Source organism: Kribbella sp. NPDC023972 (assembly GCF_040639075.1).
In the GTDB taxonomy this organism is placed as follows: Bacteria; Actinomycetota; Actinomycetes; order Propionibacteriales; family Kribbellaceae; genus Kribbella.
In genome coordinates, this window is sequence record NZ_JBEZZH010000001.1 from 1082295 (window position 1) to 1138792 (window position 56498).

The window sequence follows — 56498 nt, forward strand, 5'->3', positions numbered from 1 at the left end:
AACCCTCCAGGGGCGAGAAGCGGGCGAGTGGCTGCACGCTTCACGACTCAGCAGTGACGCGCTCGAAACCGGAGAGGCACGCCGCCGGGCCCGTGGACCGCTGGCGGGCAGTGGCCCAGGGTTTCAGCAGCAGCGGTCAACGGACGAACGTCCGGATCTGCCGCGATCCGGGCACATGCGACGGGCTGCGGTAGGGGTGGTGCCGGCCACAAGGCCCTTGAGCCGATCGCGACCTCATTGCTGTTCACTGGTGTCGTGGTTGCGCAGGAGCAGCGTCTGGGGATGGCGCACTTGGCCGATGGCGGGCGCGTGGCCTATGCCCTGACCGGCAGCGGGCCGTTCCTGCTGGTTGTGCCGGGATGGCTCAGTCATCTCGAGCTCGGATGGGCCATTCCCGCCGAGCGCATGTTCCACGAGTCGCTGTCATCGGGCCGCACGTTGGTGCGCTACGACCGCCCTGGTTGTGGCCTCTCGGACGCCTACGACGGCCCTCGCACGATGGCGCTCGAGCTTGCCACGATCGCCGCGGTGACCGAAGCGCTCGGCGTTACCAGCTGTGACATCCTGGGCTGGTCGCTAGGGGCGGCGGTGGCCGCGCAGTGGGCCGCCGATCAGCCGGAGAAGGTTTCGCGTCTGGTGCTGTACGGCGGCTGGGCGACCGGTGACGCCATCGGCGACGAGGACAGCAAGCGGTACATGCTCGGGCTGATTGCCTCTCACTGGGGACTGGGATCAGACCTGCTCACCGATCTCTTCGCACCCGAGGCTGATGCCGGCACCCGACTCGCGCTCGCCCGCTACCAGCGCGCAGCCTCGTCGCCCGAGACAGCGGTCGCCTTGTTGCGTCTCGCTTACGCCCTGGACGTGCTTCCGAGCCTCGCGCGGGTGCAGGCGCCGACACTGGTGCTGCACCGGACCGGAGACCGAGCCGCTCCGTTCAACCAGGGCAGGGTGCTCGCCGACGCGATCCCGGGCGCCCAGCTCGTGGAGCTCGTGGGTCGCTCGCACCTTCCTGCCATCGGGGATGTGGAGTCGCTGGTCGAACAGGTGCGACGCTTCCTCGGACTGCCACGGCTACGAAGGACCGTTCCCACGGGACTCACCGCACGCCAGACAGAAGTCGCGGCCCTCGTGGCGGACGGCCTCACGAACCGCCAGTTGGCCGACCGCCTGGGCATCACCGAACGATCCGCCGAGTCGCACCTGGAGCGGATCCGGCTGCGGCTCGGGTTCAGATCTCGTTCTCAAGTCGCAGCCTGGTACGTCGCGCAACACCCGCACAAGTGAGGTAATTCCACGGCTGCGCCGGGGACAGCCGCCCCCGCAGCATGGAGGCATGTTCCGACGCCCTACCCATCTCATCCTCTCGGCCGCCACCTGGTTGGGATTTGTCGTTGTCACCGTGTGGACAATGGCCTTCCTCGCCGGTGTGGTCGTCCCCAGGACCGTTGACGGACCCGAACGCACGACGACCGCTCGCGCGGTCGCCATCGACCTGGCGCTGCTGCTGTTCTTCGCCGTCCAGCACTCGGTGATGGCGCGTCGTCAGGTGAAGTCATGGCTGAGTCGCCGGATCCCGACGGCGCTCGAACGCACTTCCTACGTGCTCGCCACAGACATCTGCCTCGCGCTGCTGCTAGTGCTCTGGCAACCCTGGGGTGAGGAGATCTGGCACGCCGAGGGCCCGGTCGCGGTCATCGCCTGGTCACTCTTCGCCGCCGGCTGGGCGCTGGCGATCACCGCAACGTTCGCGGTCGATCACCTCGAACTCGTTGGGCTGCGGCAGGCCGGATGGGCGGCCGCTCGAGACCCCGGTCTCACCGCTGACCTCTATGTCGGCGGTCTCTACGCCGTCGTGCGGCACCCGATGATGACGGGGCTGGTGCTGGCCTTCTGGGCGACACCACGGATGGGCGCATCGCATCTTCTCTTCGCCCTCGCCGCGACGGGCTACGTCGCCGTTGGGATCAGGTTCGAGGAGCGCGACCTCCGCAACACGTTTGGAGCGTCGTACGACGACTACGCCGCCCGCGTCCCCGCCCTCCTGCCCAGACCTCCCATCCGGACAGGCTCGGTGCCCAGCCCAGACCTTTCGCGCCGTGGGATGCGTCGGCGAACCGCCGCTGAAAACGTTCGCACCGAGATAGGTGAGGACGTGGGCTAAGGGCCAGGACAGCGGCCAGGGCAGTAGCCCAACTCGGAGCCTCGCGGACTGCCAATGTCCGGGAGCCGTCAGGCCCGCAAGCTCTGGCCCTTCGGGCGGCCCACGCCGGATCTGTTCGAGTGACCAAGGGTCGTCGGAGCTGTCGTCGAATGCGTATCCGCTCTTTACGGTTGGACCGCACGCGGCTCTCGTCCATCAACGTTCGTGGATGTCTGGGCTTGTTCGGCTCCGCTGTCACTCAATTAGTCACTCACCTACGACCCCAACTCTGGTGGGGGCGGCCGAGATCGGGTGCCACTTACCGGCGAAATCTTCTGCAGATCCGCACTGGAGCATGCTCACACTCGACGGCTGGCTAATCACCTTGCCCCAGAAGGGGGATCCCCAATCGGTCATCGGTCGGCTGCCGTCCACACTGTGTCTAAGGGACCGATGGGCGTCCGGCTTGCGGATCAGTCGCCAGAGCCCGCCACAAGGACCCACGAAAGTGTGCACGTACGCGCAATCGTGGAGAAGCCGAGCGACTCGTAGAGACGGCGCGGTGCCAGAGTAGCCGTCGTCTCCGCGTGGAGCGAGGGACCGGTTCAGTCGCGCGTGCCCGGGGCGACCTCGCGCACCATTACGCAGTTGCCCTGGCCCTTGGGCCGGTCGTAGGTGAAGCCCTCGCGCTCGTACATCGTGCGGGTGCCGTTGTAGAGGAACGACGAGTTCTTCTTCCGGACCCCGCCGGTGTCGTGCGGGTAGCCCTCGACCAGGCCGCCGCCGGCCTGCGCGATCAGCTCGACGGCTCCGCGCAGGGCGATCGCCGCCAGGCCCTGACCGCGAAGGCCGCGCTCGACCAGGATGCAGGTGACCCGGTAGTCGGGCAGTCGCTCGGCAGTGGCCACGTACTCCTTGCGGTGCTGGATGTTGGGCAGCTCCTCGGGTGAACCGTACTCCGCCCAGGCGACGGCCCGGTCGCCGTCGTAGACCAGCGCCGCGTGCGCGATCCCGTCGGCCACCAGACGTTGCTTGAGCGCCCGGTTCCCCTCGGCGCTCTGGCCCTTCTCCGCGCAGTCGGGATGGAAATGCGTGCACCAGCAGCTGGCGAACATGCCCTTGTTCCGCTCGACGAGAGCGGCGAAGTCGTCGAACGTCTCCGGCGTGAGCGCCTTGATTGTGAAGTCGGACATGCCGCCAACGTACCCCCGATTGCGGACGTTCAGCGTCCGGTGACTCACGCTGCCAGGGCGGCGTACTCGCCATCGCGGGCGAGGAGCAGCCGTCGATCGAGGTGTAGCGATCGGTTCGCGAGCGCGGCGACACGAAGACGCGCAAGTCTCGTCGGACGCTTCGCCTTCCGGAACGATGCGTTGATGCGCTGACCGAGCAGCAGGAGATCGCAAGGGCAACCGCTGGCGATCGGTGGAGGCATCACAGCCGGGTCTTCAGTACATCGATCGGCACGGAGCTCGACGCCGCCAACGTCCGGCGTGGCTTCCGCCGCGTGGACGACCTGACAACCTGGCACCGAGGTGACCGAAACGGCGTACCGGCACGAGCTGCGGCCGGTAGTGATCGAGGGGCCCAAGCGATGGACGAGTCCTGCCCCGAAACCGGTAGCCAGTCAGTTGGTCACTCAGGTCATGAAAGAGGCCGGTCTCCCGAGTGGGAAACCGGCCTCTGAGCTGCGGTGGAGCTTAGGGGATTCGAACCCCTGACCTCTTCCATGCCATGGAAGCGCGCTACCAACTGCGCCAAAGCCCCGCGGTGTCTTGCGACTCCGGAAGTTTAGCGGATGAGTGGCTGCAAAGAAAAATCGGATACCGGCCTCGTCGTGGCTGCCTCCGGACGGGCTGTCGGAGCGGCCGGTGACGCGCTGATGTTGCCTTCAGTCACTGTCTCTTGGTCCGCTCGGCTACCTCGTACGCCATCCCATTGCGTCCGCCGAGGACGGTGTGCCGGACAGCAGTCCGCAGCTGCCGCCGCGGGGCGGTGTTCTTCAGCGTTGGGGGTCGTCGCTCATGACGGGTTCGGGGAGGGAGCCGGCGTTCCATTCTTCGATGCGCCAGCGGTGGTTGCGGCTGGGGAGGAGGGAGACCCAGTTGCAGTTGGACAGGCCGCCGAAGGCGGGCCAGTGGGCTTGGGGGAGGCCGAGGAAGAGGCAGATGCCGACGCGGGCGGCGAGGCCGTGGGTGGCGACGACGATGGTGTCTTCCGAGGTGCCTTGGGAGGCGACCCGGCCGAGGGCCTCGGAGAAGCGGAGGGCGACTTCTTCGACGGTTTCGCCGGCGGTGCCGCGGCGTTGGGGTTCGCCGGCGCGGATGCGGGCGGCGGCTTCGGGGTGGATGGCGGCGAGTTCGGCCATCGTCATGCCGGCCCAGTCGTCGACGTCGATCTCGCGGAGGGCTTCGTCGTACTCGACCTTGAGGCCGGTCAGGGCGGCCAGTTCACCGGCGGTGGCCGCGGCGCGCTGGAGGTCGCTGGAGAAGAGGCGAGTCGGCGCCAGGGAGGCGAGCCGAGCGGCGGCGGCGCGGGCCTGCGACTGGCCGACCTCGTCGAGCGGGATGTCGGCCTGGCCCTGGATCTTGTCCTGGAGGTTCCACTCAGTCCGGCCGTGGCGCCAGACGATCAGACGTCCGGCGGTCATTCGGCGGCGGAACCTGGAACGGGAGAGGGCAGGGCGATCGTTGGGCAGTCGCGCCAGAGTCGCTCGAGGGAGTAGAAGCTGCGCTCCTCGGAGTGCTGGACGTGGATGACGATCTCGAGGTAGTCGAGCAGCACCCAGCGGCCTTCGCGGGCGCCTTCGCGGCGGACAGGCTTGGCGTCGAAGTCGACCCGGAGTTTCTCCTCCACGGCGTCGACGATCGCGCGGACCTGGCGGTCGTTGGAGGCGGACGCGACCAGGAAGGCGTCGGTGATGGCGAGCTGTTCGGACACGTCGAAGGCGAGGACGTTCTCGGCCTTCTTGTCGTGGGCCGCCTCGGCGGCCGCGGTGAGCAGCTCGATGGCACGTTCGCTGGCTGGCATGTGGTTCCTTCTAACGGTTGGTGTAGAGCTCACGCTTGGCGATGTACTGCACGATGCCGTCCGGTACGAGGTACCAGGTCGGGTTCCCCTTCGCGACCCGCTGCCGGCACTCGGTCGACGAGATCGCCAGGGCCGGTACCTCGAGCAAGGTGATCCGGTCCATCGGCAGTTTGTCCAGTGGCAGTTCGAGACTTTCGGTACCGGGCCGGGTACAGCCGACGAACTGGGCCAGTTTGAACATCTCGTCCACGTCGCGCCAGGTGAGGATCTGGGCGAGCGCGTCGGCGCCGGTGATGAAGAACAGCTCGGCGTCCGGGTACAGCTTGGACAGGTCGCGCAGGGTGTCGATCGTGTACGTCGGCCCCGGCCGGTCGATGTCGACCCGGCTGACCGAGAAGCGCGGGTTCGACGCGGTGGCGATCACCGTCATCAGGTAGCGATCCTCGGCCGGTGAGACCTTCCGCTCCGACTTCTGCCACGGCTGGCCGGTCGGGACGAAGATCACCTCGTCCAGGTCGAAGTACGACTGCACCTCGCTGGCCGCGACCAGGTGCCCGTGGTGGATCGGGTCGAACGTGCCGCCCATCACGCCAAGGCGCCGTACCCGCTCCGCAGAAGCCACGTCAGCCCTCAATCAGTACCACTCAGCGTCAAGCCGCTCAGCTGTGCGGCCGGCCCTTACCCATGATGACGGTGACAAGAAGCAGCAGGACGAGCACGAACAGCGAGAACCCGCCGTACCACCACGGCGAGATGTGCGCGGCCTCGGAGCCGGCCTCTTCGACAGCCGCGAGCAGCGGCAGCAGGTGCGTTTGCATGACGCAGAGCCTATCTCGTGCCCACCGGCACAGGCGCCGGTGGGCACACCTGGGTCAGCTGTGGCGGATGTAGCGGGTCAGCAGCCGGCGCCAGACGGACGGTACGGCGTGGGCGCGGTGGTACTGCGCGGCGACGCGGTGCAGTTCGTCGATGTGGGCACGGGCGACTTCGGGGGTGATCATGATTCCTTCACTAGTTAGGTACGACGGGTACCGGGACGAACGGATCCCGACACCACATATTCTACGACGCACCAGCACTGTCGACAAACGAATTAAAGGTACAATCGGCCACAGGCCTACGAATCCGTGGTGAACGGGAAGGTTCATGCTGATGGACGCAATCGACCGGCAGCTGATCGAGGTACTCCGGGCGAACGGCCGGTCCAGCTGGGCGGAGCTGGGCCGGGTGGTCGGGTTGTCCGGCCCGAGCGTCCAGGAGCGGGTCCGCCGGCTCGAGGAGCGCGGCGTTCTGCTCGGCTATCGCGCGGTGGTCGCGCCGGAGCAGGTCGGGCTCGGCACCAGCGCGCTGATCGGGTTGTTCCAGCGCGACGACGTGGAGACCGACGACATCGTCGACCAGGTCCGTGAGATCGCCGCGGTCGAGGACTGCTGGTTCGTGGCCGGCGACCAGGAGCTCGTGGTGAAGGTCCGCGTCCCCGACGTCACCCAACTGGAGGCCGTCGTGGGCTCACTACGCCGCGTCAACGGCGTGGCCCGCACCCGCACGACCGTCGTCCTGTCGACCCGTTGGGAGGGTCGCCCGGCGCCGCTCCCCAGCCAGGACTAGTACGACGCCCGCCGCAAGGGCGAGCGCGGCCGCGACCGGAAACAGCAGATCGGGCGCGTGCTCGTAAGCCGATCCACCGAGGGCCGGCGCGAGGAACATCCCGCTGATCGACGCAGCCGCGTACAGACTCGAATACCGGCCGACCATCCCAGCCGGCGCGGCGTCGGCGACATGAGCCGTGGCCGTCGGCTTGTAGAGCATCTCCCCCGCCGTGATCACGATGATCGCGACCGTCGCCCCGGCCAGCTCCGGCCAGACGCCGAGCGCAGCCAACCCCACGCCGACCAGCGCGAAGCCCACAGCGATCACCCGGAAAGCCCGATGACCGCGCAGCCGGACGGCAAGCGGCGCCTCGCAGCCGACGATCACCACCGAGCTCAGCCCGATCAGTACGCCGTACGCGACCGCAGGCGAACCGGCATCCCGCAACAGCAACGGCATGGTCGCGAACACCTGCCGATACACGGTGTCCACCACCACGATCGTTGCCAACAGCACCAAAACCGCCCGGTCCCGCAGGAGCGCCCGCCACATCCCCGACGACGCGACCGCGACGGTACGCCGACCACCCGGCACCCACCGCCACACGATCGCCGCGAGCACGACACTGGTCACGGCATCCAGAACGAAAGCCAGCCCGAAGTCGTACGCCGCCAGCAGTCCGCCGAGCGGAGGCCCGATGGTGAAACCGGCGTTGCTCGCCGTCCGCGACAACGCGATGCCCTCCCGCCGGCGCTCGTCCGGCAGCGCGGTGGCGACCAGCGCACTGAGATTGGGCCGGCTCGCTCCGCCGAAGAGCCCCGCAAGCGCAGCGACAACAGCTAGAGCCGCGGTCGGCACCAAGGGCATGGCCGAGCAACTGACAGCCCACAGGAGCTGACTGGCCACGGCAGCGGTTCGCAATCCGAAGCGGTCGCCGAACCAGCCGCCGCCCAGATTCCCACCGAGCAGCCCGATGCCGTACGCCGCCGCCGCGAGGCCGGCCTGCCCAGCGGACATCCCGCGGTCCTCGACCAGGTAGAGCGTCAGGTAGATCCAGGCCAGCGCACCCGCGGAGCTGACCAGTTGGCCGACCATCACCGCCTTGAGCCACCCCGGCAGGTCCGCGATCCGTCGCCAGTACATGACACCCCCAGGTAGAGTGAGTTCCCGAGAGGAACTTACTCAGCCGGTTAGCGTGGTGGCAACCGGAATTGGGGGCGAACGTGCGGCGGAGCAGCTTCGAGCCCGAGCCGGACTGTGCGATCGCGCAGTCCCTCGGCGTCATCGGCGACGGCTGGGAACTGCTGATCGTCCGCGACCTGGCCCGCGGCCTCGATCGCTTCGACCAGCTCGCGGAGTCGCTGCACATCTCCCGCAAGGTGCTGACCGAGCGACTGACCGGCTTGCTCGACAGCGGGATCGTCGAGCGGTCGGCGTACCAGGACCGCCCGACCCGCTACGCCTACCACCTGACCCCGCGCGGCCGCGCACTGCTGCCCGTACTGGTCGCGCTGCAGGACTGGGGCGATCGCTGGCTCCTCGGCGACGGCTCACTCACCGGCACCAACACCGACGACGAGCCGCCCGCCCAGCGGATCCACCAACTCACCGGCCAATGCATCCCCGAGCTCGCGCTGCCTTCCACGTCGGGTACGACGACCGACGTAGTGGACGCCGATGCCCGCGCGACCGTGCTGTTCGGCTACCCCGCCACCGGCCGTCCGACGCCACTGCCGGACGGATGGCGCGAGATCGCCGGCGCGAGCGGGTGCACGCTGGAGAATCGTCTCTTCGCCGCCCGGTACGACGAGTTCGCCGCCGAACGGATCGCCGTCCGCGGGGTCAGTACGCAGCGCCCGGACGAGCAGCGAGCATTCGCGGCCGCCGAGGCGATACCGCACCTGCTGCTGTCCGACCTCGATCTGGAACTGGCCGCCGCGCTCCGCTTGCCGACCTTCCGCGCCGGCGGGTACGAACGATTGAAGCGAGTCGTCCTCGTGGTCGGGCCGGATCGCGTCGTCCAAGCGGTGCAGTACCCCGTGACCGACATCGCGGCCGCCGTGACCTGGGCGCTCAAGACTCCCTGAAGAACGCCTTGATCTCGGCTGCGATCCGCCCGACCGCCTGGACACTCCCCCGAGGATTGGTGCCGCCCGGATCACTCGACGCACCGTGGTCGAGGCCGTCGAACTACACTCACCCCGAACGCCAGTTCGGCGCCGGCATCGGTCAACACGGCTTCGACATCTTCCACCTCGGTACGCACGGTGTGGTCCGGCCGGTGTGGACCGGACAATCCGCGCCCACGCCGATCCGGCAGGTACACGGTGAAGTCGTCGGCCAGCGCCTGGGCCAGCAGCGTGTGGCTGCGGCTCGACTCCATGCTGCCGTGCACGAGGACGACCGCGGGACCGCGGCCGATCTTCCAGTACCCGATCCGGGTGCCGTCGCGGGATTCCACCGCGGCCTGCCTCAGTTCGAAAGTCATCATGGCTCGATCGTCACATATACTCTAGTTACATTGCAACTAGTATCCCTAACACGTAGGCTGGTCCGCATGCCCCCTCGCCGCTCCCCGCTCGCGCTCGCGATCCTCGGCCTGCTCGAGAACGGGCCGCTGCATCCGTACGGGATGCAGCGCCTGATCAAGCAGTGGGGCAAGGATCAGGTCGTCAACGTCGGCCAGCGCACCAGCCTGTACCGGATGATCGACCAGCTCGAGGACGGCGGGCTGATCGCGGTCGGCGCGACCGAGCGCGACGAGCGCTACCCCGAGCGGACGACGTACCACCTGACCGAGGATGGGCGGACCGCCTGCCGGCAGTGGCTCGAAGAGATGATCACGACGCCGCGCAACGAGTTCCCCGAGTTCCCGGCCGCGCTGTCGTTCGTGATGCTGCTGCCACCCGAGACCGCGGGCGAGCTGCTCGGAGAACGGCGGGAGCGGCTGACCCAACGGCTCGCCGACTACGACGCCGAGCTGGCCGCGGAGAACGACGGTACGCCGGTCCCCCGGTGGGCGTTGCTGGAGACCGAGTACCTGAAGGCGATCGCCGAGGCCGAGGTGCGCTGGATCGACTCGATTGTCGACGACCTACGAAAAGGCAGGCTGACCTGGAAACCCGGGCCGGCCAGACGGTGGTCGAGGTGTGGTGGGGGCGGATCGGGCAGGTCCGGGACGAGTTCACCGCTGACCTGGATCCGGTCGAGCGGCAGCGGCTGAAGGCCTACGTGCGGGCGGAGGACAAGGCGCGGTTCCTGTTGGGATGCACGATCGTACGGCGGGTGCTGGCGAGCCGACTGTCGTTGCCTCCAGCAAGCATCAGGCTGGAGCGGGCCTGTCCGGACTGCGGGAAGCCGCACGGCAAGGTGCGGTCCGACGGCATCGAGTTGTCGGTGACGCATTCCGGGAAGTTGGTCGGCGTTGCCGTCAGCGATCGTCCGGTGGGACTCGATGTGGAGAAGGTTGATCCGGGCCTCGATGTCGACGGCTTGGCCAGGCTGAGCTTGTCGGAGGCCGAGCTGGCTGCGCTCCCCCAGCATGACGGGCGGGCGCGCGCGTTCACGACGTACTGGACGCGCAAGGAGGCGGTCGTCAAGGCGACCGGAGTTGGTCTGCGAAGCGATCTACGAACCATCACCGGGCAGCCGGACGGTTTCCAGGTCATCGAGCTCGAGGTCGATCCCGGGTACGTGGCGGCTCTGGCGGTGGTGTCCGCCGAGCCGCTCGACGTGCGAACGAGGTCTGCTCAGGTCCTGATCTGACCCTCGCCGATGACGACGTACTTGGTCGACGTCATCTCCGGCAGGCCCATCGGGCCGCGGGCGTGGAGCTTCTGGGTGGAGATGCCGATCTCGGCGCCGAAGCCGAACTCGCCGCCGTCGGTGAAGCGGGTGCTGGCGTTGACCACCACCGCCGCCGAGTCGACCGCTGCGACGAACCGGCGAGCGTTGGCCTGCGAGCGGGTGATGATCGCGTCGGTGTGACCGGAGCTGTAGCGGCGGATGTGCTGCACCGCCGCCTCCAGCGAGTCCACCACAGCCGCGGACAGATCGAGCGAGTTGTACTCGGCCCCGAAATCGTCCTCGGTCGCCGCCACGACATCCTTGCCAGCGGCAACCACCGCCGGATCGCCGTGCACCGTCACGCCCGCCTCGGCCAGTGCCGGAAGCGCCCGCGCCAGGAAGTCCGACGCCACAGACGAGTGCACCAGCAAGGACTCGGCCGCGTTGCACACGCTCGGGCGCTGGGTCTTGGCGTTCAGCAGGATGGTCAGGGCGAGATCCAGATCCGCGTCGGCGTCCACATAGACGTGACAGTTGCCGACGCCTGTCTCGATCACCGGCACGGTCGACTCGCTCACCACGGTCTGGATCAGCCCGGCACCGCCGCGCGGGATCAGTACGTCGACCAGCCCGCGCGCCTGCATGAGCTCCTTGACCGCGGCCCGGTCCGTCGGCACGCCCTGCACCACGTCCGCCGGCAACCCGGCCGACACCGCGGCTTCCCGCAGTACGGCGACGATCGCCTCGTTGGACGCGGCGGCCGACGACGAACCGCGCAGCAGCACCGCGTTACCGGACTTCAGGCAGATGCCGGCCGCGTCGGCGGTCACGTTCGGGCGGGCCTCGTAGATGATCCCGACCACGCCGAACGGCACCCGGACCTGCCGAAGCTCCAGCCCGTTCGGCAGTGTGTAGCCGCGCACGACCTCACCGACCGGGTCGGTCAGCCCGGCGAGCTGCTCGAGCCCGGCGGCCATCGCGTCCACCCGGTCCGGGTTCAGCGCCAGGCGGTCGACGGTGGACTCCGGCGTACCGGCTTCCCGCGCGGCCGCCACGTCCTTGGCGTTCGCCGTGACGATCTGGTCCGTGTTCGCGCGCAACGCCGCCGCCATCGCGTGCAGCGCCGCGTCCTTGGTCGCCCGGGAGGCCTCCGCCAACGCGTACGACGCCTCTCGCGCCCGGCGGGCCAGCTCGATGATCTCGCTCACCCTCCCATCGTAGGCTGCTCCCCCGCCGGCCCGCGCGGCTGTCTCAAGCCACCCAGTAGGTGCGCGTGTTGGTGAACTCACGCAGCCCCTGAGCAGCCAGTTCACGGCCGTAACCACTCCGTTTCGTCCCACCGAAGGGCACCCGCGGATCCGAGGCCACGACCGCGTTGACGAAGGCGGCGCCCGAGGTGATCCGGCGCGCCAGCTCCACGCCCCGAGCGGGCTCCCCGGTCCAGATACTCAGCCCCAGCCCGTACTGCGTCGCACCGGCGAGCTCAGCCGCCTGCGCAGGATCCTGAGCCACCGCCACCGCGGCGACCGGACCGAACGTCTCCTCGTCGAACACCGGCATCCCCGGCACCGTCCCGGCCAGCACCGTCGGCTCGAAGAAGTACCCAGGCCCGTCGATACTCCCGCCACCCGTGACCAGCACAGCTCCAGCCGCGACCGACTCATCCACCTGCCGCTGAAGCGCGGCCCGCAGATCATCGCGAGCCAGCGGACCGACCGCGACCTCACGATCGGCCGGGTCGCCCACCGTCAGTTCTTTGACACCGACGACGAACCGGTCGAGGAACTCGTCGGCCACCGCCGCCTCGACGATGAACCGCTTCGCGCAGACGCAGCTCTGCCCGGAGTTCGTGAACCGAGCCCGCACCGCCGCCGCGGCAGCAGCCGCCACATCCGCATCGGCGAGTACGACGAACGCGTCCGAGCCCCCCAGCTCGAGCACGGACCGCTTCGACGCCCGCCCGGCCGCCGCTCCGACCGCAGCGCCCGCCCGATTGCTGCCGGTCAACGTGACCGCCGCGATCCGGTCGTCCGCGATCAACTGCTCGATAGTCGCCGGCACGTCCGGTTCATCCACCACCAGCGTGCGCACCAAATGCTCCGGGAACCCCGCCGCCCGGAACACCTGCTCGATCGCCAACGCGGACCCGGTCACGTTGGGCGAGTGCTTCAGCAACACTCCGTTGCCAGCGGCAAGCGTCGGTACGGCGAACCGCAGCACCTGCCAGACCGGGAAGTTCAACGGCATCACCGCGAGCACCACCCGATCGGCTCGTACGACACCCACGCCCGCACCCCGTCGATCGCCACCGGCTCGTCAGCGAGGATCGCGCCGCCGTTCGCCGCGTAGTGCTCAGCGGTGACAGCGGACTTCTCGATCTCCCCCTCGGCCTCGCGGATCGGCTTGCCCATCTCGGCCGTGATCAATGCGGCCAACTCGTCGGCAGAAGCCCGCAGCTCAGCAGCCAGCCGGGTCAACGCCGCCAGCCGCTCGCTGACAGACACAGAACCCCAGTCGGCGGCCGCCTGCGCGGCCTGGACGACGACCTGCTCGAGCTCGGCAGGAGTCATCGCCCGGTACGTCGCGAGCGTGCTTCCGGTGGCGGGATTGACGGTGGTGATCATCTGGCGCTCAACCCACCGCGGTCGTTCTCCGAGAGGTGCTCGAAGGTCTCGCCCGTTTCGGTCATCGTGCGGGTGACGTCGCGTCCGCCGTACACCCAGTAGATCCGCATCGGAGTGGTGCCGCGGTTGAGGAACCGGTGCGGTACGCCGGCCGGGACCCAGGTCGCGTCGCCCGCGACCAGGTCGAACTGCTCGCCGTCGATCTCGGCGACGGCGTCGCCTTCGAGGACGAGGACGGACTCCTCCACGTTGTGGCTGTGCAGCGGAAGCCCGGTGCCGGGAGCGAAAGCGGTCTGCCCGGTGGTGATGCGGTTGGTCTCGGAGTTCCAGCGGCCTACGTACGGCAGGGTGACGACACCGTTGCCCCGGTCGAACGGCTCGATCTCGCCGGGTCGGATCAACAAGCTCATCGGGACTCCTCAGCTGAGTGGTGGAAGAGGCGGTGGGCGAGCGTGTTGACCTGGCTGCCAGGTACGACGTGCTCGGCGACGGCTTCGCGCCAGACCTTGAAGTGCGGAGCGGCCCGATGCGTCTCGATGGCGGACTCGTCGGCGTACACCTCGTACAGCGTGAAGTGGTGGTCGTCGGCCTGGTCCTGGCTGACGTCGAAGTACAGGCAGCCCGGCTCGTCGGTGAACGACCGCTCGGCCTGGGTCCGGATCGCCTCGATGAAGGCGTCGAGGTGGCCGGGAACCACCTGGAGGGAAACGGTGAGGCTGATCATGCGGCGGGTTCCTCCGTTGGTGGCAGGTCGACCTCGGTCTCGGCAGCGAGCGTGACCAGGCTGGTCCAGGTGGTGGCGGTCAGGGTGACGCCGGTGGCGCTGTGCTCGGCGAGGGTCCGGTCCTCCAGCTCGCCCGGAACGAGGATCCGATCCGCCCAGGGGGCGGTCTCGGCCGATCGGGTGGCGTCGACCAACGCCTCGACGCGTTCGGCGTACGACGCGGGATCGGTGATCGCAGCCACGTCGATCGTGAGCAGCAAGTGCCCGGCCCCACTGACGGCGTCGGGCTGGTAGGGCCCGGCCACATCGGTGCCGAAGGCGCTTCCGGTCAGCACTCCCGCGAGTACGTCGAACATGAACGAGATCACGTAGCCCTTGGGGCCGGCCATCGGCAGGATCAGACCCTCGATCGCTTTGCGCGGATCGGTGGTCGGGTTGCCGTCGGCATCGGCGGCCCAGCCCGCGGGAATCTCTGTTCCCCGCTCCGCCGCGAGATAGACCTTGCCTCGGGCAACGGCCGTGTTGGCCAGGTCCATCACCACGGTCCCGTGCCGTCCGGCCGGCGCCGCGATCGACCACGGATTCGTCCCGATGCTCTTCTGCCGGCCGCCCCATGGCGCCATCGCCGGGCTGGCGTTCGTACAGAGGAAGGCGACACAGCCCTGGCCGGCCGCCTTGCGGGTGAAGTACGCCGCGGTGCCGAAGTGACCCGAGTTCCGTACGCCGATCGCACTGACGCCGTACTCGCGAGCCCGCTCGACGCCCAGCGAGATCGCCTGGTCGGTGATCACCTGGCCGATGCCGTTACCGCCGTCGAGCACGACGAGCGCGCCGGTGTCGCGGATGCGCTCGACTCTCGTGACACGCGTCATCGCGCCGCTGCGGAGGCGGGCGACGTACCAGGGCAGCCGGAGCATGCCGTGGGAGGCGTGGCCCCACAGTTCGGCGGTCACCAGGGTGTCGGCCAGGAGATGTGCGTCCGGCTCGGGGACGCCTTCGGCGCGCAGGACAGCCTCGGTGAACGAAAGCAGCGCCTCCGGGCGGGTCCGCTGGGCAGATGCCATCCGCTGCTCCGATCTGGCGGTTACGATGACTGCAGCTACGGAAGCATACTTGTATACAAGTACGCAAAAGGAGAGACCGGATGACGGACAAACTGCGGCGCGCCTCCGGCGGCCAGGTCGTGTACGCCGAGCTGAAGCGGCAGATCCTGTCGCTCGAGCTGCCGCCGGGCCGGCGCTTGTTCGAGCCCGAGCTCGCCCAGCAGTTCCAGGTGAGCCGTACGCCGCTGCGTGAGGCACTCCGCCTCCTGCTCGCGGAGGACCTGGTCGACCAGTTGCCCACCGGCGGGATGGTGGTGCGGTCGCTGTCGGCCGAGGAGATCGACGAGCTCTACACCGTCCGGGCGGCGCTGGAGGGGTTGATGGCCGCTGAGGCGGCAGAGCGGATGACCGATGCGGCGGCGGAGTCGCTCACCCGGCTGGTGGCGCGGAACGAGCGGCTGGTCGAGTTCGCCGAGGACGCGATGAACGCCGGGCACGACTTCCACCTGGAGATCGCCGAGATCGCCGCACACGGCTGGGCGGCCAGGCTGCATCAGCAGGTCGATGGTCAGATGGCGCGATACCGCGCGTTCACGAACCAGTCACAGCTGCGCCGGTCGGCCGCGCTCGAAGAGCATCGCGGCATCCTCGACGCGTTGATCACTCGCGACGCCGCCCGCGCCCGCCAGCTCGCCGAGGCCCACGTCCTCACCGCTCGCGACACCGCCCTCGCCGCGATCGGTGAGCGGCTGCCTACCGCTTGAGCAGGCGGTAACGACGCTCCGGCCGGCCGGCGACGCCGTACCGCGGCCGCATCTCCGCGCGACCGATCGTGACCAGGTGTTCGAGATAGCGCCGCGTGCTGCTGCGGGACAGCCCGGTCACGGCTGCACAGTCGCTCGCGGACATCCCGTCCTCCGGCGCATCCCCGAGCGCCTGGACCACGAGATCTGTCGTCTCCGGGCTGATCCCCTTGGGCGCGGTAGCGGGCCCGCGGCTCCCCTGCGCGCGGAACACTCGGTCGACCTCCGCCTGGTCGATATCGGTCAGGCGTTGCAGCTCGGCCCGGTGCTCGGCGTACTCCGTCAGCTTGCTGCGAAGCGACTCGATCTCGAACGGTTTGACCAGGTACTGGAACACGCCTCCGCGCAACGCCGTACGCACACTGTCGAGATCCCGCGCCGCGCTGATGACGATCACGTCGACCGGGTAGTCGGCCGACGACTCGCGGAACCGCCGCAGTACCTCCAGGCCACTCATGTCGGGCAGATGGATGTCGAGCAGGACCAGGTCCGGCCGCAGCGAGCGGACGGCGGCGAGCGCCTCGGAACCGTTGCGCGCAGCACCGACCACCTCGAACCCGGGCTGCCGGGACACAACACTCGAGTGCAGCCGCGCCACCATGAAGTCGTCGTCGACGACGAGCACCTGGATCATGTCCGCAGCACCGGAGCGAGCATCGGCAGGGTCGCCACGAACACGGCCCCCGCGTCGTTGTGCACGGTGACATCGCCCCCACGCTTGCGGCAGATCACGCGCACCAGCGCGAGTCCGATCCCGTGCTCGCCGGACTCGCTGTGCTTCGTGCTGAAACCGCGCGCGAAGACCCGATGCTGCATCGCGCTGTCGACGCCCGGCCCGGAGTCCCGGACCTGAATCCGGACGGCGCCCTCGCGCTCGAGGACCTCGACGGACACGAAGGGATCGGGGGCTCCCGCGGCGGCGTCGAGCGCATTGTCGACCAGGTTGCCGAGCACGGTCGAGACGTCGGTCGCCAGGCGCTCGTCCAGGCGCGGGAGCAGGCTGCCCGGCTCGATCACGAAGACCACCCCACGCTCGGCCGCCTGTGAAGACTTGGCGATCAGGAGCGCGGCGACGGCCGGATCCGCCACCCGGGCGGTGACGCCCGCGGTCAGCTCGGTCTGGTCGGCGGCCACCTGCTGGATGTAGCGCAGTACTTCGTCGTACTCACCGAGCTCGACCAGCCCGCTGACGATGTGCATCCGGTTGCTGAACTCGTGTGCCTGGGCACGCAACGTGTCCGTGGTGTTGCGGGTCAGGTCGAGCTCACGCTGCAACTCGAGCAGTTCAGTCCGGTCGCGGAAGGTCGCGACCCACCCGATCTGCCGTCCATGGCTGCGAACCGGCATCCGGCTCAGGGTGAGCACGCGGCCGTGCAGCGGCAGGATCTGGTCGGTGGTCGGATCGGGCCTGTCGAAGATCTCCACCAGCCGTCCGGTGTCGTCCACCTCCCCCAGCGCCCGCCCGGCCGAAGCCAGCGGGATGCCCAGAAGGTGGGCCGCCTGGTCGTTGACCATGGTGATCCGCCGGTGCATGTCGACCGCGAGCACGCCTTCCTTGATCCCGTGCAGCAGGGCCTCCCGCTGCTCCACCAGCCCGGTGATCTCGCGCGGCTCCAGGCCAAGCGTCTGGCGTTTCACGGTTCTTGCCAACAGCAACGAGCCGAGTACGCCGAGTAGGCTGGCGATGCCGAGATAGGTCAGCAGGTTGGGTAACGCCGCCCGCAGGTTGGCCAGCAGCGACGGGTACTGCCGGCCCACGGCCACCACCCCGTCGGTCTCCCGGGTGTCCAGGTTGATGATCGGCGCCATCGCGAGCGCGGCGCCGGTCTTCTCGTCCTGGCCCATCCAGCCCCGGCCGAGGAACGCGTCGGTCGCCTGGACCCGGACCACGGATTTCGCCGGCAAGGGGTCCGTCGAGGCGATGATGCGCCGGTCCCGGATGGCGATCACGACGTACGTCGACCCCGACCAGGTGCGTCCGGACTCGATCAGGGACTGGGCCTGGCCGAGGTGCTCGCCGCGCTTTCCTTTCATCGCGTCCGCGGCTGCTATCTGGACGCCGGACGTCGCGGCCAGTCGCTCGGCGACGTCGCGGGCCCGCTTGCCCTCGGTCTCGTGGAAGCGCGCATTGGACTGGGCCAGTGAGACCGCGGCGACACCGACCAGGACAACCAGCACGATCAGCAGCTGCATGGCCAGCATCCGGCCGGCCAGCGTCCAGCGACGCCGGCCCAGGAACGCTGGCCACCTCGGTTTCACGGCTCGATTGTGCTCGGGCGGGCCGGATCGCGCCATCTTTGGCGTGAGCACAATGAACACAACGGACATTGCGTTCGCAACGGTGACACCCGCACCGGGCGCACGGCACGCTGGCGGCGACCACCACCGCAAGCAAGGAGACCGCCGTGAAAGCACGGACGTGGTTCACCAGCATCACCGCCGTCCTGGCCCTCACCGCCGCGGCCACCGGCTGTGGCGTCAGCGCCGACGACAACGCCGGCGGCGGCACCGACAGCGGCCCGGTGAAGGGCCTGCGCATCCTGGTGCCGAACTCCCCCGGCAGCGGTTACGACACCACCGCCCGCGCCGCCGCGAAGGCGATGCAGGACGCCAAGCTGACCGACACCGTCGAGGTGTTCAACACCGCGGGAGCCGGCGGCACCGTTGGCCTGCAGCGACTGGTGAACGAGAAGGGCAAGGAAGACATCCTGATGCAGATGGGGCTCGGCGTCGTCGGGGCTGTCTACACCAACAAGTCGAAGGCCACCCTGCAGGACACCGTCCCGATCGCCAAGCTGATCGAGGAGGCCGAGGCGATCGTCGTACCGAAGGGCTCGCCGTACACCAGCCTGGACCAGTTGATCGCGGCCTGGAAGGCCGATCCGGGCAAGGTGCCTGTCGGCGGCGCCTCGAACCCGGGCGGGCCGGACCACCTGACCCCGATGCTGCTGGCGAAGGCGGTCGGCGTCGAGCCGAAGAGCGTCAACTACGTGGCGTACGACGGCGGCGGCGAGCTGCTGACCGCGGTCCTGGGCAAGAAGGTCGCGTTCGCGGCGACCGGCGTCGGCGAGGTCGCCGAGCAGGCCAAGACCGGTGACGTGAAGATCCTCGCGGTGACCAGTGACAAGCCGGTGGAAGGGATCGACGCGCCGACGCTGAAGAGCCTCAACGTCGACCTGGTCTTCACCAACTGGCGTGGCATCGTCGCCCCGCCCGAACTGCCCGACGCGAAGAAGCAGCAGTACATCGACCTGCTCACCAAGATGCACGACTCCGAGCAGTGGAAGAAGACGCTGGCCGACCAGGGCTGGACCGACGCGTTCCAGACCGGTGACGAGTTCAAGTCGTTCCTGAACACGGAGAACGACCGGGTCGCAGGCGTTCTGCGGGAACTGGGTCTCGTGGCCTGATGAGCACCCCGTCCACCGGCGCGAAGCAGGGTCGCTCCGAGCTCGGAGTGGCCCTCCTGCTCCTGGTCCTCGGCGGCTGGGCCGTGGTCGACGCGTTGCGGATCCCGGAGCTTCAGAGGCGGGGGCCGGTCGACGCGAAGACGATCCCGCTGGCCGTCGGCGGGCTGCTGGTCCTGACCGCCGTACTGCTGGCGATCGACGTCCTGCGGGGCGGACGTGGCGAGCAGGAGGCCGGCGAGGACGTCGACCTCGGTCACGGCAGTGACTGGAAGACGCTCGGCCTGCTGGCCGCGACGTTCCTGGCCAACATCCTGCTGATCGACCGGCTCGGCTGGCCGGTGTCGGGCGCGATCCTGTTCTTCGGCACCTCTTTCGCCCTGGGCAGCCGGCACCTGATCCGCAACGCGATCATCTCGATCGCGTTGTCGGTCGGCACCTGGTACCTGTTCAACCTCGCGCTGGGCATCGCCCTGCCGGTCGGCATTCTCAAGGGAATCCTCTGATGGACGCGTTCTCCGAACTGCTGAACGGATTCGCCACCGCGGCCCATCCGACCAACCTGATGTACGCCTTCCTCGGCGTGCTGCTCGGTACGGCGATCGGCGTACTGCCCGGCATCGGCCCGGCGATGACCATCGCCCTGCTGCTGCCGTTGACGTACTCGCTGGAGCCGACCCAGGCCTTCATCATGTTCGCCGGTATCTACTACGGCGGCATGTACGGCGGCTCGACCACGTCGATCCTGCTGAACACCCCCGGTGAGAGCGCCTCGGTGATCACGGCGATCGAAGGCAACAAGATGGCCCGAAGAGGCCGGGCCGCCGCGGCGCTGGCGACGGCGGCGATCGGATCGTTCGTGGCCGGCACGATCGGCACGCTCGCCCTGGCCCTGCTCGCCCCCGCGGTGGTCAAGCTGGCCATCAAGATGGGCGCGCCGGACTACCTCGCGGTGATGGTGCTGGCGTTCATCGCTGTCACCACGGTGCTCGGCTCGTCGAAGGTCCGCGGCCTGGCTGCCCTCGCGATCGGGCTGCTGGTCGGACTGGTCGGGATCGACCCGACCTCGGGACAGCAACGGCTCACGCTGGGCATCCCGGAACTTGCCGACGGCATCGATGTTGTCGTGGTCGCGGTCGGCCTGTTCGCGGTCGGCGAGGCGTTGTGGATCGCCGCCCACCTGCGCCGTACCCCGGCCGAGATCATCCCGGTCGGCGCAGCCCGGATGGACCGGGACGACTGGCGCCGGTCCTGGAAGCCCTGGTTGCGCGGCACCGCGATCGGCTTCCCGTTCGGTGCGGTCCCGGCCGGCGGGGCCGAGATCCCGACGTTCCTCTCGTACGTCACCGAGAAGAGGCTGAGCAAGCACCCCGAGGAGTTCGGCAAGGGTGCGATCGAGGGCGTCGCCGGTCCCGAGGCGACGAACAACGCGTCGGCCGCGGGCGGTCTGGTTCCCCTGCTCACGTTGGGGATCCCGACCACCGCGACCGCCGCGGTGATGCTCGGCGCCTTCCAGGGGTACGGCATCCAGCCCGGCCCGCGGTTGCTGCAGACACAACCGGAGCTGGTCTGGGGACTCATCGCCAGCCTGTTCATCGGCAACGCCATCCTGCTCGCGCTGAACCTGCCGCTGGCTCCGATGTGGGCCAAGCTGCTGCGGATCCCCCGGCCGTACCTGTACGCCGGCATCCTGTTCTTCGCCAGCATCGGCGCGTACGCCGCGAACCTGTCCACCTTCGACCTGTGGCTGCTGCTCGTCTTCGGCGGGCTCGGCTTCGCGATGCGCCGCTACGGTCTGCCAGTGGTGCCGGCGATCATCGGCATCATCCTCGGCCCGACCGCCGAAGAGCAGATGCGGCGCGCCCTGCAGATCAGCGACGGCGAGGTCAGCGGCCTCTACAACACCTGGTTCTCCAAGGCTGTGTACCTCGTGATCCTGCTGCTGCTGGTGGTTCCGCCACTCGTCGGCTGGATCCGCAACCGCCGTACGCCGAAGCAGACCGACGTACTCCAGCACTCCGAGAAGACAGGAGACTGATCGTGGCGATCATCGTCGGCTACGTACCGACCCCCGAAGGCGTCGCGGCGCTGGAGGGCGCGATCGAGGAAGCAAAGCTCCGTGAGCAGCGGCTGGTGGTGGTGAACTCCAGCCGCGGCGAGGCCCTGGTCGACAAGCGGTTCGCCAGTCACGACCAGTGGGACTCGGTAGAGCATCGCCTGGCCGACTCCGGGGTCGAGCACGAGCTCAAGCAACTTGTGGACGGCAAGGACGCCGCCGACCAGATCCTCAACCTGGCGCACGAGATCAACGCGGAACTGATCGTCATCGGCCTCCGCCGCCGCACCCCGGTCGGCAAACTCCTGATGGGCAGCCAGGCTCAAACCATCCTGCTCCAGGCCGAGTGCCCGGTCCTGGCGGTCAAGCCGTAGCTCTCCGACGAAGGCGAGGCAGCCGGGCGACCGCATGAGACAGCGGTACGACGGCTGCCAACGCCACCTTCTTCACAGCAGGACCAGGTCGTCGCGGTGGACGACTTCGCGTTCGTACGCCGATCCCAGTTCGCGTGCGAGGTCGCGGGTCGAACGCCCTAGCAGGTCAGGCAGTTCGGCGGCGTCGTAGTTCACCAGACCGCGCGCGATCACGACACCCGCGGGCGAGACCAGGTCGACCGGGTCGCCGGCCGAGAAGGTGCCTTCGACGGCCGAGATCCCGGCCGGCAAGAGCGACGTACGGCGTTCTGTCACCGCCCGGACCGCGCCTTCGTCCAAGCAGAGCCGGCCTTGGCCTGAGGTGGCGTGGGCGAGCCAGAGCAGACGGGTCTTACGGCGTCGGCCGGTGGGATGGAAGAGGGTGCCGACCGGCAGACCCTTCAGAGCTTCGCCGACGCGGGCAGCCGATGTGAGGACGACCGGAATCCCTGCCTCGGTGGCGATCGCGGCCGCTTCCACCTTCGTCTGCATACCGCCCGTGCCCACCCCCGACGAGCCGGTCCGGCCGATCCGCAGCGGTTCGAGATCCTTGGGTCCACGCACCTCGGCGACCATCGACGTACCGGGCTTGCGCGGATCCCCGTTGTACAAGCCGTCGACATCCGACAGCAGAAGCAGCAGATCGGCGTGCACCAGATGACTCGTCAGCGCGGCCAGCCGGTCGTTGTCGCCGAAGCGGATCTCGGTGGTGGCGACCGTGTCGTTCTCGTTGACGATCGGTACGACGCCCAGCTCGAGCAACCGGGCGAACGTCCGGTACGCGTTGCGGTAATGGCTTCGCCGGGTCACGTCGTCGACGGTGAGCAGCACCTGGCCGACGCGCAGACCGTGTGCCGCGAACGCGTCGCTGTAGCGGGCCATCAGCAGGCCCTGCCCGACCGACGCGGCCGCCTGCTGCGTGGCCAGGTCGCGCGGTCGCGAGCGCAGGCCCATCGGAGCCAGGCCGGCCGCGATCGCACCGGAGGACACCAGCACGACCTCGGTGCCCTCGACTCGGCGCGCCGCAACGGCGTCAACGAGCAACCGGAGCCGCTCCAGGTCGATCTTGCCGCGCTGGGTCAGCGACGACGAGCCGACCTTCACCACGATCCGCGAGGCCTTGACGACCTCCCCGCGAGGTTTCATTCAGGTTCAACCGTTCTGGTCGAGTTCCTTCTGAGCCTCGAGCTCCCGCGCCTCCTTGCGCGCCAGCTTCTCGGCCTTCTCTGCAGCTCGTTTCGCCTCGGCCGGGGACAGGTCCACCTCGTCCTCGACCCAGCCCTGCTTGTACTCGGAACGATCCGTCGAGGCCCGCTGGAGGTGGTACTCGGCGTCCTTCTGCTTGCGCCGCTGCGCCGCCGGACGCGGCTCCTCCAGCCGGTGATCCTCACCACGCCGGGCCAGGATCTCCGCACCGGCCTGGACCTCGGGCGCGAAGTCGAACACGATCGCGTTCGGCCCGTCGCCGATGACGACCGCGTCGCCCTCGACCGCGCCCCGCTCCAGCAGCTCCTTCTCGACGCCGAGCCGGTTCAGCCGGTCGGCCAGGTAGCCGGTCGCCTCCGCGTTGGCGAAGTCGGTCTGCTTGACCCAGCGCTCGGGCTTCTCCCCCTGCACCAGCCAGCCACCGTCGTCCGGCAGCTTCTTCACCTTGAACTCGGGTCCGCCCTGCACCTGCGGCCGGATCACGATCCGCGTGGTGTCCGGCTTCTCCGCCTCCGCCCGCCGCTGTGCGACCAGGTCGGCCATGGCGAACTTCAACGCCTCGAGACCTTCGTGTGAGGCGGTCGAGATCGGGAACACCCGCAGCCCGCGCTGCCCCAGCTCGGCCTGCACCATCTCGGCGATCTCCCGGGCGTCCGGTACGTCGATCTTGTTCAGGGCAACCAGCCGCGGCCGGTCCTCGAGTCCGCCGTGCGCCTGGAGCTCGGCCTCGATCGTGTCCAGGTCGCTGAGCGGATCGCGCCCCGGCTCGTACGTCGCACAGTCGATCACGTGCACGAGCGCCGCACACCGCTCGACGTGCCGCAGGAAGTCGTGCCCCAGCCCGCGCCCCTCACTCGCACCCTCGATCAGCCCCGGTACGTCGGCCACCGTGAAGGTGGTGTCACCCGCGACGACGACGCCGAGGTTCGGGATCAAGGTGGTGAACGGGTAGTCGGCGATCTTCGGCCGGGCCCGGCTGATCGACGCGACCAGCGAGGACTTGCCCGCGCTGGGGAACCCGACCAGGCCGATGTCGGCGACGACCTTGAGCTCGAGGACGAGGGTGCGCTCCTCGCCGTCCTCACCGAGCAGTGCGAAGCCGGGGGCCTTGCGCGCGTTGCTGGCCAGCGCGGCGTTCCCGAGCCCGCCCTTGCCGCCTTGGGCCGCGACGAACTCCGCGCCCGGTCCGACCAGGTCCGCGAGCACTTCGCCGTCCGGCGTACTCACGACTGTGCCGTCGGGGACGGGCAGGATGACGTCGGCGCCGTTGCCGCCGGCCTGGTGGTCACCCTTGCCCTGGGCACCGTTCGTGGCGGCGCGGTGGCTGGACCGGTGGTAGTCGACGAGCGTGGTCACATCGGGGTCGACGCGCAGGATCACGCTGCCGCCGTCACCGCCGTTGCCGCCGTCCGGGCCGCCGAGCGGCTTGAACTTCTCCCGGTGCACCGAGGCGCAGCCGTTTCCGCCGCGGCCGGCGGTGACGTGCACCGTGACCCGGTCGACAAAGCTGGGGATCGCCATCGGTGGTGCCTGCTTCCTGTTCACGTCCCTCGCACCGAGCAGCGCGAGCGGCGGGTTCATGTTTTGTTCACGTCCCCTCGCACCGAGCGGAGCGAGGGGCAGATTCTTGTGTTGTTCACGTCCCCCGCACCGAGCGGAGCGAGGGGCGGGTTCTTGTGTTGTTCACGTCCCCCCCGCACCGAGCGGAGCGAGGGGCGGGGTTCTTGTCTTGTCTTACATAGCGGAAGGGCGGGTACGCGGTATTCCGCGACCCGCCCTTCTCAGAGCTTGAAATACGTCCGGGTGGCGGTGTTACTCCGCCGGGACCGGGACGATGTTGACGACGCGGCGACCGCGCCGGGTGCCGAACTCCACGTGGCCCTCGGCCAGCGCGAACAGGGTGTCGTCGCCACCACGGCCGACCAGGTTGCCCGGGTGGAAGTGGGTGCCACGCTGCCGGACGATGATCTCGCCGGCGTTGACCAGCTGGCCGCCGTACCGCTTCACGCCGAGCCGCTGCGCGTTGGAGTCGCGACCGTTACGGGTCGACGCCGCTCCCTTTTTGTGTGCCATGTCTTGATCAGCTCACTTCTTCTTCGCGTCGATCGCGGTGACCTTGACCTGGGTGTAGTGCTGACGGTGCCCCTGGCGCTTGCGGTAACCGGTCTTGTTCTTGTACTTGAGGATGTTGATCTTGGGGCCCTTGGTGCGGCCCAGAACCTCGGCCGACACAGCCACCTCGGCCAGCGCGGCGGCGTCGGTCGTCACGGTGTCGCCATCGACGACGAGGACTGCGGGCAGCGAAACCGTGTCGCCGACCTGGTCCGTCAGGCTGTCGATCTCGATGACATCGCCGACGGCGACCTTCTGCTGGGTGCCGCCACTGCGCACGATCGCGTACACCGTGGATCTCACTCTCTGCTGGTTCGGAAGTTCTTACGGGGGCCTGCACAGACCTGCTAGCGGCCCACACAAACATGGCACGCGGAACGCGCGCCGAAGCTCAAGTTTACGGGTCCCCTCACAGACGGGTCAAACCGGGTCGCCTGCGTGGGGACACGCTCATCAACTGCCGGTCGTGACGAGCTCCGGGGCGTCCTTCGGGCTCTCACCCGCGTCACCCTCGGTAGCTGCCTTGCTCCGGCTCCGGCTACTGCGCCGCCGCCTGGTGCTGCCGCTCTTGGCGGCACCGTTCCGCGCCGCCTCCGCGGGCTCCCCGGAGTCGGTGTCGGTGGCGACGGTCGTCGTGGCCGAGTCCGCGGGGGCCGGGAAGCCGGTGGCCTCCGGACTGACCTGCTCGTCGGCCTCGGCGGCGACCGGGTAGCCCGTCGGCTCGGGCGTACCGGCCACCTCCGCGGTCACAGACGCGTCGGTCGTCCCGGCCTCTTCGGCTTTCTTGGCCGAAGCGGCAGCGATCTGGGCCAGGCGCTGGGCGGCGTCGCCGCTGGGCTGCAACGTCTCCGGCTCGGCGGCCTCCTCGTCGGCGCGGCCCTTGCCGCGACGGCGGCGGGAGCTCTTCCGCCCACCGTCCTCGGCCTGTGCGGCAGGCTTCTGGTCCTGGCCGCCGCGGCTGTCGCGCCGGCGGGACTCCTTCGGCTCGTCGTGCAGGATCAGGCCGCGACCGCCGCAGTGGTCGCAGTTCTCGCTGAACGCCTCGAGCAGGCCGGTGCCGATCCGCTTCCGGGTCATCTGGACCAGGCCGAGCGAGGTGACCTCGGCCACCTGGTGCTTGGTCCGGTCCCGGCCCAGGCACTCGACCAGCCGGCGCAGCACCAGGTCGCGGTTCGACTCCAGCACCATGTCGATGAAGTCGATCACGATGATGCCGCCGATGTCGCGGAGCCGGAGCTGCCGGACGATCTCCTCGGCCGCCTCCAGGTTGTTCTTGGTGACGGTCTCCTCGAGGTTGCCGCCGGAGCCGGTGAACTTGCCGGTGTTCACGTCGACGACCGTCATCGCCTCGGTCCGGTCGATGATCAGCGACCCGCCGGACGGCAGCCAGACCTTGCGGTCCATCGCCTTCTTGATCTGCTCGTCGATCCGGAAGTTGGCGAAGACGTCACCGTCGGCGGTCCACTTCTCCACCCGGTCCGCGAGGTGCGGAGCGACGTCCGAGACGTACTCCCGGACCTGCTCGTAGGCGTCGCCACCGGAGATCACCAGCTTGGTGAAGTCCTCGGTGAACAGGTCGCGCACGACCCGGATCAGCAGGTCCGGCTCGCCGTGCAGCAGTTGCGGAGACTGGCCGTTCTTCGACTTCTTGTCGATGTCGGTCCAGTACTTCTGCAGCCGGCTGACGTCGGCGGTCAGCTCCTCCTCCGACGCGCCCTCGGCCGCGGTCCGCACGATCACGCCGGCCTCGTCCGGGACGATGTCCTTCAGGATGCCCTTCAGGCGGCTCCGCTCGGTGTCGGGCAGCTTGCGGCTGATCCCGCCGTTGCCGCCGCGCGGGACGTAGACGACGTACCGTCCGGGCAGGCTGATCTGGTTGGTCAGCCGGGCGCCCTTGTGGCCGATCGGGTCCTTGGTCACCTGGACCAGCACCGACTGGCCGGACTTCAGCACCTGCTCGATCTTGCGCGGGCCGTTGGCCCCGCCGAGGGTGGCCCAGTCGACCTCACCGGCGTACAGGACCGCGTTGCGGCCCTTGCCGATGTCGATGAACGCGGCCTCCATGCTGGGCAGCACGTTCTGCACCCGGCCGAGATACACGTTGCCGATCAGCGAGACCTGCTCCTCCTGGGCGACGTAGTGCTCGACCAGGACGTTGTCCTCGGAGACGGCAATCTGGGTCAGGTCGCCGCTGGCGCGGATCACCATGGTCCGCTCGACCGACTCGCGCCGGGCCAGGAACTCGGCCTCGGTCACGATCGGCGCCCGGCGGCGGCCGGCCGCGCGGCCCTCGCGGCGGCGCTGCTTCTTCGCCTCCAGCCGGGTCGAGCCCTCGACCGCGGTGATCTCGTTCGCGGTGTTCTTGCTACGCGGCTCCCGGACCCGGACCACGGTCTCGTCCGGGTCGTCGGGCGCCGTGCCGTTGTCCTCGCCCTTGCGGCGACGGCGACGGCGGCGGCGCCGGGTCGAACTGCCCGAGCCCTCGCCGTCCTCGTCGGTTTCGGCCGAGGCGTCCTGCTCGTCGTCGGAGCCGGACTCGGCGTCCTGCTCCTGCTCGTCGTCGTCCGCGCTCTCGTCGGAGCTGTCCTCGGCGCCGTCGGCGTCACCGGACTTGCGGCGGCGACGGCCACCGCGGCGACGGCGGCGACGGCGGGTGCCATCGCCCTCCTCGCCCTCGTCAGAGCGGTCGGCTTCGGCCTCGGTCTCGTCCTCTTCGGTGGCCTCGGCGGCGGCCGCGGCCGCCTCCAGGACCGGCTCGGCGCGCTCGGCGGCGACCTCTTCGGTGTCGCGGGTACGACGGCTCCGGCGGCGGCGCGTGCTGGTCGGCTGCTCGTCGGCCCCCGGCTCGGCAGTCTCCTCGGCAACCGTGGGCGTGGCCTCGACCGGGCTGGTCGCCGCGGCCTGCGCGGGAGCCTGAGCCGGCACGTCGACCGGAGCCTGGAACAGCACCGGGGCGGCGACCGGGGCCCGCCGCCTGGTCCGACGCTGCGGCGCCTCGTCAGCCTCCGGCGCGGTCGTTTCGCTGCCGGTCTGCGCGGTGTCACCGGTGACCGGGGCGGCGCCGTCACCCGCCTGGATGACTCCGTCAGCACGGGCGGCCGACGCCTCCGCGTCGCCGCGTGCGGCCTTCGCGCCACGTCCGCGGGTCCGGGTGCGCCGGGAGCTGGAGGTGGTCTCGGCCTGCTCGGCGGTCGTCGACTCGGCGTCGGCGACCGGCCCGTCGGTGACCGGCGTGTCGGCGCTGAGGAGGTCGGCCTGCGGGTCGGCGGCCGCCTTCTTCGCCGTGCGCTTGCGGGTGGTCTTCTTCGCGGGCGCCGGGGCGCTCTCGACGACCGGACCGCCATCGGCTGGGGTCTCGGCGGTCTCAGCCGCGGCGTCGGCCTCGGTGAGCTCCGGGAACGTGTCCTGGGCCGCGGCCTTCTTCGCGGTGCGCTTGGCCGGCGTCTTCTTCGCGGCAGTGGTCTTGGCGGCCGCCTTCTTCGCGGCGGCCTTCTTGGCGGTCTTCTTCACCGGCGCCGGGTCCGCGGTCTGGTCGTCGGACTGGGTCGGAACGGCGTCGGTGGGGACGGTGTCACCGGCAGCGGCGGCCTTCTTGGCGGTGCGCTTGCGGGTGGTGGTCGTCTTCTTGGCAGCGGCCTTCTTCGCGGTCTTGCGAGTGGTGGTCTGCTGGTCGGTTGCAGCCGTTTCGGCTGCCTCGGTAGTCGGCTCGTTGTCGAGCATGTGGCGCGGTCTCCTCAAGCCCTGCGGCGCATCCTGCGACCCCCTGTCACGGGGTCCGGCGCAGCCACCTGGCGGTCACGGTTCGCCTCGCCCGGCGTCGGTGCCGGCGCGGCGGAAGCCTGCTGGATCCGCTCCGCCCGCGCTCAGGGCTCGGAGGGAGCGGCGGCGTCGCCCTCCGCTGGATGCGTCTGGTGGGGATCCGCCTGGCCGGTCGCGGTCGCCTGGGTGGCGTCGCGGTCACGAGCGAGCGGGTCGTCCACCGTGCCGGAGGCCGCGATGAGCGGGCCCTGGGCGAGCCTGGTCAGAAGAGCCGGGCCCGTCACCGGGAGCGTCGCTACTTCGAGCACTCCGGCGAGAACGTCGTCGGGTCTCACGGCCGGGGTTCCGTGCCGTAACACCACTTGCAGTATCGCACACGTCCCAACCGACCCCGGTTCGTGTGCGACGGTGAGTCGCAGAACGGCGTCCCGACAGTCGAACGAGCGAAGTCCCCGTTTGGTCATGCGCTCGACCAGAATTTCGTCCCGGGCCAGGAATGCCTCCACCGCGGCGGACGCGGCGGCCGCTTCGACGCCTGGCAACGCGATCAGCCACTCGCTCGCCTCCAGCCGGTCGGCCAGCGACCCCGGCCCGGCGACGACCACCTCCAGCACGTCCAGCCCGGCCGGCAGCGCCTCGTCCAGGGCGGCCCGGACCTGCTCGGCATCCCGCTCCTGTGTGAGCGAAATCTCCAAGTACTCCGCCTCCGACGCGGCTCCGGTCGGCGCGGCACCGGCGTACGAGATCTTCGGGTGGGGGCTGAAGCCGTGCGAGAACGCGACCGGCAGCTCGGCCCGGCGGACGGCGCGCTCGAACGCCCGCTGGAAGTCCCGGTGTGAGGTGAATCGCAGCCGCCCCCGCTTGGCGAACCGGACCCGCAGTTTCTGGACCGCGGGAAGTTGCTGCGACGGCGGAGCTTGAACAGGTGCCACACCGGCATTGTGTCAGGCCGAATCCCGGCAAGCGGTTGCCGCCGTACTTACGGCTGGGCGGCGGACTTGCCGGTGAGGTAGAGGGCCCAGGCGAGGAGCCCGAAGGCGGCGGTGTCGAGGACGACGCGGATCCCGTTGAAGGTGCGCCAGCGGGCCTCGTCGAAGGCGGCGCGAGCCTGGGCGACGTCGATGGCGTCCGGGTCGCCGGCCGCCTTGAGCGCGTCGTTGCGCGGGACGTTCACGGCGATGGTGATGATGACCGTGATCAGGTTGAGCAGGAACGCGACCGCGATCCACAGCAGCGAGTCCTCCCGCAGGCTGAGCAGACCGGCGGCCAGCGTGAGCACCAGCGAGCCGAGAAATCCGAGTCCGAGGAACAACGGATTGACGATCGCACGGTCGACCGCCTGGAACGCGCCGACGAACGTCTTGTCGTCCGTCGTCGCGAGACCGGGCATGAAGGCGTTCCAGTAGGTCGCGTACACGCCCGCCATCAGCCCGGTCGTCATCGTGGCAGCCAGCAACACCACCACCCGCAGTCCGTTCACCTCGGTCCTCCTAGAGTTTCGCGCACTGGCCGGACCGGGGGCCTGTAACGTGGTTGGGCGCCTGCAGGTTGACCGGTGCCGGCACGTTACCCGAGCAGCTCAGCGGCCCGTCGACGGTGTTCCCGGCCAGTACGGCGGCCTCCGTCGTACGCGACCCGGTCACGGAAACCGGGCCGTCGACCGTGGTCCCGACCGCGACCACGGTGCGAGTCACTCTGTTGGCGCTCACCGGGCCGTCGACCGTGCTCCGGAGTAAGTGCAGGTCGGCCGCACCGTCCGCGCGGAGCGGACCTGTCACATGACTGTCGGTCGCCACCACCGACGCGCCGGCACCGACCAGGACCGGGCCCTGGATGGTGGCACCGACCAGGCAGGTCACTCCGGACCGCACGTACAGCGGCCCGGCCCGGACGCCGGTCACGGTCGCCGTACAGTCCGGGGCCGGGCGCAGCAACGTGACGGCGAACCGGCGCGGGGTCCCGATGTTGCCGGCGGCGTCGATAGCGCGGTACTCGACCAGATGCCGGCCGTACCCGGACGGTACGTCGTCCCACGGCACCACCCGCGGCACTCCGAGCTTGCCGTAGACGAGCTGGTCGATCTCGGTCCCCTCGGCGGTGAACCTGAACGGCGCCGAGGCGTCAGTCGGCCAGCCGAAGTAGTTGAACCAGCCGTCCCCGTTCACCCTGAACTCCGGCACGACGTACCCGGCGCTGTCGTCCGTGGCCGCCAGCCCCATCGTGAACGCGTCGTTGTAGATGTACTCCGGCCCGGTCGGCTTGTGCACCGTCAGCAGCGGCTTCGACAGCGTCGACGTCACCACCGGCTCGACCCCGTCAACCGCCCAGGTCAGCGTCTCGCCACCCGCGCCAGCCGTTAGCGTGTGCCGACCGGTCAGCCTCAACGGCTCGAGGTCGAAGTCCCGGTCATTTCCCGGGTTCGCGACCGGTTTGCCGTCCACCCGCCACTCGATCGGCGGTTGGGACGTGCCGGATTGCGTCGTCTCGGCGTACACCACCTCATCGGCACTCACGGGATGCTCGGTCGAGGTCGACCCGGTGAATGCCACCGGCTCCGCCCCAGGCTCCGCGGCCAGCGCGGTGTTGACGGTCCACGAGCGGGAGGCAGTCGGCCGTACGGCGGGATCCCGGATGAACGGTGTCGGATCGACGATCTTCGCGGTCAGCGTGTGCAGGCCGGGCGTCAGGTCGAGGGTCGACAGGTCGACGGCACGGCGATTCGCGGCCGGGAGCGTCGTACCGTCCAGGGTCCAGGTGACGTCGAGTTCGTGGCTGACCGGGTGCAGTGTCTGCAGCCAGACGACCTGGTCAGCGGCCACTTGGCCCGCCGGCGTACTGCCCTGGAACAGGTTGACCCGGGAAGAGATGCGCTGAGTCATCCGCTCCCGCGACACCTGGTCGAAGTAGTAGCCGAGGGTCTTCATCATCGAGTGCCGACTCGGTCGCCAGACACCTGATCCGGCGTACAGGCCGGCTTCGTACCGGCCGATGGTGTCGCCGGACTCGGACGGCTCACCGAGCCAGCGGAACCACTTCTTCTGCTGGTCCCGCATTTGCTGCTCGGTCAGCAAAGTGTGGTGGATCGAGGACGGTTCGGTCCCTTGGTACGGCGCTCCGCGCTCGCCGCGGGCGTAGTAGTCGTACTCGTCCTGCAGGCCACCGAGCGAGTGGCCGAGCTCGTGCGGGGTGATCAGTGCCGACAAGGCGTTCCCACCGGAGGCGGTCGCGTAGGTCCCGCCGGCGCCGCCGTACGTGTCACTGTTGCCTATGGCAAGGATCTGGCGATTGGCGGCGGTCGTCCCGGCGACGAGGTCGGCGTACTGGGCGGCAGCGGTCGAGCTCACGGTGAGCAGGCGCTGGACGCTGTTCGGGTTGCAGCCGCCCCAGAACCCCATCTGCAGCGGGGTGTCGACCTTCGGGGAGGTCAGGTTCGGGTCACAGTCGACGCCACTGTGCGGTGACGGGATCTCGATCGCATAGACGTTGAGGTAGTTCCGGTACGACTTGAACGGCTCGATGCTCCAGAGCACGTTCAGGTGCTTGTCGACCTGTTCGCGGAAGGTGGGCAGCTCGGCCGCGGTGTACCCGTCCCCCATCACGACCAGGTTGAAGCGCGACTCCGCGGGGCCGGTCACCTGGAGCGGGACCACCTTGGCGACGGCTTCCGTCGTACTCGCTCCAGCTGCGACGGGCAGGCCGGCGAACACTGCCGCGACCACTCCGAGCACTGCCGTCAGTCCTCTTGTCCGCACAAGACCTCCCCAGTCGGGCGACACTGGCGTGAGCAGCTTACGAAGGCCGGCCGACCCCTGTCAGGAGTTCACGCGTGGCGGCAGGTACGGCGATCCGGGCGGACGTGCGGCATCATGAGCACTCGGGGAACTGTGAGGAAAGGACATCGATGACGGAACCGGCGCAGTCGCCGCGGCCCGAACCGGACCGGGTGCCACCGGCGGATGACGCCGGAGACGGCGATGGCAAGGGCATCTACTGGGTGCTGAAGAACGTGCTGATCGGTCCACCGGTCAAGCGCATCTTCCGGCCGAACGTGGTCGGCGCCGAGAACGTCCCCGAGCACGGCCCGGCGATCATCGCCAGCAACCACCTGTCGTACGCCGACTGGATCTTCATGCCGCTGGTGCTGCGCCGCCGGGTGACCTTCGTGGCGAAGTCCGACTACTTCACCGGCGCCGGGATCAAGGGCCGGTTCCAGCGCGGTTTCTTCAAGGGCACGGGCCAGGTGCCGATCGACCGGTCCGGCGGATCGGCGTCCGAGGGCGCGATGCGGGCCGGGATGAAGGTGCTGGAGCGCGGCGAGCTGTTCGGCATCTACCCCGAGGGAACCCGCTCGCACGACGGCCGGCTCTACAAGGGCCGGACCGGTGTCGCCCGCCTCGCGCTGGAGGCGAAGGTCCCGGTCATCCCGTGCGGGGTGATCGGCACCGACACGGTCGCGCCGCCCGGCAAGATCGTCGCGTCGGTGGCCTCCCCGACGATCAAGTTCGGTGAGCCGCTGGACTTCTCCCGGTACGAGGGGATGGAGGGCGACCGGCTGATCCTGCGGGCCGTCACCGACGAGATCATGTACAAGATCATGGAGCTGTCCGGCCAGGAGTACATCGACATGTACGCCACCAAGGCCAAGGCGCTGGAGGGCCGCGCGGTCACCGGCGCACCGAAGAAGGTCCGCAAGACGGACACCTGATCCGGTTCGTGAGATCGCGGGGGTCTACCCTGGGAGATCGTGGACGGACCGATCGCTTACCAGGGTGAGCCAGGCGCCAACTCGGCGATGGCGTGCACCGACATGTACCCGGACCGCGAGCAGCTGCCCTGTACGACGTTCGAGGACGCGCTCGAGGCGGTCAGCAGCGGCCGCGCCGGGCTGGCGATGATCCCGGTCGACAACTCGATCGCCGGCCGGGTGGCCGACATCCACCACCTGCTGCCGGAGTCCGGGCTGCACATCGTCGGCGAGTACTTCCTGCCGATCCACTTCCAGCTGCTGGCCGTCCCGGGTACGTCGATCGACCGGATCCGGACCGTTCGCAGTCACGTCCACGCCCTCGGGCAGTGCCGCAAGATCATCCGTGAGCACGGGTGGACGACCGTCGTCGCCGACGACACGGCCGGCTCTGCCCGCGAGGTCGCCGAGCTGGCCGACCCCACCGTCGCGTCGCTGTCCCCGCGAGCCGCCGCCGAACTGTACGGGCTGGAGACGCTGGCGAGCGACGTCGAGGACGAGCACCACAACACCACCCGCTTCCTGGTGCTGTCGCGCGAACCCGACGTGCCGCCGGTCGGCTCCGGCCCGGTCATCACCAGCTTCGTGTACCGCGTCCGCAACGTGTCGGCCGCGCTCTACAAGGCGCTCGGCGGTTTCGCCACCAACGGCGTCAACATGACCAAGCTGGAGTCGTACCAGCTCGGCGGCATGTTCTTCGCCACCCAGTTCTACGCCGATATCGAAGGCCACCCGGAGGAGCCGAACGTCGCCCTGGCCCTGGAGGAGCTCGCCTTCTTCTCGGTCGAGGTCCGCCTGCTCGGCGTCTACCCCGCCCACCCCTTCCGCGCCCAGATCGCCGAACCGGCCGCCAACCGGGCATTACGCCCGCACCACTAAGGCGTTCCGGCCTGCCTGACCGCGGAGAATTCAGGCGCGCGCTCAGGCCTCGAAGGTTTAGGTTCACCGGGTGCACATCGTGACGGTTGACGGCAGTGATCCCGAGATCTTCAAGCAGTTCTTCCAGGTGCGGGAGGCGGTCCGCCGGGAGGAGCTCGAGTTCCCGGTCGGCATGGGCCCGGAGGAGGCCCGGGTGCTGATGACCGGGCAGCACTCCGACGTACGGGCCGATGGGCTCGGCCTGGTCGACGGTGACACCTGGCTGGGGATCGCGTGGCTGGACTGGTGGTTGCTCGACAACACCCAGACGGTCGAGGTCGAGCTCGCGGTCGTCCGGTCGTACCGGCGTCGTGGCATCGCGACGCGGCTGCTCGACGCGGTGATCGAGCGGGCCCGCGCTCAGGGCCGGCGGGTTCTGTCCGGGTTCGACCTGACCGGCGACCCGGTCACCGGCGAGAGCGCGAGTACGGCGTTCGCCGCCGCGCGCGGGTTCGTCCGCAAGCACGCCGAGCTGCACCAGGTCCTGGAGTTGCCGGTGCCCGACGAGCAGCTGACGTCGTTGGAGCAGCCGACGCCGGGCTACGAGCTCATCCACTGGCGTGAGCACGCGCCCGACGAGTGGCTCGAGCAGTTCGCCGCGCTGCTCAGCGGGATGGCCGTGGACGTCCCCACCGGCGACCGGACGGTCGAAGCGACCCGGTGGACGCCTGAGCTGATCCGGGAATCCGAGGATCGCCGGATCGCCCAGGGCCGCTTCACCTACACGACCGCCGCTGTGCACATCGCCTCCGGCGAGCTCGCGGCGTACACCCAGATGGGCGGTACGCCGGAGACACCCGGCCGCCTCAACCAGTACGACGCCTTCGTCCGCCGGTCCCGCCGCGGTCATCGCCTCGGCATCGCCGTCAAGGCACCCAACCTGCGCGCGATCCAGGCGGAGCTCACCCAGCCGGCGGTCGTGCACACGTGGAACGCCCCCGAGAACGCCCCGATGATCGCGGTCAACGACAAGCTCGGCTTCCGTCCCGTCGCTCAGCGCACCCAGTGGGAGCTCGACCTCGGGTGAGATCACCCGAGGTCGAGCTCGTCCGGTGACTACTCGGGTTTGTAGTCCCAGATTTCGTGGGTGGTGGTGCCGGACCTGTACTGGCGCGGCGGGCGGGTCTCGGAGCCGAGCCCCGGCTCCCAGTCGGTCCGGGCCTCCAGGTACTGGTTCAGCCGGCTCGGCAGCTCGACCTCGGCGCCGATCGCCATCACCTTGAACCGGGAGGCGGCCAGCCGCCAGCAGGTCGCCGTACCGGCTGGGCCGTTGTACTGCGATACGACCTCGGCCAACTGGCGGTCGGAGGACACGCGACGCCGGACGCCGTCGAAGAACTGGCCGGGGCGCGTGTCGACCAGGCCGTAGAGGTACGGGCTCCCCTGCAGCGTGCCGTCGGCGGCCACCTTGCCCAGGTAGGAGACGAGGAAGGCGGTGAACTCGGCTCCGGCCACTCGGCGATCACCGATCCGGCCGACGTACAGGTCCTTGATGCGCGGTCGCAACTGCCAGGTGAGCACTTCCTGGCCCGCGGCGCTCTTGTAGTGGTAGCCGACGAAGGCAACAAACTTACTGGCGCCCGCTCGCGGCACCGTGACGCTGACCGGTTTCGCCCGGCGGGCATCGATGGTCGCACTCGTGGCACGTCGTACGTCGAACCCGGGCTCTACCAACCGGTACAGCTCTCCCTTGGGGCCGAAGATCGTGGCCTCCAGGATGTACGTGCCGCGGGGCACTCGCGCGGTCGCCCGACCGGTGGCGTCGACGGTGTCGCCGTCTCGCACGTTCCAGAAGGAGACGTAGCCGCGCTCGGCCGGCACGGGAGAGCCATCGGCACCGAGCACGCGCATCGCGACGTCGTAGCTCTCGACCTCCTTGTCGACCACCAGTGGTACGACGACCTGCTGCGTGCCGCCAGTTGCGGTGATCCGACCGCTGTGGACGCCGTCAGCGCCGGCATGCGTGGTGTCAGAGACCACCTGGACCGAAGCCTCACCGCCGGCCGGGACGGTGATCTTGTTCGCGCTGAGCCGGAGCGCCCCGGCCGGTGCCGGCTTGCCAGCGATTGCGAGCTCGGCCTGGAGGTCGAGGATGACCGGAGTGCTGCCGAGGTTGCGGTAGGTCAGTTGCTTGCTGACGGGCTTGTCGTCGGCGTGCGGCCACAACGCCGTACCGAAGGAGATGCTGCCGGTGGTGGTGACCACGGACTGGGTGATGGCCCGGGTCAGGTCGACCCGGCCCGCACCCTGCTCGTACGGCGCCAGCGCGGGGTTCGGCTTGGCCGCCGCCATCAGGGCGCCCCTCAGCTCCGGCGCCTTCCACCCCGCGTGCTGCTGGACGAGCAGCGCGGCCGCACCCGAGACGTGCGGGGTTGCCATCGACGTCCCGGACATCCGGCTGTAGCGGTCGCCGACAGGCTCACCCAGCACCGCGTTCGCGGCGCGCGCCGCCACGATGCCGACACCGGGAGCAGTGAGGTCGGGCTTCACCGCTCCCCCGGCGGCCGGTCCCTGGCCGGAGAAGTCCGCGAGCGCCTCGTTCCCATCGACCGCGCCCACGGTCAGCGCGGCCGCGGCGGTACCCGGCGACTCGACGGACTCCGCACCGCCACGGTTGCCGGCGGCAACGACGAACAGGGTCCCGGTGGTCCGGGTCAATCGGTCGATCGCTTCCTCGAGCGGATCGATCTCGTCACCACCCGGGCTGCCGAGGCTGAGGTTCACCACCGGCGCGTGCTGGGCGACGGCCCACTCGATGCCGGCCAGTACGGCGGACTCCGAGCAGTCGCCGCGGTCGTCGCAGACCTTCCCGTCCAGGAGCTTGGCGTCCGGGGCGACACCGCGATACCCGTCAGCGCCTTTGCCCGCGATGGTGGAGGCGACGTGCGTCCGTGACCGGCCGCGTCGGCCGCCGGGTCCGGGGTGAAGTTCTTGGCGGCGACCACCTGGCCGGCCAGGTCCGGATGAGTGGTGTCGATGCCGCTGTCGAGGACCGCGACGGTGACGCCCTTGCCGGTGTAGCCCGCCTTCCACGCTGCCGGTGCGCCGATCTGCGGCACGCTCTTGTCGAGCGACGTACGCAGCTTCCGGTCCAGCCAGATCTTGCCACCGGCCTTCCGCTGCCGCGCCTGTCTGAGGAAGGTGGCCGCGTCCCGCTTCGGGACCGTCAATGCGGTTGCGGACTTCAGCACCTTCTTCGCCCTCGACCCTGGTACGGCCCCGCCGGTGACCAGCAATGGAATGTCCCCACGGGCGGCATCGTCGTACCCGTCACGGAACAGCAGGTCGAGGTCGAAGAGGCGCTTGTCCAGCTGTCCGGTCCGGACGGCCTCGCGGACATCGGACGGGATCAGCGTCCACTCCTTGCCGGTACGCCGGCTCTCGAACGTCACCTGCTCCCGGCCGGCAGCCCTCGCAATCGAAACCTGGTCGCCGCGCAGAATCACCCGGTCCCCAGTGATCAACGTGACGACCCGATCCCTGACCTCCCCAGAGCCCTGCTCGGCCGGCACAGCCTGACCGGTCGTCGGCAAAGCCGCAGCGCACGCCGTCGCCACCAGCAGCATCGCAATCCAACGTCTCTTCGGCACAGGCATCCCCTTCGTAGTGGCCGGTTCACTGTCTGGATGTCCGGCCACGGCGCCGGCATTTCACTCCCGGCTGGTTTCCGGGAACAATGAGTAGCCAGTCCCCGGACGATGGGAGGCACGCCTGTGGACGAGCGCGATCGATCGCCCGCCCCGGGCTACCTGCCCGCGGTTTTTCAAACCACCGCCGTCGAGCTGGATCAGGCGACTGCCACCGATCCGCGCGGACGCGGGAATCTGCTCGGGCTCGTGTTCGTCGTCGGGTTGTTCGCGTTCTTCGTCACCGACGCCTTACCAGGTGGCCCGAACGCGGTGGCGGCGTTCGCGATCGCGGCCGGTGTCGTGCTCCTGCTGTTCCTTGGTGCGGTCACCGCGGCGGTGATCATCAGACGGACCCGGCGTCCTGCATCGACTCCGGCCCGGACGGTCGACGTCAGGGCCATGAGACCTCCGCGCTACTCGGCGAGTACGCGGCTCGCGCCGGCTGAGGTGGAGGAACCCCCTCGGCCTGCAACACCCGGCTCCAAGCGCGACTTCCTCCGCACGGTCGACGAACTCCTCTCCGCGATCGACAGACTCCCCGAGGACCAGGTCGAGTGGATCGAGCACGACCTGCTCAGGTTCGCCACCTCGGGGTCCCTCGCCGATCTGGACCGGCTGGCCGCCAGCCGCGTCGCCTGGAGGATGTACTACGAGGTCGACACCTTTGTGTGGCTCGCCGGCCACCTGACCGAGCAGCAGCTGGCCTACCTGTCCTCCGTGCTCACGGCCCGGGGGGAACTGCGGTGATCGACGATCTCGGCAAGCTGCTCGACCGGGTGTCGTCACCGGCGGATCTCGCCGTCATCCTGCTCGCCGGTCCCCTCGCCTACGTGCTCGACGCGGGCCTCGACGTCGTCGGCTTCCTGCCGCCGGGGTACGTCGCCATCACCGCCGCGTCGGTCGCGCTCGGTGTGAAGAAGCTCGTCGAGGTACGGCGTACCAACCGCAAGCAGCTCGCATCCCATCGGGACGCCCACTCCCGGGCGCTCGCGTTACACGAGCACCTCAAGGCGAACGGCGCACCCGTCCATCTGCTCGGCTACCTGGAGGCGGAGATCACCCTCTACACCGGCGGCGCCACCACGGAGCAGGACCTGGACAGCGCGATCGCGGACTGCCTGCGGGAGTACCGCGCCTGGAGCCGGATCGGGCGCAGCGATGCTGGGATATCGGGAGGCGAGCGTTAGTCTGGTAGGCGCTCTGATCCCGACCGGAAGTGCCCGATGACTGTCGAATCGCTGTTCCCGCGCCTGGAGGCTCTGCTGCCGGGGGTGCAGAAGCCGATCCAGTACGTCGGCGGTGAGCTGAACTCGGTCAGCAAGGACTGGGACGCCGTGAGCGTCCGGTGGGCGCTGATGTACCCGGATGCCTACGAGGTCGGGCTGCCGAACCAGGGCGTCCAGATCCTGTACGAGGTGCTGAACGAGCGCGACCACATCCTGGCCGAGCGGACCTACTCCGTCTGGCCGGACATGGAGCAGGTGATGCGGGACAACGGCATCCCGCAGTTCACCCTGGACAGCCACCGGCCGGTGCGGGCCTTCGACGTGTTCGGGCTGTCGTTCTCGACCGAGCTCGGCTACACCAACATGCTGACCGCGCTCGACCTGGCCGGGATCCCGCTGTACGCCGCCGACCGGACCGACGAGGACCCGATCGTGCTGGCCGGCGGGCACGCGGCGTTCAACCCGGAGCCGATCGCCGACTTCATCGACGCCGCCGTCCTGGGTGACGGCGAGGAGATCGTGCTGGCCATCTCCGAGGTGATCCGGGAGTGGAAGGACGAGGGCCGCCCGGGTGGCCGCGACGAGGTGCTGATGCGCCTGGCCGCGTCCGGCGGGGTCTACATCCCGAAGTTCTTCACCGTCGAGTACCTGGCCGACGGCCGGATCAAGCGGGTCGCGCCGAACCGTCCCGGCGTACCGTGGCGGACCGCCAAGCACACGGTGATGGACCTGGACGCCTGGCCGTACCCGAAGAAGCCGCTGGTCCCGCTGGCCGAGACCGTGCACGAGCGGTACTCGGTGGAGATCTTCCGCGGCTGCACCCGCGGCTGCCGGTTCTGCCAGGCGGGCATGATCACGCGGCCGGTGCGCGAGCGCAGCATCACCACGATCGGCGACATGGTCGAGAACGGGCTGAAGCAGTCCGGGTTCGAGGAGGTCGGGCTGCTCAGCCTGTCGTCCGCCGACCACAGCGAGATCGCGGACGTGGCCAAGGGGCTGGGTGACCGGTACGAGGGCAGCAACGTCTCACTGTCGTTGCCTTCGACAAGGGTCGACGCGTTCAACATCACGCTGGCCAACGAGTTCTCCCGCAACGGCCGGCGCAGCGGCCTGACCTTCGCCCCGGAAGGCGGGTCGGACCGGATGCGCAAGGTGATCAACAAGATGGTCACCGAGGAGGATCTGATCCGCACCGTCGCGGCGGCGTACAGCCACGGCTGGCGGCAGGTGAAGCTGTACTTCATGTGCGGTCTGCCGACCGAGACCGACGAGGACGTGCTGGCGATCGCGGACCTGGCGAAGAAGGTGATCGCCACCGGTCGTGAGGCGGCCGGCCGGCGAGACATCCGTTGCACGGTGTCGATCGGCGGGTTCGTGCCGAAGCCGCACACCCCATTCCAGTGGGCCGCACAGCTCGGGGCCGAGGCGACCGACGCCCGGCTGGCGAAGCTCGCCGCCGCGATCCGGTCGGACAAGAACTACGCCAAGGCGATCGGGTTCCGGTACCACGACGGCAAGCCCGGCATCATCGAGGGCCTGCTGTCCCGCGGCGACCGCCGGGTCGGCCGGGTGATCGAGCAGGTCTGGCGCGACGGCGGCCGGTTCGACGGCTGGAGCGAGCACTTCTCCTACGACCGCTGGGTCGAGGCCACCGAGAAGGCGCTCGCCGACGAGCCGGTCGACCTGGCCTGGTACACCACCCGCGAGCGCGAGTACGCCGAAGTCCTGCCGTGGGACCACCTCGACTCCGGCCTGGACCGGGACTGGCTGTGGGAGGACTGGCAGGACTCGCTCGAGGAGGATGGCGCGATCGAGGTCGAGGACTGCCGCTGGACCCCCTGCTTCGACTGCGGCGTTTGCCCCCAGATGGGCACCGAGATCCAGATCGGCCCCACCGGCAAGAAACTCCTCCCGCTGTCCGTGGTCTGAGCCCCCGGATTCGAGGGGATAACCCCCCTCGAACTGTGGCTTCTCCCCTCGCAGCCGAGACGCCCAACCCGCGGCGCGGACCGACCGCGCTGTCGTGCGCGCCGCGGGACGGCGTCAGTTGCAGTAGTACGCCGGGGTGGGAGTTGTCTCGGTCTGGTCCTGCCAGTGGGCCACGCCGATGTAGTAGCCGCAGCCGGTGCCCTCGTCGAACCAGGCGGCCCCGCCGGAATAGGCGTGCGCCTCACCGACCGTGGTGAACGGACCGGAGGCGCTCGCCCCCTTCTGCAGCTCGACGCGGACCTCGGTGACGCTGTTCGAACAGCCTTCGAGACCGACGCCGACGTACAGCATCAGCGCGCTGTACCCGACGCTCCTGGCTGTCACCAGATCGCAGGCTTGGGTGCCGGTGGTGGAGGCCTGTGCCGGGGTGCCGACGGCCAGGCCGGCGGCGAGAGCGGCGGTCGTCAGCGCGGCGCCGACAAGCTTCTTCATAGCAGATCCTCTCTGTGGAGCGGTGAGAAACTTACAGAGAGAGATCAGAATAAGTCAGCCAGTTACGTGCGTCGACGCCGAAAGCAGCAGCTCGCTGAGCAAGAGCTGGTCAGCACTGCCCAGAACCAGGTCGGCCGCGGCCACCTCGGCCTCGCGCACAAACGGATTCGGGATCGCCACCGCGAACATCCCGGCCGCCTGCGCCGCCGCCACGCCGTGCGCGGTGTCCTCGACCGCGATCGCCTCGTCACCAGGTACGCCGAGACGCCGCAGAGCCAGCTCGTAGATCGCCGGATCGGGTTTGTGGGCCGCGACCTCGTCGCCGGTGACGATCAGGTCGAACACCTCGATCGCACCCACCCGCTCCAGATGACCGCACACCCACGGTCGCGGCGAACTGCTCGCGATCGCGACCCTCAGCCCGAGCTCCCGCGCCGCCGCGATCCACTCCCGGATCCCCGGCCGGAAATCCAGCTCCCCGTGCAGCCGATCGCGGTGCGCCGTCCGGCGGGCATGACTCGCCACCCGATCGAAGCCGGCCCCGACCGCCGCCGCGAGCACCTCGTACCGCGACTCGGTGACGTCACCACCATGCCCCGGCCAGAACTCCGCGAGATCCAGCTCGAGCCCGTGATGCGCCCACTCCGCCCGCCAGCTCTCCACCAGCGTCGTCTCGGTGTCCATCAACAACCCGTCGAAGTCGAACACCACCGCCCGAATCCCACTCGGCACCAACCGCATCGCCAGCCGGTGGATCTCCCCCTCGCTCAGCCCACAGGCCGCCAAGTAGGCCCGCACCCCGCCGTAGCACCGGTCGACGTGCTCGAGCGAGTCGAGGATGCTGGACGGCAACGCCCGCCAGAGGATCTCGGCGGCCGGCCGCTCGTCGTCGGGCAACTCGGCGAGTCGCGCCAGGATGCCGAGCCGTTCCTCGCTCATCGCGTAGTCGGCCGCGATCACGTCGCGAGGTACGCCGACCAGGTCGAGCCACAGCGCGATGAGCAGCCCGGTCCGGTCCTTGCCCGACCTGCAGTGCACCACCACCGGCGCGTCGGCCGGCGCCGCGACCAGCGCACGAAACGCCTTGGCGATCTGAGCCTTGTTGCGGTCGAGGCTGCCGCGGTAGATGTCTGTGATCAGCGGCTCGGCCTCGGCGTCGCGCAACTTCTCGGCGGCTGGGTCGATCCATGGGATCCGCTGGTACGACGCCGAACCGTCGAGCAGATGTGGCCGGGTGATCTCCCAGTCCGAGCGCAGGTCGAGCACCAATCCGGCGCCGGCGGCAACGAACGCGGCCCGTCCGTCGTCGTCCAGTTGGTCCGGTGAGTCCGTCCGGAACACGGTCCCGCTGCGGGTCGGTACGCCGTACCTGGTCGGAAGTCCGCCGATGTCGCGCGCGTTCAGGCATCCGCTCCACACGCGGTCAGCTTAGAACAACGCCTCCTAGCGACTCGAAGTCCTTCCACGTGCCGTCGAAGGCTTTGTGGTGCATGGCTGAGTCCACGCCGACCGCGAACACGTCCAGCCGGCCAGGACCCCACGCCACCACTGATCCAGCCGGACGTGGGCGAGTGACCGTGGCGGCCGACTCGAGCCAGCCGGCCAGCGCGGCCACGTTCATCCGCAGGATCTCGGCGGCCAGTCCCCAGTCGAGGAAGTTCAGGGTGTCGGTCGCCGTGTGGATGTGGCCGTTCGCGCTGTCCGCGCCTTCGATCGTCAGCAGAGCCGGGATGCCGGCGTTGATGAACGGCACGTGGTCACTCGCGAACGGGTTCAGCGACGTCTCCACCTTCAGCCCGGTGTACGTCGCGGCCGCCATGGCCAGGTCGGCCATCTGGCCGGACGACACCTGAGCACCTTCGAGCAGCACGGTCGGTACGGCGCTGTTCTTGCTCGCGATCATGTCCATGTTCAGTACGGCGCGGATCCGCGACCGCTCCGCCGGCGGCAGCGCGGCGACGTACTGCTTGCTGCCGAACAGCCCCTGCTCCTCGCCACCGAACAGGATCAGCCGTACGTCGTGCCGCCACGACCGGCTGGACAACAGCCGGCCCAGCTCGAGGACACCGGCCGAGCCGCTCCCGTTGTCGTCCGCGCCGGGAGCGTTGGCAGACGGACCGCCCGCGAGGTTGACCGAGTCCAGGTGCGCGGTGATCAGCACGACTCCGCCGCCACCCGTCCCGGGCCGGTCCCCGATCAGGTTCTGCGACTGCCCGCCGCCGACCGTGACCGTGGTCCGGGTGACTCCGTAGCCGAGGGCAACCATCCGGGCGGCGGCGAAGTCCATCGCGGTGGTGAACGACGTACTGAGCGAGTGCCGCGTCGGCAGGCTCGCGAACCAGGTCAGATCGGCCTGGTACGACGTCGGCGATAACTCGCCGACCAGCTTCACGACAGCGGGATCGACCCGGGCCGCGGACGGCGCGGGTACGTCGACGACCGTCGCACCGGCGCGCAACGTCTCGACCCGCCAGCAGTTGTTCGACCGGCGCCGGGGTCTGTCGGCGGACGAGATCACCAGGTGCCGGCCGTGGTCGAGGAGCGGCTTCACGTCCGGGTAGTCATGCTGGAAACTCCGGCCGACCTGCGTGACGAGCAGCAGGCCGGGCGCGGTCCGCGATGCGCGCCCGAGGTGCTCGGACTGCGGGCGCCAAAGGATCGTGCGGTCGCCGAAGCGCGCGGAGTGCGGGTCGTCGGCCGCTTCGGCGGTCGGCACGACGAGGTAGCGGACAGGTGTCGCCGCCCTACTCATGTTTCTGCCTCATGGGTTTCCTGCCAAGAATCAGTCGGACCAGATGATCTCGAGGCGGCCAGGCTCTGCCTTCACGATGCGGCCCTGGGTGGCGCCGGTGATCCGGCCGGCGGCGTCCCAGCGACCGCCGGGCCTGGCCTCGGGGGCGTCACCGCGGCCGATCGCCCACTCCACCAACGTGCCGTCCGGGCGGAACTCCACCCCCCGCCGGCCGCGGGCCGGCGGGAAGGCGAAGTCGTCCGGGCGGTAGACGCTGATCCCGTCGTGGTCCTCCTCGAAGGAATGCGTCCATCGGCCTTTCACGTGTTCGGTCAGCTCAGTGCCACCTGTTCGATCGATGCCGGCGTTTCAGGCACGGACACCTTGAAATCGCTGACGATGCCGCCGAGCGGCTCGTACCCGGTGACCGACGGTCCCCACGCCGAGCCGTCCCACCACTTGTGGTACAGCTGCTTGTCGGTGCCGGTGACGAACACGTCGAGCCGGTTCGGGCCCCACGAGACGACGCGCGGCTCGTCGGTGCAGACACCGCCCAGGTACTCCCAGTCGGTGACACCTGGTCCCCAGGCCGAGCCATCCCACCACTTGTGGTACAGCGCGGAATCCGTGCCGAGTACGAACACGTCGAGCCGGTCGGTGTCCCACGAGACCACTGTCGGCGCCGTTGTACAGACACCGCCCATGTACTCCCAGCCCGACCAGGCCGAGCCGTCCCACCACTTGTGGTAGAGCGCGGAGTCGGTGCCGATGACGAACAGGTCGAGCCGGTTCTCACCCCAGGCGACGACCCGCGGTGGAGAAGCGCAGACCCCGCCGAGGTACTCGTAGCCGTCGACGGACGGTCCCCAGGCCGAGCCGTCCCACCACTTGTGGTACACCGCGTTGTCGGTGCCGAGCACGAACACGTCCAGCCTGTCGGTGCCCCAGGCAAGCACTTCGGGCGGGCTCATGCAGATCCCGCCGAGGTACTCGTACCCGGTCAGCGACGGTCCCCAGTTCGAGCCGTCCCACCACTTGTGGTACAGCGCGCGGTCGGTGCCGAGGACGAACGCGTCGAGCCGGTTCGGTCCCCAGGTTGCCAGCCGTGGCGGGCTCATACAGACGCCGCCCAGGTACTCGTACCCGGTGACCGACGGTCCCCAGTTCGAGCCGTCCCACCACTTGTGGTACAGCGCGTGGTCGGTGCCGAGGACGAACGCGTCCAGCCGGTCCGGCCCCCAGGCCGCGACTTCAGGAGCACTCATGCAGATACCACCCATGTATTCGTAACCGCCGATGGACGGTCCCCAGGCCGATCCGTCCCACCACTTGTGATACATCGCCAGATCGGTGCCGAGCACGAACGCGTCCAGCCGATTCGTGCCCCACGCGACCACCGAGCCGGCGGGTTCCGGCGTACCGGCGCCGCCGTCGGAGCCCGTGATCAGGCCGGGGCGAACGGTGTCCAGGCAGGCCTCCATCCGGGCCACCTGGTCGTCGGTGAACATCACCATGCCGCGGTCGTCGGTGTAGTCCATGTAGTTGACGAACAGGTCGCCGTTCGGGCCGTTGCTGCAGGTCACGTGCGGGAACGTCGGTACGCCGAAGTTCGGGCCGGCCTGGTTCGGGGTGTCGGCGACCTCGTCGCTGCCGCTGCAGCCGGTGCCGTCGTCGCCCCAGATGTGGAACAGGTTCAGGAAGTGCCCGATCTCGTGGGTCGTGGTCCGGCCCAGGTCGAACGGCGCGGCCGCTGTACCGGTGGTGCCGAACCCGCTGTGCAGGATCACCACGCCGTCGGTCTCGGCCGGGCCGCCCGGGAACTGCGCGTACCCGAGCAGGCCGCCGCTGAGCTGGCAGACCCAGATGTTCAGGTACCGGTCGGTCGGCCACGGGTCGTGGCCGCCGGTCGCCGACGACTTCACCTTGTCGTCGCTGCCGAAGCCGTCGACGGTCGTCTGGGTCCGGGTGACACCCGTGGTCGGGTTGCCGTCCGGGTCCTCGGTGGCCAGGTAGAACTCGACCCGCGCGTCCGCGATCAGATCCTTGTACGGCGGCGGCACGAAGCCGATGTCGGCGTTGGTCGCCCGGAAGTCGTGGTTGAGGACGTCGAACTGGCTGTCGATCTGGGCCTGCGAGATGTTCTGCGCCTGCGTCTTCCAGACCACGTGCACGACACACGGGATGCGCGCGATACCGGCGAAACGTTGCTGGCGAGCCACGTACTGCGTCGTCGCGTTCTCGAGCGCCGACCGCGCGGCGGCGTACTCGGGGGAAGTGGACAGCAGTCGACGGTGTACGTCCATCACACCGCACTGCCGTCTGGTCGGAGTCTCCGTTCGCCCGTCCGTGCCAGGGCCGCCCATACCCGCACCACCGGCGCCGGCTCCGCCGCCCATCCCGGCACCGCCCATCTGGCCGCCGCCGCTCATACCGGCACCGCCCGCCTGACCGCCACCGCTCATACCGGCACCGCCCGCCTGACCGCCACCGCTCATACCGGCACCTCCGCCGGACCCACCACCACTCGTGCCCGTGCCACCGGAACTACCCGGCATACCCGCACGGCCTGGCCCGCTCATCGACGTCCGGTCGGCGGGCGTCCCGTTCGCGCCCGGCATGCCGTTCGTGGCCGGCGTCCCGTTCGTGGACTGCTTGGCCTTCTCTCCCGGCATCCGGTAGTCGTCGTCGCGGTGCTTGTCCGCTCTCCCGTTGGCCTTCCTCGGCATCTCTCCCCCTTACAGCGGGGGCGAACGAGCAGATCGGGATCATCCGCGATCCCGGACCGAAAAGGTTTTCCCCCAGCCCGCCCCTCGATCGAAGACGGTCCCGCCCGTCTTCCCCCGCCGAACAGCCTGCCCCCAAGCGACTGCTCTCCGTACACCTTCCACCCATCACCGCACCCGCACAAGCCTTCGCAGCCCGGCAGTGAACTTTCCCCCGAAGCCCTGCACCCGTTGGAGAATTGCGTGAAGACTCAAGGAGGATTTCCGCTGCGTCGAGAACCGTCCCCGGGTGGTCGGCCGGTTTGGGGAGTGCTACGCACCTCAAACGATCCGTAGAACTCCCCACACCCCCAGGCGTCTAGGAGAGGTGGGCCAGGAGCAGGGGGTTGACGAGCTCGGGGTGGGAGTAGGTGACGAGGTGCGCGGCGTTCTCGATGATCTCGAGGTGGGCGCCGGGGATCGCGGACGCCAGCGGGATGACGGTCTCGGGTGGGACGGAGGTGTCCTGCTCGGTGGTGACGAGGAGGACGGCGGCGGTGATGTCCTTCAGGCCTGGCTGGAGGTTGGTGGCGCTCAGCGCCTCGCAGCAGGCGGCGTAGCCCTCGTCGGAGGTGTTGAGGAGTTGTTCGCGCACGGGCGCGATGTCGGTGAACTCCGGAAGGAACCAACGGCCCAGCGTGGCGTCGACGATGGCCCGCGTGCCTTCGGCGCGGACGGTCGCGGCCCGGTCGGTCCACATCTGGGCGTTCTCGGCCGGGTTGGACGGCGGGCACACCAGGGCGAAGCGGTGGAACCGGTCGGGTGCGTTCTCGGCCAGCCACAGGCCGAGCGCGCCGCCGAGGGAGATCCCGACGTACGACGCCTGCTCGACTCCGAGGGTGTCGAGCAGTTCGACCACGTCACCTCCCAGGTCGTCGATCGTGTACGGCCCGGGCGGCGCCTCGGACTCCCCGTGCCCGCGGTGGTCGAACGCGACCACCCGGAACCGTTCGGCCAGGACGCCGACCTGCGGGGCCCACATCGCGTGCGTCGTCCCGAGCGAGGACCCGAGCAGAACCACGGGCGCGTCGGCGGGACCGGTCTCCTCATAGTTGAGTCGCATAACCCCACCCTACGGACGCTGCTACTCTCCGCGGCATGACAAAGCCTCGATCCGTGGATCCTGGGGGGAGCGAGCAGGTGCTCGGCGGAGTGCAGCGCAAGGCGGAGGGCGAGGCTCGGAGTGGGGTTCTCCGTGCCTCGTCCTCCAACGCCGCGATGTGCCCGCCGAGTGCCGCGCAGCCCCGCCAGGATCCACGGATCGAGGCTCGGGGCGTGCCGGGGCTGGGGTTTGTGGGCGCACTGGCGGCGGTGGTGCGCGGCGGCTTTGTCGAGAGTCGCCATTTCGGGATTGCGGTCGCGGTCGATCCGGCCGGTACGCCGATCGTCGCCATCGGCGACGTGGACGCGCTGGTGCTGCCCCGGTCCACCGCGAAACCGCTGCAGGCCGTGGGGTGCATCGCCGCCGGCGCGTCGCTGGATGGCGAGGAGGCCGCGATCACGGCGGGCAGTCACACCGGCGAGGACCGGCACGTCGCGCTGGTGGACCGGATGCTGGCGAGCGCCGGCCTCGATCGGGGCGCGCTGGGGTGCCCGCCGGATCTGCCTGAGGACTCAGAGACCCGCAGCCGGCTGGTCGCCGCGGGCATCGGGGCGTCCCGGGTGCTGATGAACTGCTCGGGCAAGCACGCCGCGATGCTCAAGGCAACGGTTGCCGCTGGCGACGAGCCGTCCGGCTACCTGGACCCGGCCGCGCCGGTGCAGAAGACGATCACGGCCGAGATCGAGCGGTTGACCGGAGCAGCGACCGGGATCGTCACCGTCGACGGCTGCGGCGCTCCGCTGGTCGCCGTACCGCTGCTCGGGCTGGCGATGAGCTTCGGCCGGCTGGCGACGGCTGCGGCCGGTACGCCGGAACACCAGGTCGCGCGGGCGATGCGGGAGTACCCGGAGTTCGTCGGCGGTCGCGGTCATCAGAACAGCCTGGTGATGCAGGCGCTGCCCGGCGTCATCGCCAAGGGCGGCGCGGAAGGCGTGATCGCGATGGCCGCGCCGGATGGTCATGCGGTGGCCGTCAAGGTGATCGACGGCAACCCGCGAGCCACCACGGCCCTCGGACTCACATTGTTGAGCAAGTGCGGAGTGGACGTCTCCCCCGCCGCGGACCTGCTCGAGGTGCCGGTGCTCGGCGGTGGCCAACCGGTCGGTCGGCTCGAGCTGGAGATCTAGCGGTAGAGGGCCAGGGCGCCGGTGAGGGAGTCGATGCTCGAGCGGGGACCGTACAGCGCCACGCCCAGGTACTCGACGTCTTCGGGCTTGGTGCCGCTCAAGGTCGTGGACATCTGCTCGTAGGTCCGGGCCCGTTGGGCGATCTGGTGCATGTCGTGCACGGTCACGCCGTCCCGGGCCGCCGCCTGGGCACGGAGGTCGTGCAATTGCTCGGCGGACGCTCGCAGTACGGGGATCGGGTGCGCGCACATCCCGGTGTGCGGGTTCCCGGACGCGTCCTCGGTGTCCGGGCCGACCACCTGCTCGTGGTGGTGGCCGAGGGCGACGCCGAGCAGGGCGGCGGTGTTCAGGGCGACGCCGACCGGCGCCTCGGCCGCGATCACCACGACCATTTTGTTCGTCAGCACGGGGTAGAACCTAGCTCCCTGGCCAGAGTTGTCGCTCGGCTGCCGAACATCGTTCGGCGGATCTGCCAAACTTCCTGTCATGGACGAACTTGATACGGCGCTGCTGCGGATGCTGCAGAACGACGCACGCCGGACCAACCGGGACATGGCCGCCGAGCTCGGCATCGCACCGTCCACCTGCCTGGAGCGGATCCGCGGCCTCCGCGAGCGTGGCGTGATCAGCGGCTACCACGCCGAGGTCGACCTGAAGGCGATCGACCGGTCCACCCAGGCGATCATCTCGATCAAGCTCCGCCCGCAGGCGATGGCGGTGGCGACCGCGTTCCAGGACTACGTCAACCAGCTGCCGGAGACGCTGGCGATGTTCATGGTTTCGGGCGGGTCCGACTTCCTCGCGCATGTCGCGGTGAAGGACACCCAGGCCCTGCGCGACCTGGTCCTCGCGCTGGCCAAACGGCAGGAGATCGCCGACATCCGCAGCTCAGTCGTCTTCGAACACCACCGCCGCACAACGATCATGCCCCTCCCCGACCGCTGAGGGCTCAGCCGAGCGCGGACAGCTTCGTGGGGTTGGCCTGGATCCGAACGGCGGCGATCTGGTTGCCGTCGAACTCCAGGTGCAGGACATGCCGGAACGTCGGTAGCCGCACGTCCAAAGCCGGTCCGGTCACCAGTTCCAGCGGTACGACCTTCACGTCCTTGCGGCTGTAGATCCGGCTGAAGAACGTGGCGACCTGTTCCCGTCCGACCACCGGCTTGCGGGCGACCCGGCGCTGACCGCCGCCGTCACTCCACTCGGTCACCGACTCCTTGAGCATCGACTCCAGCCGAGCCAGGTCGCCATCGCGAGCCGCCGCGACAAAGTCGAGCAGCAGCCGCCGCTGCTCCGCCGGTGTGGGCTCGAACCGCGGTCCGTCGCGATCGAGCGCCTTGATCGCCCGATTGTGCAGTTGTCGACAATCCTCCGCGGACCGCCCGAGAATCTCCGCGATGTCGTCGTACGGGAGGACGAACGCTGTCCGCAGTACATAGACAGCTCGTTGCGGCGGGCTGAGCCGCTCCATCAGATGCAGTACGGCGAGCGACAGGTCAGAGGTGTCGACCGAGGCGAACGGGTCCGACGGCACCGGCTCGGGCAGCCACTCCCCCAGATAGCTCTCACGCCTGGCCTGACGAGTCCGCAGTACGTCGATCGCCAGCCGCGTCACCACTCGGGTCAGATAGCGACGCGGCTCGAGCACATTCGCGCGATCGGCACCGGACCACCGCACGAACGCCTCCTGCAGCACGTCCTCGGTGTCGTGCCAGCTCCCGAGCAACCGATAGGCAAGACTCGCGAGCATGGCGCGCGCCGACTGGAACTCATGAACGGTACTGGTCAAGCGGCGAGCACCGGCTGCTTCCTGCTCGTGATCGTCAGACGGTTCCACAGGTTGATCGTGCCAATCGCGAGGAGCACGTTCGCGGCCCCCTCCTCCCCGAACTGCTCGACCGCTGCCTCCCACACCTCGTCGGGTATGCCGGTCCGGCCGAGCAGAGTGACCGCATCGGTCAGGCCCAGCGCCGCCCGCTCGCGCTCGTCGTAGAAGGAGGATTCACGCCAGGCGGCCAGCCCGAACAGGCGTTGTGTGCTCTCGCCGTCCTTGATCGCGTCCGTGGTGTGCATGTCGACGCAGAACGCGCACTCGTTGATCATCGAGGCGCGCACCTTGATCAGAGAGAGCACCGTGTGGTCAACCGCGCCCTGAACGTACTTCTCCAGGCCGAACACAGCCCGGAAGCCGGCGGGCACGACTTTGCTGATGTCGATTCGCTGTTCCATACCTCCACGACGGTCCCGAGGAGGCCTGGCGTGACAACGGTTGCTGTGACGCCGGTCACGCGCCTTTCTTGAGCACCTGCTGGGCCTTGGCGACCGCGGCCTCGGTGGCGCCTTCGAGCTCACCGTCCTGCCCGGCCAGCAGGGTGACGGAGACGACGACGTCCTCGACGCCGGCGGTGGCGGCGGTGAACTCGAGGCCGCGACGCGAGCCCGAGGTGGCGGTGAGCCGGAACGCGAACGGGTCGGTGCCGAACTGCGGCGCGGAAATCTCCTCGACCTCCATCGAGTAGCTGCCCGCGCCGATCTTCATCGTCACCTTCGGGCAGGAGGTGACCGCCTTCCGGTACGCGTGCTGCAGGTAGGCGACCTCGTCTTTGTTGCCCATCGCATCGATTCCGAAGTCGAGGAAGGTGCCCTCCTGGCCGGCCGAGAACGAGCGGTGCGTGGTGGCTTTCGCACCCGGTGCCTCGTTGGCGTTCAGGAACCTGACCAGGGTCTTGCACTTGCTGCTCGCCGACGAGAACGGCTTGGCCGCGTCGCCGGCCGGATCGTCCTTCTCCGGCTGGTAGCCGGCCGGCAGGTCGGCCTGTTCGAGCAATGCCTTGGCCAGTTCGGCCGAGGTCCGCTTGACCGTGCCAGACGGTGTCCCGCTGGCATCGGGCGCCGCCGGCGTGACGGTCGGCGTCGGCGTACTCGCGGGCGGAGCCGCATCATCCTTCCCGTCCCCTCCGCAAGCGGTGAGCAACAAGCTGAGCGCGGTGACAACGGCGAGCGGGAACGACACCAACCTGGTCATGGGGCCTCCCGGCCTGGACTGAGGAGCGCAGGGAGCGAAGCGACGGTCGTGGGGCCCTCCCGCCCTGGACTGAGGAGCGGAGGGAGCGCAGCGACCGGAGTGACGAGGGAAGGGCGGGAGCCGAGGGCCCCATGACCCGCCGGCGCCGAAGCCCCGGCCAAAGGCACAGCGACGAGGGAAGGCCGGGAGCCAAAGCCCCATGACCCGCCGCGCGGCAGCGCGGCAATAAGCAGAGTCATGGACCTTCCAGAACCTCGAGGGCCGGGCGGGCCCACCAGTGGCCGAGCAGGCAGCAGCGTACCTGACCCGTCAGGTCTTCCCGCCGAGCCCTGCCCGCGGCCGGCCGGTCAGAAGCGGTGCGAGCGGAGGTGGATGTTCTGGAGTAGACCGATGGCGAGCAGGCAGGCGAACATCGACGAGCCGCCGTAGGAGACGAACGGCAACGGGACGCCGGTCACCGGCATGATGCCCAGTGTCATGCCGATGTTCTCGAAGGCCTGGAAGGCGAACCAGCAGACGATCCCGGTGGCGACCAGGCGGCCGAAGGCGTCCCGGGCGTTGACGGCGATGCGCAGGCCGCGCAGCAGCACCAGGGCGAACAGCAGGATGATCGCACCGGCGCCGATCAGGCCGAGCTCCTCCCCCGCCACGGTGAAGACGAAGTCGGTGTGCTGCTCGGGGACGAACGCGTTCTGCGTCTGGCCGCCGTGGAACAGTCCCTGGCCGAAGACGCCGCCGTTGCCGATCGCGATCCGGGCCTGGTTCACGTTGTAGCCGATGCCCTGCGGGTCCTGGGACGGATCCGCGAACGCGATGAACCGGGCCAGCTGATAGTCCTTCAGCACCTGCAGCTTGATCGCCAGCGCCGCCACCACGACCCCGGCGGTGACGAGGCCGAGCATCCAGCGTTTCGGTACGCCGGAGACCGCGATGATCCCGAACACGATCGATCCGAGCACCATCACCGTGCCCAGGTCCGGCTGCAGCATCACCAGCACCACCGGTACGGCGGCGACCGCGATCGCCTGCGCGACGTCGATGGTCCGGGCCGTGTCGCGGTGGTCGGTCTCACCCTTCTCGGCGATCAGCAGTGCCATCCCGACGATCACCGCGAGCTTGGCGAACTCACTGGGCTGGATCGACATCCAGGGCAGCTGGATCCACGACCGCGAACCGTTGATCACGGCCCCGACGCCCGGGACGAGAACCAGGATCAGCCCGACGACCGAGGCGGCGTACAGCAGCGGGGCGAGGATGCGGACCCGGCGGTGGTTGGTGACTGCGGCACCGATCGCGAGCACCAGGCCGATGGCGAAGTTCAGCGCGTGCCGGAGCAGGAAGGCGTACTGGTTCCCGTCGGTGAGCGACGTCCGGTTGTGCGTCGCGGACCAGATCAGCATCGCGCCGATCGACGAGAGCGCCAGCACACCGAACACCAGGACCCAGTCCACGTGCCACACCGTCGACCGCCGGTCCATCCGCGGCCGGGTCCGGATCGGGGTCAGCAGCGCCATGACCGTGACCTCATGGGGTCGGCTTCTTCTGCTGCTCGGCCGGCGTCGGCTGGATGTTGTAGAGCGTCTCGTAGATCTTCCGGACCGCCTCGCCACCGGCGCCCGAACCGGTGCCGGCCTGGCTGATCATCATCACAACGGCATAGCGATCCGTGTACGACGCCAGCCACGAGGTGGTCTGTTTGCCGTACACCTCCGCCGTACCGGTCTTGGCCCGGATCTGCACCTGGTCGACCGGGAACCCGTTGAACTTCCAGGCCGCCGTACCGGTCTTGACCGTCTCCTTCAGGGCCCGGTCGATGTAGCGAAGGTTCGCCGACGAGACCGGCAGCTTCGCCTTGGGCTTCGGCTTGATCTCGTGCGGCTTGCCGTTGGCGCCGACCCAGGACTGGACGACGCGCGGCTCGTACAGCGTGCCGCCGTTCGACAGCGCCGAGTACACCGTCGCCAGTTGCAGCGGGGTCACCGTGGTGTCGCCCTGGCCGATGGCGAAGTTCACCGCGTCACCCGCGCGGTACCGGTACCCGTCGGCGCAGAACTCGCGGGAGAACTGCTTCAGGAACGCCGACGTCCCGGGCGGCGGGTTGTCCGCGAGCTTGCAGTAGTAGTCCTTCTGGGAGTCGTAGTACTCCTTCTTCCACTTGCGATCCGCGATCCGGCCGCTGACCTCACCGGGCAGGTCGACCCCGGTCGGCTTGCCGAGGCCGAACTTCTGCGCCATCTCGACCAGCGGGTCCCGGGTGGTGACGTCGCCGGAGTTGCCGCCTTCCTTCAGCCAGAGCGCGTACGCGATCCGGTAGAAGAAGGTGTCACAGGACAACGACAGCGCCTGGTCGAAGCCGATCATCCCGTACGACGCGGACTCGTAGTTCTTGAACCGGCGGTTGCCGACCTCGAAGGACGACGAGCAGTCCAGCCGGGTCTTGGTGCTGTAGCCGGCGCTCAGCGCGGCCGCGGTGGTGATCGGCTTGAACGTCGATCCAGGAGCCAGCTGGCCCTGGAGGGCGCGGGAGACCAGCGGGGTGCCGGACCTGGTCGAGTACAGCGCATCGAGCTCGCGCTGGGTGATACCGCCGACCCAGACACCCGGGTCGTACGTCGGGTAGCTGGCCATCGCGACGATCCGGCCGGTCTTGGTGTCCATCACCACCGCGGCACCGGAGTCGGCGACGTACTTGCGCTTGGTGATCTTGTCGTACTGCTTCCGCGCGGTCAGGATCGCGTTGCGCAGTTGCGCCTCGACCGAGGCCTGGATCCGCGCGTCGATCGTGGTGACCAGCGTGGCCCCGGGCACCGGCGCGGTCTGCTTCTGGACGCCGGTGGTGTAACCGACCGCGTCGACGATGACGTCCTTGACCCCTGGAGCGCCGCGCAACAGCTTGTCGTACGTGCGCTCCACGCCGGCTCGGCCTACCAGGTCGGAGCGATGCGGCACCGAGTCCTGACCGGCCTTCTCCATGTCATCGAGCTCTTCGGTCGTGATCGGTGACAGGTAGCCGAGAATGTGTGCCGCGTTCACCTTGTACGGCGAGGGATACGCGCGCAGGGTCTGCGACTCGGCGGCGACGCCGGGGAAGTCCTCACGGCGTTCCATCACCTCGATCGCGACCTGCGCGCTGACGTCCTTCGCCACCGGGATCGGCTGGTACGGCGTACCGTTCCAGCAGGCCGGTGGTTTCGAGGCGCCGGGCTCACCGCAGAGCATCGTGCGGGCCTTGAGGTCCTTCGGCTTCTGGCCGAGCACTTTCGCCAGCCGGGCGATCACCACGTTCTGCTGGCTGTCCGGCAGCTTCGCCAGCACCGAGCGGTCGACCGTGATGACCAGCGACACCCGATTGCCGACCAGGGTGCGGCCCTTCGAGTCGACGATCGTGCCACGCGGCGCCGGCACCAGCACCTGCCGCGTGTGCTGCTGCGTCGCGGCCTGGGTGTAGTCATCGTTGGACATCACCTGCATGTACCAGAGCCGTGCGAACAACGTGCAGAACAACGAGAAGACAAGCACCCCGATCACCAACAACCGCAGGCGAGCCTTGAGTGGCGCTTCGAAACCGTCGAAGCTCATCCACGTCCTCGCTTCGCTCCGGGCGCGGATGAGGCACGAGACGCGCTGTGCTTGCTGATGAACTCGCTTCGCTCGTTCATGGCAACACCCGGCGGCGTTCTCGACGGGCTACGGCTCGGCCCATGATCCACATGACCAGCGGGATCACCACGATCGCGGCGACGACGTCGTACCCGGCGGCGATGCCCAGGCGAACGCCGAACTCACCCCAGTCGACCGACGGGTCGTGCAGCAGAGATCCGGTGGCGCTGTAGATGAAGAGGGACAGCGTGGTCCCGAGAACGACCGTGGCGGCCACGATCAACGGCCCCACCGGACCCGCTGACGTCTCCCGCCGGATCAACCCGGCGACGTAGCCGGCGATGGCGAGCGCGAGCGCCCAGCGACCGGCGGTGTGATCGGCCGGCGGCACGACGTCGAGCAGCAGGCCACCCGTGAATCCGGTGATCGCACCCCACTCCGGTCCGCGGGACAAGGCCAGCGCGATGACCACGATCAGCACCAGGTCACAGGTGACCCCGGCGACCGCGATGTTCGA

Annotated in this window: 54 protein-coding genes, 1 tRNA gene and 2 pseudogenes (1 of these 57 only partly in view); 19 read left to right on the forward strand and 38 right to left on the reverse strand. The window is 69.2% G+C overall.

The features are described from left to right. The first annotated feature begins 255 nt into the window (after positions 1-255). Entirely contained in the window at positions 256-1287 is a 1032-nt protein-coding gene (locus tag AB0F43_RS04930; protein WP_360470737.1) for an alpha/beta fold hydrolase, read from the forward strand. A 49-nt stretch (positions 1288-1336) separates the two neighbouring features. Next, positions 1337-2164 carry an isoprenylcysteine carboxylmethyltransferase family protein gene (locus tag AB0F43_RS04935; protein WP_360470740.1) on the forward strand — a complete coding sequence of 276 codons (828 nt, stop codon included), beginning with the start codon at positions 1337-1339 and terminating at the stop codon, positions 2162-2164. A 584-nt stretch (positions 2165-2748) separates the two neighbouring features. On the opposite strand, the gene AB0F43_RS04940 is transcribed toward AB0F43_RS04935, so the two are convergent. From AB0F43_RS04940 to AB0F43_RS04970, 7 genes are all read right to left on the reverse strand, one after another. Continuing rightward, on the reverse strand, positions 2749-3336 hold the full coding sequence (locus AB0F43_RS04940; RefSeq protein ID WP_360470743.1) for a GNAT family N-acetyltransferase: 588 nt from the start codon (positions 3334-3336) through the stop codon (positions 2749-2751). 501 nt (positions 3337-3837) lie between these two features. Then, positions 3838-3910, reverse strand: a tRNA-Ala gene (locus AB0F43_RS04945). A 235-nt stretch (positions 3911-4145) separates the two neighbouring features. Continuing rightward, positions 4146-4793 (reverse strand): histidine phosphatase family protein, encoded by a 648-nt coding sequence (locus AB0F43_RS04950; RefSeq protein ID WP_360470746.1) that lies wholly within the window; start codon positions 4791-4793, stop codon positions 4146-4148. Next, a complete protein-coding gene (rsfS, locus tag AB0F43_RS04955; RefSeq protein WP_132207475.1) occupies positions 4790-5173 on the reverse strand; it encodes a ribosome silencing factor in 384 nt (127 codons plus the stop codon). Before rsfS ends, AB0F43_RS04950 begins: the two co-directional genes overlap by 4 nt. A 10-nt stretch (positions 5174-5183) precedes the next feature. Then, the gene (nadD, locus tag AB0F43_RS04960) at positions 5184-5795 is read right to left on the reverse strand and encodes a nicotinate-nucleotide adenylyltransferase (protein WP_360470748.1); all 612 of its coding nucleotides are present in this window, start codon (positions 5793-5795) and stop codon (positions 5184-5186) included. Positions 5796-5832: 37 nt separating this feature from the next. Next, positions 5833-5991: a hypothetical protein gene (locus AB0F43_RS04965; protein WP_360470750.1), complete on the reverse strand. Its 159-nt coding sequence runs from the start codon at positions 5989-5991 to the stop codon at positions 5833-5835. Positions 5992-6045: 54 nt separating this feature from the next. Next, positions 6046-6174: a hypothetical protein gene (locus AB0F43_RS04970; protein ID WP_360470753.1), complete on the reverse strand. Its 129-nt coding sequence runs from the start codon at positions 6172-6174 to the stop codon at positions 6046-6048. Between the two features lie 151 nt (positions 6175-6325). Here AB0F43_RS04970 and AB0F43_RS04975 point away from each other — a divergent pair, with 151 nt between their 5' ends. Beyond that, complete coding sequence (locus tag AB0F43_RS04975) at positions 6326-6781, forward strand: Lrp/AsnC family transcriptional regulator (protein WP_360470756.1); 456 nt, start codon at positions 6326-6328, stop codon at positions 6779-6781. Here the strand turns inward: AB0F43_RS04975 and AB0F43_RS04980 are convergent. Next, the gene (locus AB0F43_RS04980) at positions 6686-7906 is read right to left on the reverse strand and encodes an MFS transporter (RefSeq protein ID WP_360470759.1); all 1221 of its coding nucleotides are present in this window, start codon (positions 7904-7906) and stop codon (positions 6686-6688) included. The genes AB0F43_RS04975 and AB0F43_RS04980 overlap by 96 nt on opposite strands. Positions 7907-7986: 80 nt before the next feature. Between AB0F43_RS04980 and AB0F43_RS04985 the strand changes: the two genes are divergently transcribed. Next, a complete protein-coding gene (locus AB0F43_RS04985; RefSeq protein ID WP_360470762.1) occupies positions 7987-8850 on the forward strand; it encodes a winged helix-turn-helix transcriptional regulator in 864 nt (287 codons plus the stop codon). Positions 8851-8921: 71 nt separating this feature from the next. Here AB0F43_RS04985 and AB0F43_RS04990 read toward each other — a convergent pair whose 3' ends face one another. Next, complete coding sequence (locus tag AB0F43_RS04990; RefSeq protein WP_360470764.1) at positions 8922-9254, reverse strand: alpha/beta hydrolase; 333 nt, start codon at positions 9252-9254, stop codon at positions 8922-8924. A 66-nt stretch (positions 9255-9320) separates the two neighbouring features. Here AB0F43_RS04990 and AB0F43_RS04995 point away from each other — a divergent pair, with 66 nt between their 5' ends. Both AB0F43_RS04995 and AB0F43_RS05000 read left to right on the forward strand, forming a co-directional pair. Next, positions 9321-9986 carry a PadR family transcriptional regulator gene (locus AB0F43_RS04995; RefSeq protein WP_360470766.1) on the forward strand — a complete coding sequence of 222 codons (666 nt, stop codon included), beginning with the start codon at positions 9321-9323 and terminating at the stop codon, positions 9984-9986. Then, a complete protein-coding gene (locus AB0F43_RS05000; protein WP_360470768.1) occupies positions 9911-10528 on the forward strand; it encodes a 4'-phosphopantetheinyl transferase superfamily protein in 618 nt (205 codons plus the stop codon). The genes AB0F43_RS04995 and AB0F43_RS05000 overlap by 76 nt, the downstream gene beginning before the upstream one ends. Here AB0F43_RS05000 and AB0F43_RS05005 read toward each other — a convergent pair. The 5 genes and pseudogenes from AB0F43_RS05005 to AB0F43_RS05025 form a co-directional block, all read right to left on the reverse strand. After that, entirely contained in the window at positions 10513-11757 is a 1245-nt protein-coding gene (locus AB0F43_RS05005) for a glutamate-5-semialdehyde dehydrogenase (RefSeq protein ID WP_360470770.1), read from the reverse strand. The genes AB0F43_RS05000 and AB0F43_RS05005 overlap by 16 nt on opposite strands. A 43-nt stretch (positions 11758-11800) precedes the next feature. Then, a pseudogene (locus AB0F43_RS05010) lies at positions 11801-13173 on the reverse strand (aldehyde dehydrogenase family protein). Beyond that, positions 13170-13583, reverse strand: a complete 414-nt coding sequence (locus tag AB0F43_RS05015; RefSeq protein ID WP_360470772.1) for a cupin domain-containing protein — start codon at positions 13581-13583, stop codon at positions 13170-13172. The pseudogene AB0F43_RS05010 and the gene AB0F43_RS05015 overlap by 4 nt, the downstream one beginning before the upstream one ends. Next, entirely contained in the window at positions 13580-13897 is a 318-nt protein-coding gene (locus AB0F43_RS05020) for a putative quinol monooxygenase (RefSeq protein ID WP_360470775.1), read from the reverse strand. The genes AB0F43_RS05015 and AB0F43_RS05020 overlap by 4 nt, the downstream gene beginning before the upstream one ends. Next, the gene (locus tag AB0F43_RS05025; RefSeq protein ID WP_360470778.1) at positions 13894-14961 is read right to left on the reverse strand and encodes an Ldh family oxidoreductase; all 1068 of its coding nucleotides are present in this window, start codon (positions 14959-14961) and stop codon (positions 13894-13896) included. Before AB0F43_RS05025 ends, AB0F43_RS05020 begins: the two co-directional genes overlap by 4 nt. An 80-nt stretch (positions 14962-15041) precedes the next feature. Here AB0F43_RS05025 and AB0F43_RS05030 point away from each other — a divergent pair, with 80 nt between their 5' ends. Next, the gene (locus AB0F43_RS05030) at positions 15042-15704 is read left to right on the forward strand and encodes a GntR family transcriptional regulator (RefSeq protein WP_360470780.1); all 663 of its coding nucleotides are present in this window, start codon (positions 15042-15044) and stop codon (positions 15702-15704) included. On the opposite strand, the gene AB0F43_RS05035 is transcribed toward AB0F43_RS05030, so the two are convergent. Together AB0F43_RS05035 and AB0F43_RS05040 are read right to left on the reverse strand one after the other, a co-directional pair. Continuing rightward, positions 15694-16377, reverse strand: a complete 684-nt coding sequence (locus AB0F43_RS05035; RefSeq protein WP_360470782.1) for a response regulator — start codon at positions 16375-16377, stop codon at positions 15694-15696. The genes AB0F43_RS05030 and AB0F43_RS05035 overlap by 11 nt on opposite strands. Then, a complete protein-coding gene (locus tag AB0F43_RS05040) occupies positions 16374-18002 on the reverse strand; it encodes an ATP-binding protein (protein ID WP_360470785.1) in 1629 nt (542 codons plus the stop codon). Before AB0F43_RS05040 ends, AB0F43_RS05035 begins: the two co-directional genes overlap by 4 nt. Before the next feature lie 146 nt (positions 18003-18148). Between AB0F43_RS05040 and AB0F43_RS05045 the strand changes: the two genes are divergently transcribed. From AB0F43_RS05045 to AB0F43_RS05060, 4 genes are read left to right on the forward strand one after another with little or no spacing between them, the layout of a single operon-like run. Beyond that, a complete protein-coding gene (locus AB0F43_RS05045; protein WP_360470788.1) occupies positions 18149-19153 on the forward strand; it encodes a tripartite tricarboxylate transporter substrate binding protein in 1005 nt (334 codons plus the stop codon). After that, positions 19153-19656 (forward strand): tripartite tricarboxylate transporter TctB family protein, encoded by a 504-nt coding sequence (locus tag AB0F43_RS05050; protein WP_360470790.1) that lies wholly within the window; start codon positions 19153-19155, stop codon positions 19654-19656. The genes AB0F43_RS05045 and AB0F43_RS05050 overlap by 1 nt, the downstream gene beginning before the upstream one ends. Further along, positions 19656-21188, forward strand: coding sequence for a tripartite tricarboxylate transporter permease (locus tag AB0F43_RS05055; RefSeq protein WP_360470793.1), 1533 nt, complete (start codon positions 19656-19658; stop codon positions 21186-21188). Before AB0F43_RS05050 ends, AB0F43_RS05055 begins: the two co-directional genes overlap by 1 nt. A 2-nt stretch (positions 21189-21190) precedes the next feature. Beyond that, complete coding sequence (locus tag AB0F43_RS05060; protein ID WP_360470796.1) at positions 21191-21580, forward strand: universal stress protein; 390 nt, start codon at positions 21191-21193, stop codon at positions 21578-21580. A gap of 72 nt (positions 21581-21652) precedes the next feature. Here AB0F43_RS05060 and proB read toward each other — a convergent pair whose 3' ends face one another. The 8 genes from proB to AB0F43_RS05100 form a co-directional block, all read right to left on the reverse strand. Continuing rightward, entirely contained in the window at positions 21653-22765 is a 1113-nt protein-coding gene (gene proB / locus AB0F43_RS05065; protein WP_360470799.1) for a glutamate 5-kinase, read from the reverse strand. Positions 22766-22771: 6 nt separating this feature from the next. Beyond that, positions 22772-24346, reverse strand: a complete 1575-nt coding sequence (obgE, locus tag AB0F43_RS05070) for a GTPase ObgE (protein WP_360473018.1) — start codon at positions 24344-24346, stop codon at positions 22772-22774. Between the two features lie 291 nt (positions 24347-24637). Next, entirely contained in the window at positions 24638-24898 is a 261-nt protein-coding gene (gene rpmA / locus AB0F43_RS05075; RefSeq protein WP_132207493.1) for a 50S ribosomal protein L27, read from the reverse strand. Between the two features lie 12 nt (positions 24899-24910). Next, positions 24911-25228 carry a 50S ribosomal protein L21 gene (rplU, locus tag AB0F43_RS05080; RefSeq protein WP_360473020.1) on the reverse strand — a complete coding sequence of 106 codons (318 nt, stop codon included), beginning with the start codon at positions 25226-25228 and terminating at the stop codon, positions 24911-24913. Between the two features lie 162 nt (positions 25229-25390). Further along, positions 25391-28657: an Rne/Rng family ribonuclease gene (locus tag AB0F43_RS05085; protein ID WP_360470803.1), complete on the reverse strand. Its 3267-nt coding sequence runs from the start codon at positions 28655-28657 to the stop codon at positions 25391-25393. A gap of 143 nt (positions 28658-28800) precedes the next feature. Further along, positions 28801-29628 (reverse strand): TIGR03936 family radical SAM-associated protein, encoded by an 828-nt coding sequence (locus AB0F43_RS05090; RefSeq protein WP_360470806.1) that lies wholly within the window; start codon positions 29626-29628, stop codon positions 28801-28803. A gap of 47 nt (positions 29629-29675) precedes the next feature. Beyond that, the gene (locus AB0F43_RS05095; protein WP_360470809.1) at positions 29676-30176 is read right to left on the reverse strand and encodes an anthrone oxygenase family protein; all 501 of its coding nucleotides are present in this window, start codon (positions 30174-30176) and stop codon (positions 29676-29678) included. A gap of 10 nt (positions 30177-30186) precedes the next feature. Beyond that, positions 30187-32448 carry a M64 family metallopeptidase gene (locus AB0F43_RS05100; protein ID WP_360470811.1) on the reverse strand — a complete coding sequence of 754 codons (2262 nt, stop codon included), beginning with the start codon at positions 32446-32448 and terminating at the stop codon, positions 30187-30189. A gap of 149 nt (positions 32449-32597) precedes the next feature. Here AB0F43_RS05100 and AB0F43_RS05105 point away from each other — a divergent pair, with 149 nt between their 5' ends. From AB0F43_RS05105 to AB0F43_RS05115, 3 genes are all read left to right on the forward strand, one after another. Then, the gene (locus AB0F43_RS05105) at positions 32598-33401 is read left to right on the forward strand and encodes a lysophospholipid acyltransferase family protein (protein ID WP_360470814.1); all 804 of its coding nucleotides are present in this window, start codon (positions 32598-32600) and stop codon (positions 33399-33401) included. Between the two features lie 39 nt (positions 33402-33440). Continuing rightward, a complete protein-coding gene (locus AB0F43_RS05110; protein ID WP_360470817.1) occupies positions 33441-34319 on the forward strand; it encodes a prephenate dehydratase in 879 nt (292 codons plus the stop codon). A 70-nt stretch (positions 34320-34389) separates the two neighbouring features. Further along, complete coding sequence (locus AB0F43_RS05115) at positions 34390-35385, forward strand: GNAT family N-acetyltransferase (RefSeq protein WP_360470819.1); 996 nt, start codon at positions 34390-34392, stop codon at positions 35383-35385. Between the two features lie 29 nt (positions 35386-35414). Here the strand turns inward: AB0F43_RS05115 and AB0F43_RS05120 are convergent. Beyond that, positions 35415-37954 (reverse strand): annotated as a pseudogene (locus AB0F43_RS05120) (S8 family serine peptidase). 117 nt (positions 37955-38071) lie between these two features. Between AB0F43_RS05120 and AB0F43_RS05125 the strand changes: the two are divergent. Genes AB0F43_RS05125 through AB0F43_RS05135 form a run of 3 tightly spaced genes read left to right on the forward strand, consistent with a single transcriptional unit; the run spans position 38072 to position 41142 of the window. Then, positions 38072-38734, forward strand: coding sequence for a hypothetical protein (locus AB0F43_RS05125; protein ID WP_360470822.1), 663 nt, complete (start codon positions 38072-38074; stop codon positions 38732-38734). Next, positions 38731-39174: a hypothetical protein gene (locus tag AB0F43_RS05130; protein ID WP_360470825.1), complete on the forward strand. Its 444-nt coding sequence runs from the start codon at positions 38731-38733 to the stop codon at positions 39172-39174. Before AB0F43_RS05125 ends, AB0F43_RS05130 begins: the two co-directional genes overlap by 4 nt. Positions 39175-39210: 36 nt before the next feature. Further along, positions 39211-41142, forward strand: a complete 1932-nt coding sequence (locus AB0F43_RS05135) for a TIGR03960 family B12-binding radical SAM protein (RefSeq protein ID WP_360470828.1) — start codon at positions 39211-39213, stop codon at positions 41140-41142. 114 nt (positions 41143-41256) lie between these two features. Here the strand turns inward: AB0F43_RS05135 and AB0F43_RS05140 are convergent, their stop codons facing one another. The 6 genes from AB0F43_RS05140 to AB0F43_RS05165 all read right to left on the reverse strand — a co-directional run bounded on the left by AB0F43_RS05140 (position 41257) and on the right by AB0F43_RS05165 (position 48190). Continuing rightward, entirely contained in the window at positions 41257-41634 is a 378-nt protein-coding gene (locus AB0F43_RS05140; protein ID WP_360470831.1) for a hypothetical protein, read from the reverse strand. 54 nt (positions 41635-41688) lie between these two features. Beyond that, entirely contained in the window at positions 41689-43053 is a 1365-nt protein-coding gene (locus tag AB0F43_RS05145; protein WP_360470834.1) for an HAD-IA family hydrolase, read from the reverse strand. A gap of 4 nt (positions 43054-43057) precedes the next feature. Beyond that, complete coding sequence (locus AB0F43_RS05150; RefSeq protein WP_360470837.1) at positions 43058-44386, reverse strand: M20/M25/M40 family metallo-hydrolase; 1329 nt, start codon at positions 44384-44386, stop codon at positions 43058-43060. Between the two features lie 30 nt (positions 44387-44416). Beyond that, a complete protein-coding gene (locus AB0F43_RS05155) occupies positions 44417-44689 on the reverse strand; it encodes a hypothetical protein (RefSeq protein WP_360470840.1) in 273 nt (90 codons plus the stop codon). A gap of 8 nt (positions 44690-44697) precedes the next feature. Further along, on the reverse strand, positions 44698-47091 hold the full coding sequence (locus AB0F43_RS05160) for a M43 family zinc metalloprotease (RefSeq protein ID WP_360470842.1): 2394 nt from the start codon (positions 47089-47091) through the stop codon (positions 44698-44700). A 355-nt stretch (positions 47092-47446) separates the two neighbouring features. Then, positions 47447-48190 carry an alpha/beta fold hydrolase gene (locus AB0F43_RS05165; RefSeq protein ID WP_360470844.1) on the reverse strand — a complete coding sequence of 248 codons (744 nt, stop codon included), beginning with the start codon at positions 48188-48190 and terminating at the stop codon, positions 47447-47449. A gap of 35 nt (positions 48191-48225) precedes the next feature. Here AB0F43_RS05165 and AB0F43_RS05170 point away from each other — a divergent pair, with 35 nt between their 5' ends. Further along, positions 48226-49356, forward strand: a complete 1131-nt coding sequence (locus AB0F43_RS05170; protein ID WP_360470846.1) for an asparaginase — start codon at positions 48226-48228, stop codon at positions 49354-49356. Here AB0F43_RS05170 and AB0F43_RS05175 read toward each other — a convergent pair. Then, positions 49353-49763, reverse strand: coding sequence for a DUF2000 domain-containing protein (locus AB0F43_RS05175; protein WP_360470848.1), 411 nt, complete (start codon positions 49761-49763; stop codon positions 49353-49355). The genes AB0F43_RS05170 and AB0F43_RS05175 overlap by 4 nt on opposite strands. A 79-nt stretch (positions 49764-49842) precedes the next feature. Between AB0F43_RS05175 and AB0F43_RS05180 the strand changes: the two genes are divergently transcribed. Then, positions 49843-50301, forward strand: coding sequence for an Lrp/AsnC family transcriptional regulator (locus AB0F43_RS05180; protein WP_360470851.1), 459 nt, complete (start codon positions 49843-49845; stop codon positions 50299-50301). A gap of 4 nt (positions 50302-50305) precedes the next feature. Here the strand turns inward: AB0F43_RS05180 and AB0F43_RS05185 are convergent, their stop codons facing one another. The 6 genes from AB0F43_RS05185 to mreD all read right to left on the reverse strand — a co-directional run. Continuing rightward, a complete protein-coding gene (locus AB0F43_RS05185; protein ID WP_360470853.1) occupies positions 50306-51193 on the reverse strand; it encodes a sigma-70 family RNA polymerase sigma factor in 888 nt (295 codons plus the stop codon). Next, positions 51142-51585 (reverse strand): carboxymuconolactone decarboxylase family protein, encoded by a 444-nt coding sequence (locus AB0F43_RS05190; RefSeq protein WP_360470856.1) that lies wholly within the window; start codon positions 51583-51585, stop codon positions 51142-51144. Before AB0F43_RS05190 ends, AB0F43_RS05185 begins: the two co-directional genes overlap by 52 nt. A 55-nt stretch (positions 51586-51640) precedes the next feature. After that, the gene (locus tag AB0F43_RS05195; protein WP_360470858.1) at positions 51641-52381 is read right to left on the reverse strand and encodes a hypothetical protein; all 741 of its coding nucleotides are present in this window, start codon (positions 52379-52381) and stop codon (positions 51641-51643) included. 347 nt (positions 52382-52728) lie between these two features. Continuing rightward, the gene (rodA, locus tag AB0F43_RS05200) at positions 52729-53895 is read right to left on the reverse strand and encodes a rod shape-determining protein RodA (RefSeq protein WP_360470861.1); all 1167 of its coding nucleotides are present in this window, start codon (positions 53893-53895) and stop codon (positions 52729-52731) included. A gap of 10 nt (positions 53896-53905) precedes the next feature. Continuing rightward, positions 53906-55960: a penicillin-binding protein 2 gene (gene mrdA, locus AB0F43_RS05205; RefSeq protein WP_360470864.1), complete on the reverse strand. Its 2055-nt coding sequence runs from the start codon at positions 55958-55960 to the stop codon at positions 53906-53908. A gap of 76 nt (positions 55961-56036) precedes the next feature. Beyond that, positions 56037-56498: the 3' portion of a rod shape-determining protein MreD gene (gene mreD / locus AB0F43_RS05210; protein ID WP_360470867.1), read on the reverse strand. The gene runs 72 nt beyond the window's last position; only the last 462 of its 534 coding nucleotides appear in the window; the start codon falls outside the window, past its right edge; the stop codon is at positions 56037-56039.

Coding starts and splice junctions, on each gene's coding strand:
- AB0F43_RS04935 (WP_360470740.1), top strand. CDS start 1,337: ATGTTCCGACGCCCTACCCATCTCATCCTCTCGGCCGCCACCTGGTTG.
- AB0F43_RS04940 (WP_360470743.1), bottom strand. CDS start 3,336: ATGTCCGACTTCACAATCAAGGCGCTCACGCCGGAGACGTTCGACGAC.
- AB0F43_RS04950 (WP_360470746.1), bottom strand. CDS start 4,793: ATGACCGCCGGACGTCTGATCGTCTGGCGCCACGGCCGGACTGAGTGG.
- rsfS (WP_132207475.1), bottom strand. CDS start 5,173: ATGCCAGCCAGCGAACGTGCCATCGAGCTGCTCACCGCGGCCGCCGAG.
- AB0F43_RS04965 (WP_360470750.1), bottom strand. CDS start 5,991: ATGCAAACGCACCTGCTGCCGCTGCTCGCGGCTGTCGAAGAGGCCGGC.
- AB0F43_RS04970 (WP_360470753.1), bottom strand. CDS start 6,174: ATGATCACCCCCGAAGTCGCCCGTGCCCACATCGACGAACTGCACCGC.
- AB0F43_RS04975 (WP_360470756.1), top strand. CDS start 6,326: ATGGACGCAATCGACCGGCAGCTGATCGAGGTACTCCGGGCGAACGGC.
- AB0F43_RS04980 (WP_360470759.1), bottom strand. CDS start 7,906: ATGTACTGGCGACGGATCGCGGACCTGCCGGGGTGGCTCAAGGCGGTG.
- AB0F43_RS04990 (WP_360470764.1), bottom strand. CDS start 9,254: ATGATGACTTTCGAACTGAGGCAGGCCGCGGTGGAATCCCGCGACGGC.
- AB0F43_RS04995 (WP_360470766.1), top strand. CDS start 9,321: ATGCCCCCTCGCCGCTCCCCGCTCGCGCTCGCGATCCTCGGCCTGCTC.
- AB0F43_RS05015 (WP_360470772.1), bottom strand. CDS start 13,583: ATGAGCTTGTTGATCCGACCCGGCGAGATCGAGCCGTTCGACCGGGGC.
- AB0F43_RS05020 (WP_360470775.1), bottom strand. CDS start 13,897: ATGATCAGCCTCACCGTTTCCCTCCAGGTGGTTCCCGGCCACCTCGAC.
- AB0F43_RS05025 (WP_360470778.1), bottom strand. CDS start 14,961: ATGGCATCTGCCCAGCGGACCCGCCCGGAGGCGCTGCTTTCGTTCACC.
- AB0F43_RS05030 (WP_360470780.1), top strand. CDS start 15,042: ATGACGGACAAACTGCGGCGCGCCTCCGGCGGCCAGGTCGTGTACGCC.
- AB0F43_RS05035 (WP_360470782.1), bottom strand. CDS start 16,377: ATGATCCAGGTGCTCGTCGTCGACGACGACTTCATGGTGGCGCGGCTG.
- AB0F43_RS05050 (WP_360470790.1), top strand. CDS start 19,153: ATGAGCACCCCGTCCACCGGCGCGAAGCAGGGTCGCTCCGAGCTCGGA.
- AB0F43_RS05055 (WP_360470793.1), top strand. CDS start 19,656: ATGGACGCGTTCTCCGAACTGCTGAACGGATTCGCCACCGCGGCCCAT.
- proB (WP_360470799.1), bottom strand. CDS start 22,765: ATGAAACCTCGCGGGGAGGTCGTCAAGGCCTCGCGGATCGTGGTGAAG.
- obgE (WP_360473018.1), bottom strand. CDS start 24,346: ATGGCGATCCCCAGCTTTGTCGACCGGGTCACGGTGCACGTCACCGCC.
- rpmA (WP_132207493.1), bottom strand. CDS start 24,898: ATGGCACACAAAAAGGGAGCGGCGTCGACCCGTAACGGTCGCGACTCC.
- AB0F43_RS05085 (WP_360470803.1), bottom strand. CDS start 28,657: ATGCTCGACAACGAGCCGACTACCGAGGCAGCCGAAACGGCTGCAACC.
- AB0F43_RS05105 (WP_360470814.1), top strand. CDS start 32,598: ATGACGGAACCGGCGCAGTCGCCGCGGCCCGAACCGGACCGGGTGCCA.
- AB0F43_RS05135 (WP_360470828.1), top strand. CDS start 39,211: ATGACTGTCGAATCGCTGTTCCCGCGCCTGGAGGCTCTGCTGCCGGGG.
- AB0F43_RS05140 (WP_360470831.1), bottom strand. CDS start 41,634: ATGAAGAAGCTTGTCGGCGCCGCGCTGACGACCGCCGCTCTCGCCGCC.
- AB0F43_RS05150 (WP_360470837.1), bottom strand. CDS start 44,386: ATGAGTAGGGCGGCGACACCTGTCCGCTACCTCGTCGTGCCGACCGCC.
- AB0F43_RS05160 (WP_360470842.1), bottom strand. CDS start 47,091: ATGCCGAGGAAGGCCAACGGGAGAGCGGACAAGCACCGCGACGACGAC.
- AB0F43_RS05165 (WP_360470844.1), bottom strand. CDS start 48,190: ATGCGACTCAACTATGAGGAGACCGGTCCCGCCGACGCGCCCGTGGTT.
- AB0F43_RS05170 (WP_360470846.1), top strand. CDS start 48,226: ATGACAAAGCCTCGATCCGTGGATCCTGGGGGGAGCGAGCAGGTGCTC.
- AB0F43_RS05180 (WP_360470851.1), top strand. CDS start 49,843: ATGGACGAACTTGATACGGCGCTGCTGCGGATGCTGCAGAACGACGCA.
- AB0F43_RS05190 (WP_360470856.1), bottom strand. CDS start 51,585: ATGGAACAGCGAATCGACATCAGCAAAGTCGTGCCCGCCGGCTTCCGG.
- AB0F43_RS05195 (WP_360470858.1), bottom strand. CDS start 52,381: ATGACCAGGTTGGTGTCGTTCCCGCTCGCCGTTGTCACCGCGCTCAGC.
- rodA (WP_360470861.1), bottom strand. CDS start 53,895: ATGGCGCTGCTGACCCCGATCCGGACCCGGCCGCGGATGGACCGGCGG.
- mrdA (WP_360470864.1), bottom strand. CDS start 55,960: ATGAGCTTCGACGGTTTCGAAGCGCCACTCAAGGCTCGCCTGCGGTTG.